Genomic DNA, 57,671 nt, shown 5'->3' on the forward strand with positions numbered 1-57,671 from the left:
TTTCGTACGGTGTGAGGGGCCCGGGGTCGTGACGATCCCGGGCCCTTCGTCGTACGTACGGACATGTCGGGCGCCCTCAAGTGGGCCTCCCCGGACGGGACTTGGCGCGTCTGGCAGACTGCCTCGGGCCGAGCGGCGGCGACTGGGACGAACACCGTGGGGGAAGCGCACATGTGGGGTCGGGGGACCGTGCTCGGCGGCCGGTACACGCTGGGCGAGCGCATCGGCGGCGGCGCGATGGGCGAGGTCTGGCGGGCCGAGGACGGCGTGCTGGAGCGCGACGTCGCCGTCAAGATCCTGCTGCCGAAGCTGCTGGAGGACCCCCAGTTCGCGGCCCGCTTCCGGCGCGAGGCGAAGGTGCTGGCCTCGCTGGCGCACCCCGGGATCGTCGACGTCCACGACTACGGCGAGCAGGACGCCGCCGACGAGGGCGGCGACCGGATCGCGTACATCGTGATGGAGCTGGTCGACGGGCGGCCGCTGGACGAGGTCCGCGAGGACGACGGGCCGATGCCCGCCGGGCGGGCGCTCGGCCTGGTCGCACAGGCCCTGGACGCGCTGCACACCGCGCACCGGGGCGGCATCGTGCACCGCGACCTCAAGCCCTCCAACCTCATGCTGGGCGGGGACGGCCGCATCACCGTCACCGACTTCGGCATCGCGCACAGCAAGGCCGCCTCCCGGCTCACCGCCTCGCACTCGGTGCTGGGCACGGCCCTGTACATCGCGCCGGAACAGGCGGAGGGCGTCGCGGTCCTCCCGGCCTCCGACCTCTACTCGCTGGGCGTGGTCACGTACGAACTGCTCACCGGTGAGCCGCCGTTCAACGGGGACACGGTGCTGGAGATCGTCCTCAAGCACATCCGGGAGCCCGCGCCCTCGCTGCCGGACTCCTTCCCGCCCGCGGTACGGAGCTTCGTCGCGCGGGCGCTCGCGAAGGCACCGGAGGAGCGGTACGCGGACGCTGCGGTGATGGCGGCGGCGGCGCGGGCTGCGGTGGGGGCGGCGGGGTCGCCGGATTCGGCGGGTTCGGCGGGGGAGGGGGGCGTGGTTCCCAGGCCGCCCGAGGTTCCTGCGGTACGACCTGCCGCGCCGCCCGTGCCTGCTCCTGCCCCGGTGCCTGCCGCCGTACCTGGTCCCGTACCTGCCCCCGCTCCCGTCCTCGTGTCCGGGCCGACCGCCGCCGTGCCCGTACCGCAGCCCTGGTGGAAGCGGCTGCCCCGGCCGGTGGTGGTCGTCGTGCCCGTCGTCGTCTCGGCGGCCACCGTGCTCACCATCGTGCTGACGCCGGACGCCCGGGACCAGGACCAGAGCGCGGCACCCCGCCCGTCCGCCTCCGTACCGGCGGGCCAGACCCCCGGCGCCCAGCCTCCCGCCACTCCCGGTGCCACCCCGTCCGCCACCGGCAAACCCGGAGCCGACAAGCCCGCGAAGGGCGGCGACCAGGCCAAGGGCGATGCCGCCGCGACCGGCGGCGACAAGGGCAAGCCGGGCGGAGCAGGCGGCACGGGAGCGAAGGACGACGGCACGGACACCGACCCCGGCAAGGGCTCCGGCAGCGGCACGGGGGCGGGCTCCGGCAGCGGCCCCAAGCCCCCGCCCGCCGACCCCGGCAAGCCCGAGAACTGCGGCGGCGACGGCTGGGGTGCGATCACCAACGTCGGCAGCGGCCGGAAGATGGGCCTCGCCGGGACCGACACCACGGGCAGCGGCGGCACCGTCGTCTCCGGCGGCAACACCCGGTTCGGGTGGGTGGCGGGCGGCAACCAGTTCACCGAGTTCCACGCCTGCACCCTGGCGGGCGGCGCCCTGGGCCTCAAGCAGGCCCCCGCGTACAACGAGAAGACGGGCGTCGTGCTCGCCCCGGCGACCGGCTACTCCGGGTACGTCACCGGCTGGAAGACCACCCCGGCGGCCGGTGGTGCCGTCCAGATCAACTACTACGTCGGCGACGGCTGCATCACCGATGTCGGCGCGGGCCGCCAGCTCGCCGTCGACCCGTGCACGCCGGGCAACAAGAACCAGCTGTGGCGGCTGCCCGGCTAGCGCTCACATGCTTGCCCGGCTAGCCGCTCACGTGCCTGCCGGGTGGCGCTCACGTGCCTGCCCTGGTGGCGCTCACTTCGCCAGATCCGCCTTCGGCCCCATCACCACCACCGGCTTCTTCGCCGGGTCCAGGGTGCGCAGCAGTTCCCGCATCACCTCGCGCTTGAGGGCGACACAGCCCTGCGTCGGGGTCGTGTGCTCGACGTGCAGCCATATCCCGCCGCCCCGCTTCGGGCCCAGCGGGCGGCCCCAGTCGAGCGGGCTGCGGCCGGCGTCGCGGTTGTAGTTGATCGCCACGACGTAGTCGAAGGAGCCCCGCAGGGACTGGCCGGTGTCGTCGGTGCGGTCGATCGTGAAGCCCTGGTCGCGGTCGTACGGGAGCTTGCTGCCCGGGTCCGCCAGCAGGCCGCCCGCGTCGGTGAGGCCGTAGACGCCGATGGGGGAGCGCAGGTCGCCCTGGACGTGGTGGTCGGTCCAGCCGCGTCGCGCGTTCTGCGCGGTCCAGGTCGCCCCCGCCTTCCAGCCCTCCGCCCCCTTCTCGTACAGGACCGCCTCGGCGTCGCTGGAGTTCCGGTCCCGGCCGGTGACGACGAGCGCCTGCCGGGTGTCGGGCCCCACCTCGGCACGCGTACGGGGGCCGAGGCCCGGCAGCTCGGCGGTGGGCGCGGCGTCGGTGCGCGCACTCTGCGGGGTCGGCGCCGACTTGCCCGCGGAACCGGCCCCGGGCGCGGTGTCGTGCAGCGGGGCGGCCTCCCGCCCGGCCTGTGGCTGCGCGTCCTGCCCGCAGGCGGTGAGTACGGGGAACAGCGCCAGGGCGGTCGCCGCGCACACTCCGTTCCGTACGCGAGTCTTCACTTCGTCGTGCCCTTCTTCGCTGTCCTGTTTCCGGTGCCGGACGGGTCCTGAGTGGTGCGGGTGGCGTCCTGGTCGTTCTCGGGGTGCCCGATTTTCCGCAAGTGATCCCCTGCGGGGCCTACGGATCTCCGTGCGGACCGGACGCGCCGCATGCCCGCACAGTGCGGTTCCGTCCGTTTTGTCTCCGGACAGGAAGAAGGGCCCGGGAACCGTTCGGTTCCCGGGCCCTTCGTGCCGCGTGCGGCGGTACTACGTCACCGCTGCGTGACTACCGCTTCGCCGCTGCTTCCCTACTGCTTCACTGCTGCTTCTCGACCGGCTTCCGCAGCTGGATGTTCAGCTCGCGCAGGCGGGTCTCCTCCAGGACGGTCGGGGCGCCCATCATGAGGTCCTGGGCGTTGCCGTTCAGCGGGAAGGCGATCGTCTCGCGGATGTTCGGCTCGTCGGCCAGCAGCATCACGATGCGGTCGACGCCCGGGGCGATGCCGCCGTGCGGCGGGGCGCCCAGGCGGAAGGCGCGCAGCATGCCCGCGAACTCGCGCTCGACGGTCTCGGCCTCGTAACCCGCGATCTCGAAGGCCTTGAGCATCAGCTCGGGCTCGTGGTTGCGGATCGCGCCGGACGACAGCTCGATGCCGTTGCAGACGATGTCGTACTGGAAGGCCAGGATGTCCAGCGGGTCCTTCTCCTCCAGGTCCTTCATGCCGCCCTGGGGCATCGAGAAGGGGTTGTGCGAGAAGTCGATCCTGCCGGTCTCCTCGTCCTTCTCGTACATCGGGAAGTCGACGATCCAGCAGAACCGGAAGACGTTCTCCTCGAAGTGGCCCGCACGCTTGGCGGCCTCGACGCGCACCGCCGACATGATCTTGGAGACCTCGTCGAACTCGCCCGCGCCGAAGAAGATCGCGTGGCCGGGGACCAGGCCCAGGCGGTCGGTGAGCGCCTTGACGTCGTCCTCGGTGAGGAACTTCGCGATCGGACCGGCCAGCTGGCCGTCCTCGCCGACGCGGACCCAGGCCAGGCCCTTCGCGCCCTGCTCGACCGCGTAGTCGCCCAGGCCGTCGAAGAACTTGCGGGACTGACCGGCGGTGTCCGGGACGGGCAGCGCGCGGACGTGCTTGCCCGCGAAGGCCTTGAAGCCGGACTCGGCGAAGACGTCGGTGACGTCCACCAGCTCCAGCTTGGCGCGCAGGTCCGGCTTGTCGTTGCCGTACTTCAGCATCGACTCGCGGAACGGGATGCGCGGGAAGGGAGAGGTGACCTCGCGGCCGTTGCCGAACTCGGTGAAGAGCTCGGTCATCAGCTTCTCGATCGGCTGGAAGACGTCTTCCTGCTCGACGAAGCTCATCTCGACGTCGAGCTGGTAGAACTCGCCCGGCGAACGGTCGGCGCGGGCGTCCTCGTCGCGGAAGCACGGCGCGATCTGGAAGTACCGGTCGAAGCCCGAGATCATCAGCAGCTGCTTGAACTGCTGCGGGGCCTGCGGCAGCGCGTAGAACTTGCCCGGGTTCAGACGGGACGGCACGACGAAGTCACGGGCGCCCTCGGGGGAGGTCGCGGTGAGGATCGGGGTCGCCATCTCGTTGAAGCCCAGCGCGACCATCTTGGAGCGGATGGAGGCGATGACGGAGGAGCGCAGCATGATGTTGCGGTGCATGCGCTCGCGGCGCAGGTCGAGGAAGCGGTACTCCAGGCGGCGCTCCTCGTTCACACCGTCCTCGGCGTTGATCGTGAAGGGCAGCGGGGCGGCGGCGCCGAGCACCTCGACCTCGCCGACCTCGATCTCGATCTCGCCGGTGGGCAGCTCCGGGTTGACGTTGTCCGCGCCACGGGCGGAGACCTTGCCGTCGATGCGGACGACGGTCTCCTTGGTCAGCTTCGCCAGGGCGTCGTTGGCGGGGGTGCCGGGACGGGCGACGAGCTGGACCAGACCGTAGTGGTCACGCAGATCGATGAAGAGGATGCCGCCCAGGTCGCGACGGTTGTGCAGCCAGCCGCTCAGCCGGACGTCGGCGCCGACGTCGGAGGCGCGGAGCTCGCCGCACGTGTGGGACCTGTACCGATGCTGCATCGTTCATCCAATTCTTCGCGAGATTCTTCGCGAGACAGGCGGGAATCAACTCGCATCAAGGTTACCGGCCCGGCGCATCCCCTTTTCCGGTCCCGCTCTGGCTCCGCCCCAGCCCATGTTTCACGTGAAACAGCAACCCATGTTTCACGTGCTGTGCCTTCCCGGGGGACAACCCCCGGACCCCCGGCCGGGTCCTCTCGGGCAGCCCATGTTTCACGTGAAACGTCCCCCTCCGTACCGGGCATCCGCCCCGGGCAGCCGGGTTCCGTACGACCTGGAAGGATGGCCCCATGCGCACCGAGGACGTGCTGGCCGCGATCGACACGGGCCTGTGGCGATGGAACAACGCGTCGGGGACCGTCACCTTCGACGCCGAAGCGGCACGTCTCATGGGCCTGCCTGCCGAAGAAGTGCAGCTCACCGAGTCCGCGGCCCGCGCCCGCTTCCACCCGGTGGACTGGAACGAGATACAGGGCATCGTGCAGCTCGCCGTCACCGAGGGCACCGTCGCGGAGGCCCGGCTGCGGGTGATGTCCGAGGACGGCCGCCAGGTGCTGCGTACCGTACGGAGCCGCTCCAAGCCCTTCGGCGCAGGCACCGGCTACCAGCTCATCGGCACCATCCAGGAGGTCGCCGAGACCGCCCCCGGCACCGCCGCCCGCACTCCCGTGACCGGCGACTGGCGGCGCTCGCGGGAGGCGTTCCTGCTGGATGCGGGCCGGGCGCTGGCCGAGGCCCGCTCCACGGCGGAGGTGCTGCGGGTCGCCGCCTCCCTGTCCATGCCGGGGTTCTCGCCGGACGGCCTCGCGGTGTTCGGCGTCGCCGGCGACCGGCTCACCACGATCGGGCACCACGGGCACAAGCCCGGCGACGAGGACCCGTTCCGGGACATGCCGCTGGAGACGGACTACCCGGCGGCCGAGGTCGTACGGACCGGACGCGCCATCTACCTGCCCACCCCGGAGGAGTACCGGACCCGCTTCCCGGCGACCTGGCCGCTCGCGGAGGGCTTCGGGCGGCGGTCCTGGGCGTTCGTGCCGCTGGTGGTGGCCGGGCGGACGATGGGCGCGTGGATGGCCGGGTTCGCGCACCCGGTGGCCTTCACGCCCGACGAACGGTCCGTCCTGACGACGGTCGCGCGGATGCTGGCGCAGGCGCTGGCCAGAGCCGGGGTGGAGGAGTCGGAGCGGGAGCTCTCGGAGGGCCTCCAGCGCTCGATGATGCCGACGCTCGGCCCGGACATCCCCGGCATGAAGGTGGCGGCACGCTACGTCCCGACCGGCGGCGGCCTCCAGGTCGGCGGCGACTGGTACGACATGATTCCGCTGCCCAGCGGCCGGTTCGCGCTGGTCATCGGCGACGTCCAGGGGCACGACGTGCGGGCGGCCGGGCTGATGGGCCAGCTGCGGATCGCCCTGCGCGCGTACGCCTCCGAGGGCCACCGCCCCGACGGCGTGCTCTCCCGCGCCTCCCGCTTCCTGCACGGCATCACCGACACCTACGCCCCCGACGACCACTCCTCGCCGCGCTTCGCGACCTGCCTCTACCTGGAGGTCGACCCGGCCGACGGCACGGTCGAGCTGGCCAGGGCCGGTCACCCGGAGCCCGCCGTGCGGATGCCGGACGGGACCGTACTCGTCCGCACGACGGCGGGCGGCCTGCCGCTGGGCATCGACGCCGACACCGACTACCCGACCACCCGGCTCGCCCTGGAGCCCGGCGAGACGCTGATGGTGTGCACCGACGGGCTGATCGAGACGGGCGGCCACGACCTCGACTCCGGCTGGTCCCGCATCCGCACGATCCTGGAGAGCCACACCGAACTGGACCTGGAGCGCCTCGCCGACGACCTCGTGCAGGCCGTCCACGGACCCCCCTCGCACCACACCACCGGGCCCCTGTCCGACCGGCGCGAGGACGACATCGCCGTCCTCCTGCTGAGCCGGGAGGCGGCCCGCACCGACAAGCCCTCGGCCGTGCGGTCCACGGCGATGACCGTCGCGCAGGCCGAGCCCGAGCGCATCGCGGGCACCCGCCGCCAGCTGCGGGAGCTGCTGCACGACTGGGCGGACGAGGACCAGGTGGACTCGGCGGTGCTGATGGTCTCCGAGATGGTCACCAACGTCCTGGTGCACACCGACGGCGACGCCCTGCTGACCGCACGCGCCACCGGCCCGGTCGGCTCGCGGACGCTGCACGTGGAGGTGACGGACGTCAGCGACGAGCTGCCGCACAAGCGGCGGCCCGGCGAGATGGCGTCCTCGGGGCGCGGGCTGCTGCTGATGGAGATGCTGGCGCACAAGTGGGGCGTGGACCCGCGCGGTCAAGGCAAGTCGATCTGGTTCGAGCTCTACGAGGACGCGCCGCCCGCTTCGTACGAGGACTTCTGACCGTTCGAGGGCCGCTGGCCCTGCCCGAAGCTCTTGCGGATCTCGGAGAAGACGCCGAACGCGGCGGCCGTCAGCGGCACCGCGAGCAGCATCCCGATGATCCCGGCGACGGACGCCCCGGCGGTGATGGCCAGCATGACCACCGCCGGGTGCATCTGCACGGTCCGGCTCTGGATCATCGGCTGGAGGATGTGCCCCTCCAGCACCTGCACGGCCAGCACCACCCCGAGCGCCCACAGCGCGATGACCACGCCCCGGTCGGCGAGTGCGACGAGGATGGCGACCGCGCCGGAGATGAAGGCGCCGAGATACGGGATGTACGCGCCGACGAAGACCAGCGCGCCCAGCCCCACCGCGCCCGGGACGCGCAGGATGAGCAGCCCGACGGTGATGCAGACGGCGTCGATCAGCGCGATGAACGTCGTCCCGCGCATGAACCCCTCGACCGCCTCGAAGGCGCGTCGTGCCATCGCCTCCGCGGTGTCGGCCGACTTCTGGGGCACGAAGCCGCGCAGTGAGGCCATGGCACGGTCGGAGTCCCGCAGGAAGAAGAAGATGAGCAGCATCGCGAGCACGGCGGTCGCGATGATCTCGCCGACGATGCCCAGCCCGGCCAGCACCCCGGAGGCGGCCGTCCCGCCGAACTTGCCCAGCAGGTCCTGTGCCTTGTCCCCGAGGTCGCCGAGGCTGGTTCCCTTGCCGCCGAACCGCTCCACCAGGTCGGTGGCGGCCCGCTCCACGGACGAGACGATCTGCTCGCCGCTGTCGATGAGCGCGTTGACGACGATCCAGGACGCCCCGCCGACGACGGCGACGACCGCCGCACAGGTCAGCCCGGCCGCAAGGGACTTGTTGACCTTCATCTTGATGAGCCGCCGGTACAGCGGGCCCAGCAGCGCCGTCCCGAGGAGCGCGAGCAGCACGGGCGTCACGGCCGTCTTGAAGGTGACGCACAGCCAGATCGCCACCGCCACGACCCCGGTGACGAGCAACGCGACGACGCACCAGGCGCCGATGCGACGGGCTGGCTCGGGCAGAAGGGCTCGGGTCGGCTGCATGGGGCCACCTGAACACGGCCCACAGCCCTGCGCCCCTCCACAAGGGCCGGACGAATGACGGAGCGTCAGCAATCCCCGCGCCCCTCAGGGGCGCGGGGAACTGCGCGCCCAGCCACCCACAAAGCCGCGCGGCGAGCGCTTTAGGGAAGGGGCGGGTCAGGGGCCCATCCGGGGGTCCGGGGGCAGCGCCCCCGGCCCGAACCGCAACCACCACCCCCACCGCACCGGAACTACTCCATCCCGTGAACCGCCGGAACCTTCCCGAGCCGCCCCGCCTGGAAGTCCTCGAACGCCTGCTTCAGCTCGGCCTGGCTGTTCATCACGAACGGCCCGTAGTGCGCCATCGGCTCCCGGATCGGCCGTCCGCCGAGCAGCACGACCTCCAGGTCCGGCGTGTGCCCGTCCTGCTTCTCGTCCGCCCGGACCGTCAGCGAGCCGCCCTCGCCGAAGACCGCCGTCTGCCCCAGGTGCACCGGACGCCGGTCCGCGCCCACACTGCCGCGCCCGGCCATGACGTACGCGAGACCGTTGAAGTCCTCCCGCCAGGGGAGGGTGATCTCGGCGCCGGGCCGGAGCGTCGCGTGGATCATGACGATCGGGGTGTGCGTGACGCCGGGCCCCTCGTGCCCGTCCATCTCACCCGCGATGACGCGCAGCAGCGCACCGCCGTCGGGCGACGTCAGAAGCTGGACCTCACCGCCGCGGATGTCCTGGTAGCGCGGGCGCATCATCTTGTCCGCGGCCGGCAGGTTCACCCACAGCTGGAGGCCGTGGAAGAGGCCGCCGGACATGACCAGGGACTCCGGCGGGGCCTCGATGTGCAGCAGGCCGGCCCCGGCGGTCATCCACTGGGTGTCGCCGTTCTTGATGGTTCCGCCGCCGCCGTTGGTGTCCTGGTGGTCCATCACGCCGTCGATCAGGTACGTGACCGTCTCGAAGCCGCGGTGCGGGTGCCAGGGGGTGCCCTTGGGCTCGCCCGGCGCGTACTCCACCTCGCCCATCTGGTCCATCATGATGAACGGGTCGAGGTAGTCGTACTTGATCCCGGCGAACGCGCGGCGCACCGGGAAGCCCTCCCCCTCGAAGCCGCTGATCGCGTCGACCACACCGAGCACGGGACGCGCCACGGCGTCCGCCGGGGCGACGACCTTCGGCAGGGTGAGCGGGTTTTCGACAGTTACTGCGGGCATCAGAGACCCTCCTCGCGGGATGTTCCGATTTCAAGTTAGTTGAATGGTGAACATCTCGCAAGGCGTGCGTGTTCCCGGGCGGGCCCCGGCGGGGGGAGCGGTGTTTCTCAGCCGCACACGGCGGTGTTTCTCAGCCGTACATCCGGCGCATCGCGAAGTCGACCATCTGCTCCACGGCCTTCGCGTCGAACACCATCCGGTGCTCGCCCTCCATGTCGAGCACGAAGCCGTACCCGGTCGGCAGCAGGTCGATGACCTCCGCGCCGGTGATCACGAAGTACTTGGACTCCTTGCCCGCGTACCTGCGCAGCTCCTTGAGCGTGGTAAACATCGGGATCACCGGGTGCTGCGTGTTGTGCAGCGCCAGGAACCCGGGCCCGTCACCGCGCGGGCAGTAGACCTTCGACGAGGCGAAGATCTGCTGGAAGTCCTCGGCGGACAGCGTGCCGGTCGTGAACGCCCGCACCCCGTCGGCCAGCGACGGCGGCGACGGCTCGGGATACAGCGGCTGCTCCCCGTATCCCCCCTGCTGCTGTTGCGGCGGAGGCTGCGGCGGGGCGTACCCCTGCTGGGCGCCCCCCGGCGGGGCGTAGCCCTGCTGCGCGCCCGGATTCTGCTCGTAGCCATACATGCGGGAAAGAGTAGTAGGCCACATCTGGCCGTACGGGGTTGCGGCTTATTACCGACGGGTAGCATCATCGTAGCTACTTGCTGGTAGTTGTTACGAGGATCCTGCCTCCCCGATTTATACGGAGCCGTCGCCATGGGGCACTACAAGTCGAATCTCCGGGACATCGAGTTCAACCTCTTCGAGGTGCTCGGCCGCGACAAGGTGTACGGCAGCGGCCCGTTCGCGGAGATGGACGTCGAGACCGCCAAGAGCATCCTCGACGAGCTGCGCAGGCTCGCCGAGAACGAGCTGGCCGCCTCCTTCGAGGACGCCGACCGCACCCCGCCGGTCTTCGACCCGGCCACCAACACCGCGCCCGTCCCGGCGTCCTTCAAGAAGAGCTACCAGGCCTTCATGGACTCCGAGTACTGGCGCCTGGGCCTGCCCGAGGAGATCGGCGGCACGACCTCCCCGCGCTCCCTGATCTGGGCGTACGCGGAGCTGCTGCTCGGCGCCAACCCGGCCGTGTGGATGTACTCCTCGGGCCCGGCCTTCGCCGGCATCCTCTTCGAGGAGGGCAACGAGGCGCAGAAGAAGGTCGCGCAGATCGCCGTCGACAAGCAGTGGGGCTCCACGATGGTCCTCACCGAGCCGGACGCCGGTTCGGACGTCGGCGCGGGCCGCACCAAGGCGGTCCAGCAGGAGGACGGCTCCTGGCACATCGAGGGCGTGAAGCGCTTCATCACGTCCGGCGAGCACGACATGTCGGAGAACATCCTCCACTACGTCCTCGCCCGCCCCGAGGGTGCCGGCCCCGGCACCAAGGGCCTCTCCCTCTTCCTGGTCCCGAAGTACAACTTCGACTGGGAGACCGGCGAGCTGGGCGAGCGCAACGGCGTCTACGCCACGAACGTCGAGCACAAGATGGGCCTCAAGGCCTCCAACACGTGCGAGATGACCTTCGGCGACCAGCACCCCGCCAAGGGCTGGCTGATCGGCGACAAGCACGACGGTATCCGCCAGATGTTCATGATCATCGAGTTCGCCCGCATGATGGTCGGCACGAAGGCCATCGCGACGCTCTCGACCGGCTACCTCAACGCCCTGGAGTACGCCAAGGAGCGTGTGCAGGGTCCGGACCTGGCCCAGTTCATGGACAAGACGGCCCCCAAGGTCACCATCACGCACCACCCCGACGTGCGCCGCTCGCTCATGACGCAGAAGGCATACGCCGAGGGCATGCGCGCCCTCGTGCTGCACACCGCGTGCGTGCAGGACACCATCGCGCTCAAGGAGGCGGCGGGCGAGGACGCCAAGGCGGAGATCGCGCTCAACGACCTCCTCCTCCCGATCGTGAAGGGCTACGGCTCGGAGAAGTCCTACGAGCAGCTCGCCCAGTCGCTCCAGACCTTCGGCGGCTCCGGGTACCTCCAGGAGTACCCGATCGAGCAGTACATCCGCGACGCCAAGATCGACACCCTGTACGAGGGCACCACCGCGATCCAGGGCCAGGACTTCTTCTTCCGGAAGATCGTCCGCAACCAGGGCGCGGCGCTGAACCAGCTCGCCGAGGAGATCAAGAAGTTCCTCGCGGTCGGCACCGGCGGCGACGAGCTGGCGGGCGCCCGCGAGCAGCTCGCCAAGGCGGCCGTGGACCTGGAGGCCATCGTCGGCGCCATGCTGACGGACCTCGCGGGCACCGAGCAGGACGTGAAGTCCATCTACAAGGTGGGCCTCAACACGACCCGTCTGCTGATGGCCTCGGGCGACGTGGTCGTCGGCTACCTGCTGCTGCGCGGCGCGGCCGTGGCCCAGGAGAAGCTGGCCACCGCCTCCGCCAAGGACAAGGCGTTCTACACCGGCAAGATCGCCGCCGCGAAGTTCTTCGCCGCGAACGTCCTGCCGGGCGTGGGCGTCGAGCGCGCCAAGGCCGAGTCGGTCGACAACGACCTGATGGAGCTGGACGAGGCGGCGTTCTAGTCTCTGCCCCCGTTTCCTGACCGCGCGGGCCGGAGATGTCTCACGTTTCACGTGAAACATCTCCGGCCCGTTGTCGGTGGTGCGTGCGAGGCTTGATGGCATGGCTGGACAGGAACAACAGGGCAAGGGGTACTCGGTACCTACGGGGCTCCCGTACGCGCTCAAGGAGCTGCACAGCAGGCTGAGCTCCGCGAGTGACCTGGTGAAGGACCTGTACGACGGCGCGCACCCGGCCGAGTACGAGCCGGTCGCGGACACCCTCTACAGCGCGTACCGCACCGCCACCGAGCTCGCGCCCGCGCGCAACGTCACCGGATGCAAGGAGCACCCCGACGGGGCGGTGGACCCGACCGTGCCGGACGGATGGGGCCGCTGCCTGATCTGCAACCACCGGCGCAGGCTCGCCGAGCGGGGGGCGCCGACGCCGGAGGACGACGTGCCCCGGCTGCCGGAGCGGGACGGGCGGCAGGCGACGCTCGGCATGCTGAACGAGCAGTTCGCCCTGGTCAACGAGCGGGCCTTCACGCTCGGGACGGGATCGAAGCCGGAGGAATTCGCGGCCTTGGCCGAGACCCTGCACCGGGCCTTCGTGCTGGCCCGGGAGCTGTCGCGCCCCCGGAACTCCTCCGGTTGCTCCCTGCACCCTGGGGCTCCGGTGGACCCCGACGCGCCGCCCGGTGAGGAGTGCATGTTCTGCGCAGGCCGCCGCCGCCAGGCCTCCCGCGCCCCGGGCACGCCACAGATGCTGCCGCGCATCCCCCGGGGAGAACGCAGGATGCCACTCCGCCGCCGCTTCGAGAGGCCCCCGGGGTTGTAGCAGGTCAGCTCCGTGCGGGTGCGTCGTGGTTGCTCGCGCAGTTCCCCGCGCCCCTAAAGGGGCGCGGGGAACTGCGCAATACGCCGGCCCACCACAAGCCGCGCGGCCAAGCGCTTTAGGTGAAGGGGCGGGGCTGGGGCAGCGCCGCAGGCAACCGAGGCGCCGGGTACGGCGCGAACGGGCCCCGCCCCGGCACCGGGCAGCCCCGGACGGTGCCACACGGCGAGGAGGGCCCCCTGGTTACGCTGAGCGTATGAGCACCGCAGCCCGCAGCACCCCCCGCTTCGACCGGGGCCACACCGACGACCTGATGTCCTTCCTGGCGGCAGGCCCGTCCCCGTACCACGCCGTGGCCGCCGCCGCCGAGCGGCTGGAGAAGGCGGGCTTCCGCCAGGTCGCCGAGACCGACGCCTGGGACGGTTCGCAGGGCGGCAAGTACGTCCTGCGCGGCGGCGCGATCATCGCCTGGTTCGTCCCGGAGGGCACCTCGCCCCACACCCCCTTCCGGATCGTCGGCGCGCACACCGACTCCCCGAACCTCCGCGTGAAGCCGCTGCCCGACGCGGGCAACGAGGGCTGGCGGCAGGTCGCCGTCGAGATCTACGGCGGCACCCTGCTCAACACCTGGCTCGACCGCGACCTGGGCCTCGCCGGCCGCCTCACCCTGCGCGACGGCTCGCACCGTCTGGTCAACATCGACCGCCCGCTGCTGCGCGTCCCGCAGCTCGCCGTGCACCTCGACCGCCAGGTCAACGAGGGCATGAAGCTGGACAAGCAGCGCCACATGCAGCCCATCTGGGGCCTGGGCGAGGTCCACGAGGGCGACCTCATCGCGTACGTCGCCGAGGAGGCCGGACTCGATCCCGAGGACGTCGTGGGCTGGGACCTGATGCCGCACCCCGTGGAGGCCCCCGCCTACCTGGGCCGCGACGAGGAACTGGTCGCCGGTCCGCGCATGGACAACCTGCTCTCGGTACACGCGTGCGTCGCGGCGCTGGCCGCCGTCGCCACGGGGGACGAGAAGCTGTCGTACATCCCCGTACTGGCGGCCTTCGACCACGAGGAGAACGGGTCGCAGTCGGACACCGGCGCGGACGGTCCGCTGCTCGGCAACGTGCTGGAGCGCTCGGTGTTCGCGCGCGGCGGTTCCCCCGAGGACAAGGCGCGCGCCCTCGCCGGGTCGATCTGTCTGTCCTCCGACACCGGTCACGCCGTGCACCCCAACTACGCGGAGCGGCACGACCCGACGCACCACCCCCGTGCCAACGGCGGCCCCATCCTCAAGGTGAACGTGAACCAGCGGTACGCCACCGACGGTGCGGGGCGTGCGGTGTTCGCGGCGGCCTGCGAGAAGGCCGGGGTGCCGTGGCAGACCTTCGTGTCGAACAACTCGATGCCGTGCGGCACGACGATCGGCCCGATCACCGCCGCCCGGCACGGCATCCAGACCGTGGACATCGGCGTCGCGATCCTCTCCATGCACAGTGCACGCGAGCTGTGCGGGGCCGAGGACCCCTATCTGCTCGCCAACGCGCTGACCGCGTTCCTGGAGGGCTGACCGCCCCGCCTGCGGGTCGACGACCGAAGCTGAAGGTCGAACTCCGCCTGCGCGCATGGCCGTTCCGGGCCCGGGTACTCGCACCGTACAACGAGACCGGTGCGAAAACCGGTCTCAACCGGACCCGGAACGGTCGTAAGCAATCGCACTCGGAGGCGAACTGACATGGGACTGGGCGGCTGCATCGTCCTCGTCGCGGTGGGGGCCATCCTGACCTTCGCCACGGACTGGGAGCTCGAAAGCGTCAACCTCGACCTGGTCGGGATCATCATGATGCTGGTCGGCATCGTCGGGATCGTGGTCTTCACCAGCGTCCTGAAGCGGCGTCGCGGCGTCGGCGGTCCGCCCGCGGGCGGCGGAGTCGTCGAGGAGCGCTACCGCCACTACGAGTAGTCGAACCGTCAGGGATCGGCTTCTCCCCCTCTGACCGGCGGTTTTGCGCCCGGCCATGCCCGAAGAACCCCTCCAGTGCGCGGTGGCGCCCCCGGTAGGCTGACCCTTTGTCCGCTGCCCGACCCGGGGACGGCTACCGCGACAGGGGAGGCTCCCAGTGGAATTCCGGTTGCTCGGAGCGGTGTCCGTCGCGACCGAGGCCGGTGAACTCCCCCTCGGCCCGGCCAAGCGGCGCAGCGTACTGGCCGCGCTCCTGCTCCGCCCCAACACGGCGGTGCCCGTCGACCAGCTCATCGACTCCATCTGGGACGAGGCCCCGCCCGCCCACGCGCGCACGGTCGTCCAGGGCCACGTCTCACGGCTCCGGGCGCTGCTGACCGACGGCGAGGCGGCGGCGTACGGCGTCGAACTCACCACGCAGGGGCGGGCGTACGTCCTCCAGATGTCGGAATCCCTGCTGGACGCCTACCGCTTCGAGGAACTCGTCCTGCTCGCCCGGCGCCAACGCCAGGCCGCCGACGCGGTGTTGATGTTCCGCGAGGCACTCGCGCTGTGGCGCGGCCCCGCGCTCACCGGAACGGTCTCCTCCGAACCGCTGCTGGCCGCGGCCCACGCCCTGGAGGAGACCCGCCTCGTCACGGTCGAAGACCTCGCGGACGCCTACAGCGAACTCGGCGAACACGGCCGCGCCGCCGCCGTCCTGCGCACCGAGGCCGTCGCCCACCCCATGCGCGAGTCCCTTTCCGCCGCCCTGATGCTCGCCCTCTACCGGGCGGGCCGCCAGTCCGACGCCCTCGACTGGTACCACCGCACCCGCCGCCTGCTCGCCGACGAACTCGGCGTCGACCCCGGCCGCGCGCTCCAAACCGCCTACAGCGCCATCCTCCAGGGCGACCCCCTCGACCCTCCCACCCCCGAAACCTGGACCCCCACCCCCTCCGCCCTCCACCGCCCCCACACCCCACCCCCCACTACCCCTTCCGGCCCACCCCCCGCCCCCACAACCCCCACCAGCCCGTCCCCTGCCACTCCCGCCAGCCCGTGGGCGCGGGTTCCGCCAGGGGCGGAACGGGCGGGCACGGGCGGACCGGCCTCGCCGCCGGTCGGCACCCCCACCCCCCGGCCCACCCCGTCACCGGCCGACGCCACGACCGCCCACCCGGCACCCCCGTCACCCGCCGACGCCACGACCGCCCACCCGGCACCCCCGTCACCGGCCGCCGACCCCGACGAGGCCCCGCCCACCCCCGTATCGCCGCAGGAGGCCCCCCAGGGCGCCCCACAGGCCCCGGCCGGCCCGGCCACCACCCCCGACCTCCTCCCCCGCCATCCCCGCGGCTTCCTCGCCCGCACCCCCACCCTCACCACCCTCACCCGCATCGCCACCACCCCCGACTCCCCGATCGCCCTCATCACCGGCCCACCCGGCGTCGGCAAGACCGCCCTCGCCCTGCACTGGGCCCACCGCCACCGCGACGACTTCCCCGGTGGCCTCCTCTTCGCGGACCTGCACGGCTTCGACGCCCTCCCCACCCCCGAACCCGCCGACGTCATCAGGGAGTTCCTCCTCGCCCTCGGCGTCGGCCGCCGCGCCCTGCCCGAGACCCCGGCCACCGCCGCCGCCCTCTACCGCCGCCTCACCGCAGGCGCGCGGCTCCTCGTCTTCCTCGACAACGCCCGCAGTTCCGAGCAGATCCGCCCCCTGCTCCCCGCGGGCGACGCCTGCGTCACCCTCGTGACCAGCAGGAACCGTCTCGGCGGCCTCATCGCGGGCGACCTCGCCCGCCCCGTCCCGCTCGACGTCCTCGACGCGGCGGACTCGGTCGCCCTCCTCGCCACCGTCCTCGGCGCGGACCGCGTCGCCGCCGAACCGGACGCCGCCCGCACCCTCGCCGCCCGCTGCGACGGCCTCCCGCTCGCCCTGCGCATCACGGCCGCCCGGCTGGCCACCCTCCCCGACCGCACCCTGGCCCAGCACGCCGACGAACTCGCCGACGAGCGGAGCCGTCTGGGTCTCCTCGCGGTCGAGGACCGGGGTGTCGAGGCGGAACTGCGGCTCAGCGTCCAGCAGTTGGACGCCCTGACCCAACGCGTATTCCGGGGCCTGGGCGCCCACACCGGCCCCACCGTCGACCGCTACGCCGCCGCCGCGCTCGCCGACGTCTCCGTCACCGAGGCCGCCGCCGCCCTCGACCAGCTGGCCGCCGCCCACCTCGTCCAGGAGCACGGCCGCCCCGGCGGCGGCCGATACGCCCTGCACGACCTGGTGCGCCTCTTCGCCCGCGGCACCGCCGAGGACCCGACCGCCCTGACCCGGCTCCTCGACTACTACGTGTGCGCCGAGCTCGCCGCGAACGCCGTCGCCGAACCGGGCAGCCGCCCGTGCTGCGCACTGCCCGAGAACGTGCACAAGCCCACGGAAACACCGCACTTCACTCGGCGCTCCGAGGTCATCGAGTGGTACGGGGCCGAGCGCGAGGCCCTCGCCGGGGCGCTGGCGGCGGCCCGTGCGACCGGGCTCGACGACCGGGTGTGGCGGCTCGCCATCCTCCAGTGGCCGTACATCCTGTGGCGCGCCCGGGACGGCTGGACGCCCCTGCTCCAGACCGCGCTGGAGGCCGCCGTCGCCGTCGACGACCCGGACGGCGAATCCCGGGTGCGGGCGCTGCTGGGGTGGGTGCTGGTGGAGGAGGAACGCACCGAAGAGGCCCATCCGCACCTGGAGTTGGCGCCGGTGCTGGCCGCCCGGGCGGGCGACCCGGTGGACGAGGCGACCGGCTGGGTCAACCTCTCGCTGGCGCAGCGCCAGCGCGGCGAGTACGACGCCGCGCTGGCCGGTTGCGTACGCGCCGTGGACCTGGCCCGACGGGCCGAGGACGCGCAGACGGAACTGCTGGCCCTGCTGTCGCTGGCCGAACTCTGCCTCCGCACCGACGATCCGGCCGCCGCCCTGCGGTACGCCGACGAGGGCCTGCCCCTGGGACCGCCCGGCGGCGTCGGACAGGCCCGGAAGCTGCTGCTGCGCACCACCCGGGGCGAGGCGCTGATCCGGCTCGGCCGGACGGCGGAGGGGCTCGCCGTGCTGCGCGAAGCGGCGGACGCGGCCGAGCGGGAGGGGTTCCACGAGGGCGTGTGCCGAGCGCTGGCCCTGCTGCGGAACTCAGCGGAAGGCACCTCGGAAGGCTCCTTCGACGGTTCGCCCGAGGGCGCGGCCGACGAGGTCAGGTATGCGCGTGCGGCAGCCGCACTGGCGGCGGAGACGGGCCGGAGCCACCCGTAGAACGCAGGTACGGTAGCCCCGACCGGGCGCGTTTGCGCAGGTCAGCGGAGCCTTCTCCGTCACCTGCGAGGTACGACAGCGGAACGTTAGCGGCGCGATAACGACTGCCGTCAGGCTCGTGCCGAGGGGACGCGGCACTTCGACGCGGCGGACGGCCCGGCCGCACGCGCGGGCCGCCGGGACTCCACCCCCGCTCGCCAGCCCCGGGGGGACCTGCACGATGCGCCGACGCGACGACCGCCGTACCCGGGTCCGAGCGTGTCTGGGGGCGGTCGCGGCGATGGTCCTGGGGCTCGCCGGGTGCACCGATGTTTCACGTGAAACACCGCCGCACCGGGTGGCCAAGGCGGCTCCGGGGTCCGCCGGTCCGGCATCCGTGGAGGGGCTCGACGACTGCACCACGGACGGAGTGGCGTTCCGGGTGGAGGTGCCGCCGTCGCGCCGGGGCGACCGGGCGGGCTTCCGGGTCGCGAAGGTGGTCGTCACCGCCACCGGTGCCCGGCCCTGCCTGCTGGACCGGGCACCGTACGTACACGTCAGGATCGCCCCGAGCGGCGCGACGATCGTCGTGAACCGCCCGGAGCCGCGCTCCTCGCGCGTGGTGCTGAAGCCCGGCGGGGAGGCGGCCGCGCCGCTGTACTACACCGTCGTCCGGCCCAAGGGCCGCCGCCACCGCAACGAGTGCGGGCCCGCCGCCGACGGCACCGCGACGGTCGCCCTGACCGAAGGCCCCGTGTCGCGCTCCGCGTCGATCGGCGGACCCGGCGGCAAGGGCCGGGCACGGCTGGTGCTGTGCCCGGACCAGGCGGAGGTGGGGGGATTCACGACGGTACCGAGGCGCTGACGGCCACCGGGTCCCCCGGGGGCACTGACGGCTCCCGGATCCCCCTCACCCGGGAGTGCCTACGCGTCCATCCCCGCCAGCACCAGCGCGAGACGGGACTCCCCGCCCTCCGCGATCCGCACCGGCACACCCCAGTCCTGCTGGTGGACGTGGCAGGCCGGGTACTCGTTCGCCGGGTCGTCGTCGCAGGAGGCGGCCATCGCGGAGACGTGCAGCACGCCCTCCGTGACGTCCGGGTTCAGCCGGATCTCGCGTGTCAGGTCGGTGCCCGTGCCCTCGCCCGCGGCGATCAGCTCCGGCGGGGTCGCCGAGACCAGCAGCCGGGTCGAGGGACCGTAGCGGGTGTCCAGCTTCTGGCCGCCGGGCGCCTGGAAGACCACGTCCAACCGCAGCGCGCCCGGGGCGACTTCGGTCGCGGCCCGCTGCGTGCGGTGCGCCACGGCCTCCACCCGTACCGCCTCGTCGGGCAGCCGCAGCCGGGTCAGCCGGTGGCGTGCGGACTCCACGACCACGATGTCGTCCCCGACCAGCACGGCGTCGCTCGGCTCGCGCAGGTCCGTGGCGAGCGTGGTGACCTGGCCGGTCGCGGGCTCGTAGCGGCGCAGCGCGTGGTTGTACGTGTCGCTGAGCGCGACCGAGCCGTCGGGCAGCGCGGTGACGCCCAACGGGTGCTGGAGCAGCGCCTGTCCGGCGTCGCCGTCGCGGTGGCCGAAGTCGAAGAGGCCGGTGCCGACGGCGGTGTGCACGACGTCGTCCGTGTCCACCCAGCGCAGGGCGGAGGTCTCGGAGTCGGCGACCCACAGCCGGTCCTCGGTGGCGGCGAGACCGGAGGGCTGGGCGAACCAGGCCTCGGTGACCGGGCCGTCCACCAGGCCCTCGTTCGTGGTCCCGGCCGCGACGCGGACGGTGCCCGCCTCGGGGTCGTACGCCCACAGCTGGTGCACGCCCGCCATGGCGATCCACACCTCGCCGCGCCACCAGGCGACGTCCCAGGGGGAGGAGAGGGAGACGTCGAGGGCGGGGCCGCTGGTGGGCTCGCCCTGCCACCACTGCTTGCCGGTGCCCGCGACGACGGTGACCTCGCCGGTCTTCGCGTCGTACGCCGTGAGCCGGTGGTTGACCGTGTCGGCGACGATCACGCGTCCGTCGGGGAGGAGGGCCAGGCCCTGCGGCTCGTTGAAGCCGCCGTCGATGCGCCGCAGTACCGTCTCGCCGTCGGGGGCGAGCTCCACGAGCTGGTTACGGGTGGTGTCCGAGACGAGCAGATGGCCGCTGTCGGGGAGCAGGAGGGCCTTGCCGGGGAAGCGGAGGTCGGTGGCGACGGGCTCGGGCTCGACGTACGGGCCGTCGCCGCGGCGCAGCGTGCCCTTGGCCTCGTGCTCGGCCTCCAGCTCGGTGACCAGGCGCTCGATGGCGTGGGCGTGGCCCTCACCCGCGTGCTGGGCGACGACGTAGCCCTCGGGGTCGATGACGACGAGCGTCGGCCAGGCGCGGACGGCGTACTGCTTCCAGGTGGCCAGCTCGGGGTCGTCGAGGACGGGGTGGTGGACCTGGTAGCGCTCGGTGGCGTCGACGACGGCCTGGTGCTCGGCCTCGTGGACGAACTTCGGCGAGTGCACACCGAGGATGACCGTGGTGTCGCCGTGCCGCTGCTCCAGCTCGCGCAGTTCGTCCAGGACGTGCAGGCAGTTGATGCAGCAGAAGGTCCAGAAGTCGAGGATGACGATGCGTCCCCGCAGGTCGGCGAGGGTGAGTTCCTTGCCGCCCGTGTTCAGCCAGCCGCCCTTGCCGACGAGCTCGGGGGCGCGTACGCGGGCACGGGCACGGTGGGGGGCGGGGGTCGCGGCGGCATCAGCGGCAGTCATGGGACAAGGGTGCCACCGCCGTACGAACGCGCGGTCACGGTGTCGTGAAGGCGCCCGCTGCCGCCGACCCCGGCGAGCGTCCGCTGAGCCAGGTCCAGCCTTGCTGTGGCACCAACGTGAAGCCATCATGGCGTCATGGATCTCTCCCCGTACGTCGACACCCTCCGCCGTGAGCTCGCGGTGGCCGCCGAGGCCGGGGGCGAGGACGCCCGTGTCCTCGCCGAACGGCTCACCGCACCGCTGGAGTCGGCCGCGCGCCTCGCCCTGCTGAACGTGCTGTCGGACGCCATGGGCGAGGTGACCCGCGAGCTGGCCCCCGGCTCGGTGGACGTACGGCTGCGGGGGCTCGACCCGTCGTTCGTGGTGACCCCGGCGCCGGGCGGGCCGGACTTCGGCTGGCAGCCCGAGCAGACCGCTCCCGCCACGTCCGTGGCCCCTCCGCTGCCCCCGGACACCGACGACGGCGGCACCGCCCGGATCAACCTCCGGCTGCCCACGCACCTCAAGACCAGGGCCGAGGAGGCGGCGACCCGGGAGGGCCTGTCGCTCAACGCCTGGCTGGTACGGGCCGTGGGCGCGGCCGTCGATCCCGGCCCGGCCGCCGCCCGGAGCCCCCAGGACCCGGGCACGGGCCGCGGGAGGCAGAGCTTCACGGGGTGGGTCCGCTAGGGGCCCTTCGGCGCTGCCCGGGAACGCGTCAGCGCACTCGCCCGACGTACCGCCACCGCCACCGCCACCGCCACCGCCACCGCCACCAGGGACGGAACTGCCATGCCGAAGGCCGGCGCCACCGACCAGCCGCACCCGTACGCCCATCGCTTCGACACCGCCGCACCGGTGGCCGCCACCGTGCACATCGAGGTGGGCACGGTCCGGATCACCGCGTCCGACCGGACCGACACCGTGGTGACCGTGCGGCCGAGCGACAGCGCCAACTCCGGCGACGTGAAGGCCGCCACGCAGACCCGGGTGGAGTGCGCGGACGGCTGTCTGCGGGTCCGCGCCCCCAAGACCCGCAGCCTGTTCGGCAAGTCGCCCTCGATCGCCGTGGACGTCGAACTGCCGACGGGCTCCCGCCTCGACGGCAGGTCCGCGGTCGGCGACTTCGACTGCCGGGGCACTCTCGCCGAGGTGCGGATCAAGACCTCGGTCGGCGATCTGCGCCTCGCCCACGCGGTCTCCGCCGCCCTCACCACCTCGCACGGCTCCGTCACCGTCGAGCACGTCGAGGGGGACGCCGACCTGACCACTGGTTCCGGCGAGATCCGCGCCCAGCGGATCGGCGGCGCCTGCGACGTCAAGAACTCCAACGGCAGCACCCGCATCGACGACGTCACGGGCAACCTCACCCTGCGCATCGCCAACGGCCAGGTCGTGGTCGGCCGCGCCCACTCCTCCGTCACCTCGCGCACCGCCAACGGAAGCGTCCGCATCGACGAGGTCGTCCGCGCCAAGACCACCGTCGAAACCTCGGCGGGCAACATCGAGATCGGCATCCGCAAGGGCTCGGCGGCCTGGCTGGACGTCACGTCGACGACGGGCAGGGTCTACACGGACCTGGAGGACTCGACGGGCCCCGGCGACGCCGAAGAGACCGTCGAGGTCCGGGCGTACACGACGATGGGCAGCATCACGATCCGCCGCGCACCCGCGTAGGCCGCGCCCGGGGCGGGGAGTCCACGGCAGGGCCGCACGCGTCCCCGGAAACCTCTTGTCCGGCACGCTCGGGCCTGCGAGGGTTCGGTCGGCCCCGCATCGGGCCGCTCTCCGTACCGGACCAGCCCAGGAGTCACCTTGTCCGTCATCCCCGACCTGACCACCGAGCGACTCGTCCTCCATGCCTGGACCCCCGAGGAGATCGACGCGGTGATCACCGGGAAGCGCCTCCCGCACTGGGCGGAGGACTTCCCCGCCGAAGGAGACAAGGCCCTCGCGGGGCTCTTCGAGAAGCACCCCGGCTGGTACGGCGCGTACGGACACCGGCAGATCATCGAGCACGCGAGCGGCCAGGTCGTCGGCGCGATAGGCCTGTTCACTCCGCAGCCCGACGGCGCAGTCGAGTTCGGCTACGGCGTCGCACCGTCCCACCAGGGCAAGGGGTACGCCTCCGAGGCGGCCCGCGCGATGATCGTGCACGCGCTCACCATGCCGGGCACCGAGGTGGTCTTCGCGAAGGTGTCGCTGGACAACCCCGCCTCCCTGCGCGTCCTGGAGAAGGCGGGGCTCATCCCCTGGACCGGCCTGGAGCTGGAACCCGGCCTGACCGCCTTCCGCACCCCCTGACGTTTCACGTGAAACACGGTCCGTCATGTTTCACGTGAAACATGACGGACCACCTCGAACCCGTCCCGGAAAAGGGCGAGTTGAAGTCCGCTCCACCGCCTACGCTGCCCCCATGCCCGCACTCCAGCCCCTGCGCGCCGACCACGCCCCGGCCCTCCTCTCCTTCGAGCGTGAGAACCGCGCGTTCTTCGCCGCCGCCGTCCCCGACCGCGGCGATGACTACTTCGCCGAGTTCGAGGCCCGCCACCAGGCCCTCCTCGACGAACAGGCCACCGGCACGCTCGCCTTCCACCTCCTCGTGGACGAGACGACCGGTGAGATCCTCGGCCGCTTCAACCTCGTCGACCTCTGCGACGGCACCGCCGACGTCGGCTACCGCCTCGCCGAGAAGGCCACCGGCCGCGGCCTGGCCACCGCCGCCGTCCGCGACCTCTGTGCCCTCGCCGCCACCCGCTACGGCCTGCACACCCTCACGGCGGCGACCACCCTGGACAACACCGCTTCCCACCACGTCCTGACCCGCACCGGCTTCACCCTCACCGGCACCACCACCCTCTCCGGCCGGCCCGCCCGCGCCTACACCCGCCACCTCGCTCCCGACGCGTGAGAGCGACACCGGGCCGGGTATCCGTCATGGCATGAAATTCCTCGTACGCGACAAGCTGTTCGCCATCGGTGACGACTACTGGATCGAGGACGAGCACGGGCGGCACGCCTTCCTCGTCGACGGCAAGGCGCTCCGGCTGCGCGACACCCTGGAGATCAAGGACCCGAGCGGCCGGGTGCTGATCACGCTCAAGGAGAAGATGCTCAGCTGGCGGGACGCCATGACCCTGGAGCGGGACGGGGAGACCCTCGCGACCGTGCGCAAGAAGCGGCTGTCGCTGATCCGCAACCACTACCGGGTCACGCTGAACGAGGGCACCGAGCTGGACGTCAGCGGGCGCGTGCTCGACCGCGAGTTCGCCGTGGAGTACGACGGAGAGCTGCTGGCCCACATCTCACGGAAGTGGTTCCGGATGCGCGAGACGTACGCGGTCAACGTCGTGCGCGAGGACGCGGACGCGCCGCTGCTCATCGCCGTCGCCGTGTGCGTGATCCGGATGGCGGAGAAGGAGCGGGAAGGGGACTGAGCCGAGAAGCACCCGGGGACGCCCTGATCCGAACGGTCATCCACCGAATGCGCGCCACTCGCCGTGGTGATGCCCTTGCGGACAGCGGCCGAAATGTCGACCTGCCGTCCGTTCGGAAGGAATTGGGCACCTGTGTCCCCATGGCGCACCTCGGGCCCCGGCACCGGTCGCGGGCGGGCACGAGCCCGCGAGCGGTGACTGGGGCGAGGCGGTGGAGACCGGGGACGGGACGCAGGCCCACGCCTGGTCGCCCGGGTTCAGGGCCTCGGCGGGGTGTCCGACGCCCTGGTCCTCGGCTCCCACCACCCCGCCCTGCCCGGCCAGGGCGCCGTGTTCGCCGAGGCGGGCGCGATCTCCATCGACATCGGCGTCCCGTACCTCGGCAGCCCCGCCGGCGGCACCCAGTTGCCCCCGGTCGGCGTCCACGCGGAAGGCGTCTCGGCAACGGCGACGGCCCTGCCGGGCAAGCCCGTGGACTTCTCCGGCAGCGCCTCGCGCGCGTACTTCTCCGTCGCGGGCGAGAAGGCGGTCACCGTCCCCAAGCTGTGGGAGGTGAACTACGGGGGGCGCCTCCCGACCGACTACAGCAAGCCGGTCTTCGCCCTGGCCACCACCAACGAGCAGGTCACCACCGACGTCAAGGGCAACCCGACGCTCGACGCGGACAAGCAGTACACCTACGACGCGGACGCCACCAGCGGTTACGCCAACGCGGTGCACATCAGCATCCTGGGCCCCGAGACCGCGGACATCACGATCGGGCACGCGGCAGTCATCCGCAAGGCGCCCGAGAAGGAGAAGGCCGCGCTGCGGGCCGCCGCCGCCCCGGACTCGGCCGTGCTGCGCGGCGGCACCTTCCCGCCGTTCGGCCCTCCGGCGGGTGTACCGGTCGACGGCCAGGGCGTGGGCGTGCCCAAGGGCAAGGAGATCGACAACCGCTGGGGCCGTCGGGCGCCTCAGCGGCGGGGTGTGGCAAGCCCCAGGAGCCGGTCCTTCAGTGCCGGGAACTGCTGCCTGGTGGCCTCGGGACGCCCGGGCTCCAGCTCCACGACGAGGACCTCTTCACCGGGTCCCGCCTCGGCCAGCACCTCGCCCCACGGGTCGACCACGATGCTGTGCCCGGCCTGCTCGACGCCGCCGTGCGTCCCTGCGGTGCCACAGGCCAGGACGTACGCCTGGTTCTCCACGGCACGGGCCCTGGCCAGCAGCGTCCAGTGCCCGCGCCGCTTGGCGGGCCATCCGGCGGGGATCACGAAGGCCGTGGCCCCGGCGTCGACGAGCCCCCGGAACAGCTCGGGGAAGCGCAGGTCGTAACAGGTTGCCAGCCCCAGGCGCAGATCGCGCGCGGTGACGGACACGAGCTCGCCGCCCGCGGCCATCAGCGCCGCCTCGCCCTCGTCGAAGCCGAAGCGGTGGATCTTCCGATAGACGGCGGCGAGTTCACCCTCGGGGGAGAAGACGAGGGAGGTGTTGAAGAGGGGTCCGTCCGGGTCGCGCTCCACGAAGGACCCCGCGTGCAGCCAGACCCCGGTGTCCCGCGCGGCCTTCGCCATCACCTCGTACGTCGGCCCCTCCAGCGGCTCCGCCTCCTCGGCGAAGCCCTCGTAGGCCCACGCACCCGTCGGCCAGAGTTCGGGAAGCACCACGAGGTCGCTATCCTGCTGCGCCCTCACCAGTGAAGCGACCCTCTCCCGGCGGGAATTGACCGATTCCTCATCGTTTACGTCGATCTGGAGCAGAGAGGCGCGCACACTACCACCGTCCTGGCATTCGAGCCGTCAACACGGGCCTACGATCGTCACACGAAAGCACTGCCGGGGTGCCTCCGGGCAGCGTAACTTAGCGTCCAAGTCCGCCACCCAGACCGCACCTGCCCGCACGCACGCACGGCAACCCAGCCGCACCGTCCGCGCCGCCGCCACTGAACCGCCCGAGGGGTCCCGTGACCGTCCACCATCCCGCCCTGCAGACCTACGCCGACGCCTGGACGCACTCCATAGAGGCGATATCCGAGCTGGTGAAGCCGCTCGTCGAGGGCGAGTGGAACCGCCGCACGCCCTGCCCCGGCTGGTCGGTGCGCGACCTCGTCTCCCACGTCATCGGCGCGGAGTGCGAAATGCTCGGCGACCCCCGCCCGATCCACACGCTGCCCAGCGACCTCTTCCACATCACCTCCGACCTGGCCCGCTATCTGGAGGTGCAGGTCGACGTCCGCCGCCACCACACGGCGCCGGAGATGACCTCGGAGCTGGAGTACACGATCATCCGCCGCAACCGGCAGCTGCGGAACGAGACCCGGACCCCCGACACCCTGGTCCGCTCGCCGCTCTCCGGCCGCGAGATCCCGCTCGAAACGGCCCTGCGCATGCGGGCGTTCGACGTGTGGGTGCACGAGCAGGACCTCCGCACCACCTTCCGGCAGCCCGGCAACCTGGACTCGCCCGGTGCGTACGTCACCCGGGACTTCCTGCTGAACGCCCTGCCCAAGGTCGTCGCCAAGGACGCGGGCGCACCGCCCAACGCGGCGGTCGTCTTCGACGTGCACGGCCCGGTCGAGTTCCTGCGCACGGTCCGCGTCGATGCCCAGGGCCTCGGCACCATCGACGGCACCCCCTCGCTGGGCCCGCTCGTGACGATCGCCCTGGACTGGGAGACGTACTACCGGCTGGCCTGCGGCCGCGTGCGGTACGCGGCCGTGGCCGACCTCGTGAAGATCGAGGGCGACGAGGACCTGGCGTACGAGATCCTGCGGAACTTCGCGGTCACGCCGTAGCGGTCACGCTCTGGCGGTCAGACCGTGGCGCGGTCGGGCCGTAGCGACGTTTCACGTGAAACATCGCTGTGGGAAGGGCCGTCACGCGGGTACGTGCACGGCCTCGACCCTGCTCGCCACCAGGTGCTCCCGCTCGCGCCGAGCCGTCCGCGTGCGCAGCCGCAGAATCTGGGTCAGCCCCACCGCCTCCAGCACGAACACCGAGGCGAACGCGATCCGGTAGTTGTCGCCGGTCGCGTCCAGCAGCACGCCCACCGCGAGCAGGGTGGTCATGGAGGCGATGAAGCCCCCCATGTTCACGATCCCTGAGGCCGTGCCCTGCCGTTCCGGCGGATTCGCGGGCCGCGCGAAGTCGAAGCCGATCATCGAGGCCGGTCCGCACGCCCCGAGCACCACACAGAGCGTCACCAGCAGCCACACCGGCACATGCTCCCCGGGGTAGGCGATCGTGGCGCCCCACAGCAGGGCGGTGGCCCCCACCGTGCCGAGCGCCAGCGGCACCCTCGCCGCGTGGTGCCGGCCGATGACCTGCCCGTACACGAGCCCGATGGCCATGTTGGAGAGCACCACCAGCGTCAGCAGCTCACCGGCCGCCGCCCGCGACATGCCCTGGGCCTCCACCAGGAAAGGCATCCCCCACAGCAGCAGGAAGACCATCGCCGGGAACTGCGTCGTGAAGTGCACCCACATCCCGAGCCGGGTGCCGGGCTCCCGCCACGAGGCCGCGATCTGCTGCCGTACGAAGGAGGGCCCCGCCTTCGGGGAGGGCGCCGGCTCGTGCCCCTCGGGGTGGTCCTTGAGGAGCAGCAGGGTCAGGACGAGGACGGCCACCCCGGCGGCCGCGCTGCCCAGGAAGGTCGCCGTCCAGCCGTATCCGTGCAGGGCCCGCGCGATCACCAGCGTCGAGACGAGGTTGCCCGCCATCCCGAACAGGGCGGCGACCTGCGCGATCATCGGCCCGCGCCGGGCCGGGAACCAGCGGGTGCCCAGCCGCAGCACACTGATGAAGGTCATCGCGTCGCCGCAGCCGAGCAGCGCGCGGGAGAGCAGTGCCATGCCGTACGTCGGCGAGAGCGCGAAGCCCACCTGGCCGAGCGTGAACAGCAGCGCGCCGATCAGGAGCACCTTCTTGGTGCCGAGCCGGTCCACCAGCAGGCCGACGGGTATCTGCATGCCCGCGTACACGAGCAGCTGGAGTATGGAGAAGGTGGACAGCGCGGAGGCGTTGACCTGGAAGCGGTCGGCGGCGTCCAGACCCGCGACGCCCAGGCTGGTGCGGAAGATGACGGCGACGAAGTAGACGGCGACGCCGACCGACCACACGGCCAGGGCCTTGCGGCCGCCGGGCGGGTCGCCGTGCACCGCTGGAACGGACGGCTTCATCGGTCGTCCCCCCGAACCAGCGACTTCACCCGGCTGACGTGGCGGCGCACACAGGCCGCGGCGGCGTCGGCGTCACCGGTCCGGATGGCTTCCAGCATCTCGGCGTGCTCGGTGATGTTGAGCGCGATGCGGTCCGGGTGGGCCTCCATCACGGCGACGCCCATCCGCAGCTGGCGGTCGCGCATCTGGTCGTAGAGGCGGGAGAGGATCTGGTTCCCGGCGTTGCGGACGATCTCCGCGTGGAAGCAGCGATCGGTGACGGCGACCTCCGCCAGGTCGCCCGCGAACGCCCGGGTCTTCTGCTCGTCGAGCAGTTCCTCCAGGCGCCCGATGAGCCGGGGCGAGGCGGGGATCGCCTTGCGCACCGCGAACTCCTCGACCAGCAGCCGGGTTTCGACCACATCCGCGATCTCCTGCGCGGAGACCGCGAGGACCAGGGCGCCCTTCTTCGGGTAGAGCTTGATGAGCCCCTCGACCTCAAGACGCAGCAGCGCCTCGCGCACCGGGGTGCGGGACACCCCCACGGCCTCGGCGAGGTGGCCCTCGGTGAGGAGCGTCCCGCCCTCGTAGCTGCGGTCGAGCACCCCCCTCTTGATGTGGTCGTAGACGCGCTCGGCGGCGGGGGGTGCGGCAGGCATGCGCACAGCTTAGATACAACAGGTGCACAAGAGAAAGGCCCGTCCGCGATACGGACGGGCCTTTCCCCGGCGTGCTGCTACGCCCAGGTGATCAGGCGCTTCGGGTGCTCCAGGATCGCGGCCGTGTCGGCCAGGACCTTGGACCCGAGTTCGCCGTCGACCAGGCGGTGGTCGAAGGACAGCGCCAGCGTGGTGACCTGGCGGGCCTTGACCTTGCCCTTGTGGACCCAGGGCTGGAGCTTGATCGCACCGACCGCGAGGATCGCGGACTCGCCCGGGTTCAGGATCGGGGTACCGGTGTCGACACCGAAGACGCCGACGTTGGTGATGGTCACCGTGCCGCCCTGCATGGCCGCCGGGGAGGTCTTGCCCTCACGGGCCACGGACACCAAGTCACCCAAAGCGGACGCCAGTTCGGGCAGGGTTTTGGCCTGGGCGTCCTTGATGTTCGGGACGATCAAACCGCGCGGGGTGGCCGCCGCGATGCCCAGGTTCACGTACTCCTTCTGCACGATCACCTGGTTCTCCTCGTCCCAGGCGGCGTTGACGCCCGGGTTGCGCTTGATGGCGACGAGGAGGGCCTTGGCGATGAGCAGGAGCGGGTTGACCCGCAGCCCGGCCATGTCCGGGTCCTGCTTGAGGTCGGCGACCAGCTTCATCGTGCGCGTCACGTCGAGGGTGATGAACTCGGTGACGTGCGGGGCGGTGAAGGCGCTCTTCACCATGGCGGCGGCGGTGGCCTTGCGGACGCCCTTGATCGGGACGACGGTCTCGCGGGATGCGGGCGCCGCCGTGTCGATCCCGGCGAAGCCCACTGCGGTGCCCGGGGCCTCGACGACCGTTTCACGTGAAACAACCGGCTCGGCGACCGGAGCCACGGCCGCGTGCACGTCCTCCCGCGTGATGACGCCGTGCGCACCCGTCGGCGTCACCGTCGCCAGGTCGATCCCGAGGTCCTTGGCCAGCTTGCGGACCGGCGGCTTGGCGAGGGGACGCGTGCGTTCCTCGACGGCCTGGACCGAGGTGGAGGTGCCGTTCAACTCGGCCTGCACGGAGGCGGCGTAGGCCGCCTTCTCCGGAGCCGGGGTGTCCGTCTTGCGGGCCCGGCGCTTGGTCGAGGACTCGGCGACGCCGTACCCGACCAGGACCGGCTGACGGCCCTTGGGCGCCTCGTCCTCCTCCTCCGGAGCCACGACCGGAGCCGCAGCCACGACCGGAGCCGGGGCCGCAACCGGCGCCTCCGGAGCGGCAGTTCCCGGCGCCACGTCGACCACGATGATCGACGTGCCGACGTCGACCGTCACGCCCTCCTCGAAGCGGAGCTCGTGCACCACGCCGTCGTACGGGATGGGCAGTTCGACGGCCGCCTTCGCCGTCTCGACCTCGCACACGACCTGGCCGTCGGTGACGGTGTCGCCGGGCTGGACGTACCACTTGAGGATCTCGGCCTCGGTGAGGCCCTCGCCCACGTCGGGCAGCTTGAACTCGCGGTAGCGGGAAGCGTTCTGCGTCTGTGTCATGTCAGTCGGCCCCTTAGTACGCGAGCGAGCGGTCGACGGCGTCGAGCACCCGGTCCAGACCCGGCAGGTACTCCTCCTCCAGGCGTGCCGGCGGGTACGGCGCGTGGTACCCGCCGACCCTCAGCACCGGTGCCTCCAGGTGGTAGAAGCAGCGCTCGGTGATGCGGGCGGCGATCTCCGCGCCCGCACCGTAGAAGACCGGCGCCTCGTGCACGACGACCAGGCGGCGGGTCTTCTCCACCGAGGTCTGGATGGCGTCGAAGTCGATCGGGGACATCGAGCGCAGGTCCACGACCTCCACCGACTTGCCCTCCTCGGCAGCGGCGGCGGCCGCCTCGACGCAGACCTTCACCATCGGGCCGTACGCGGCGAGCGTGAGGTCCGTGCCCTCCCGAGCGACACGGGCCCCGTGCAGCGGTCCGGGGATGGCGTCGGTGTCCACCTCGCCCTTGTCCCAGTAACGGCGCTTGGGCTCGAAGAAGATCACCGGGTCGTCGCCCTGGATGGCCTGCTGCATCATCCAGTACGCGTCGGAGGCGTTGGAGGGCGAGACCACCTTCAGGCCCGCGACGTGTGCGAACAGCGCCTCGGGCGACTCGCTGTGGTGCTCGACCGCGCCGATGCCGCCGCCGTACGGAATGCGGATGACGACCGGCAGCTTGATCTTGCCGAGCGAGCGGGCGTGCATCTTCGCGAGCTGCGTGACGATCTGGTCGTACGCCGGGAAGACAAAACCGTCGAACTGGATCTCCACGACCGGGCGGTAGCCGCGCAGCGCGAGACCGATCGCGGTGCCGACGATGCCGGACTCGGCGAGCGGGGTGTCGATGATCCGCCCCTCGCCGAAGTCCTTGAACAGGCCGTCGGTGACCCGGAAGACACCGCCCAGCTTGCCGACGTCCTCGCCCATGACGAGGACCTTGGGGTCGTTCTCCAGCGCCGTGCGGAGCGACTCGTTGATCGCCTTGGCGATCGGGAGCTTCTTGACTGCCATGGCTTACTTGCCCTCCTCGGCGAACGACGCCTGGTAGGCGGCGAACTGCGCGCGCTCCTCGTCGACGAGCGCGTGCCCGTCCGCGTAGACGTTCTCGAAGATCGCCATGGTGTCGGGGTCGGGCATCGAACGCACTGCCTCGCGGACCCGCTTGCCGAGCGTCTCGCTCTCGGCCTCCAGCTCCTCGAAGAAGGCGGCGTCGGCGAGGCCCTCCTTCTCCAGGTACGTACGGACGCGCAGGATCGGGTCCTTCGCCTCCCACGCCTCGCGCTCCTCGTCGGCCCGGTACTTCGTCGGGTCGTCGGAGGTGGTGTGCGCGCCCATCCGGTAGGTGAACGCCTCGATCAGCATGGGGCCCTGGCCGCTGCGGGCCCGCTCCAGCGCGGCCTTGGTGACGGCCAGACAGGCCAGCACGTCGTTGCCGTCGACACGGACGCCCGGGAAGCCGAAGCCCTGGGCGCGCTGGTAGAGCGGCACCCGCATCTGCTTCTCGGTGGGCTCGGAGATCGCCCACTGGTTGTTCTGGCAGAAGAAGACCACCGGGGCGTTGTACACGGCACCGAAGTTGAAGGATTCCAGGACGTCGCCCTGGGAGGAAGCGCCGTCGCCGAAGTACGCGATCACGGCCGAGTCCGCGCCGTCCTTGGCGACGCCCATGGCGTAGCCGGTGGCGTGCAGGGTCTGCGAGCCGATGACGATCGTGTACAGGTGGAAGTTGTTGCTGTTGGGGTCCCAGCCGCCGTGGTTCACGCCGCGGAACATGCCCAGCAGGTTCGTCGGGTCGACGCCGCGGCACCAGGCCACGCCGTGCTCGCGGTAGGTCGGGAAGACGTAGTCGTCGTCCCGCAGGGCGCGACCGGAGCCGATCTGCGCGGCCTCCTGGCCGAGCAGCGAGGCCCACAGGCCCAGCTCGCCCTGACGCTGGAGCGAGGTCGCCTCGGCGTCGAAGCGGCGGGTGAGGACCATGTCCCGGTAGAGCCCGCGCAGCTCGTCGGCCGACAGGTCGATCTCGTAGTCCGGGTGCGTGACCCGCTCGCCCTCGGGCGTCAGCAGCTGTACGAGCTGCGGCTCGTCGGCGGCCGTCGCGGGGGTCTTCTTGGCGCTGGCGCGCTTGGTGCCTGCTCCGCTGCTGCGTCGCGGTTTACGCGCGGCAGTGCTCTCCACGGTCACGTGCGTGCTCCTCCGTCGGTCCGGCCCCCGGGGTCTGCCGGGAAACCAGTGCGGCTCGCCCTGAATCCGTACCCGCGCACGGGGTGGGTGCGGCTCGGCCGGGACAGGGCGTGACAGGTGCCCCGGCGAGCGCCCTGTCAAAAGAACGTTACCCAGTGCTTCGCATAACTGCGAAACCCCATTTGACCTGCGATTTTGCTTGGATTTCCAAGTAAATCGAGGAATGCGGGAACAACCACTGGTCAGAGCCTTGCGGGCCGCCGGAACAGGGGAACGTTATCCCGGTCACCTCGGGCACGGGAAGAGTTCGTATGTGAGGATGGCGGCGTGCGCGAATCAGGCAAAATCACCGTTTTCCTCGTCGATGACCACGAAGTAGTCCGCCGAGGTGTTCATGAATTGCTCTCCGTCGAGGACGACATCGAGGTTGTCGGAGAAGCGGGTACGGCGGCAGATGCCCTGGTCAGAATCCCTGCGACCCGTCCCGATGTAGCCGTGCTGGACGTCCGGCTGCCGGACGGCAGCGGTGTGGAGGTCTGCCGCGAAGTCCGTTCGCAGAATGAGGACATCAGTTGCCTGATGCTCACCTCTTTCGCCGACGACGAGGCCCTTTTCGACGCGATCATGGCCGGTGCGTCCGGTTATGTCCTCAAGGCGATCCGGGGCAGCGAACTCCTCTCCGCGGTACGGGACGTGGCCGCCGGAAAGTCCCTCCTCGACCCGGTCGCGACCGCCCGCGTCCTGGAGCGGCTGCGAGCCGGCAACAGCGCCAAGGGCGACCAGCGACTGGCCAACCTCACCGAGCAGGAGCGGAAGATCCTCGACCTGATCGGCGAGGGGCTCACCAACCGCGTGATCGGCGAACGCCTCCACCTCGCCGAGAAGACGATCAAGAACTACGTCTCCAGCCTGCTCTCCAAGCTGGGCATGGAACGCCGTTCGCAGGCCGCCGCGTACGTCGCCCGGATGCAGGCCGAAGAACGCCGCTGACCTGCTGAAAGACACCCCTCCTAGGCCCCCTGATCAGGCACTTTGTGACTTTTCTCGGGACCTAGGTCTCTTTTGGCCGTCGCCCGCCATCGCGCACAGTGAAGGCATGCCCACTTCCGAGCGCTTCCGCGCGATGCAGCTGCTGACCTCCGTTCCGTACGGCCGGGTCGCCACCAGCATGCGTGCGCTGCCGTTCCTCGCCGTCGCCCGCCACGTGGTGACCGACGGCGCGGTCCTGCTGCGGATGCACGCCGGCTACGGCTACCACCAGGCCTGCAATGGCAGCGTCGTGGCGTACGAGACCGACAACTTCAATTCCGGCGACGCCCAGCTGTGGTCCGTGCAGGCCACGGGCGAGGCCCGGGTGATCGAGCCGACCGAGGCCGAGCGGGAGCTCTTCGGCCCCGGACCCACCGAGGTCGAGGGCGAGCCGTTCGACCCCGTCTACATGCGGATCGACCCGCAGTTCTTCCTGGTCCACACCCTGCGCGACGTCCGCGAGCGCGCCCTCCAACACGCTGGGTGAAGCCATGTAACCCGTCGTGATCTAACATCTGCCGGGTGCCGCGCTCATCTGTATCCGCAGAACCTGCCGAACCCGCAGAACCTGTCGTCGTTTCACGTGAAACATCCGCTCCGACCCCACCCCTCGGCAGCCTGCTGCGCCGGTACGCGTTCCTGGGCGAGCCGGTGTCCTGCGAGCCCGTCGCCCAAGGCCTGCTGAACCACGGGTTTCGGCTCGCCACCACTCGCGGCGACTACTTCCTCAAGCACCACCTCGACGGCGACCGCACCGCCATCGCCCGCCAGCACGGCGCCACCCAGCGCCTGGCCGCCCTCGGCGTCCCCGTCGCCCCGCCGCTGCCCGGAGCCGACGGCGACACCGTCGCGGTGGTCGACGGACGCTGTTACGCCCTGCACCCCTGGATCGACGGCAGCCACCGCGACGGCGCCCAGCTCACCGAGGCCGAGTCGCTGCGCCTGGGGGCCCTCCTGGGCGTCGTGCACACCTGCCTGGACCAGGTGATGGAGTCCGCGGCGGGGCGTGACGGCGGGGAACTCAGCGCCGACCCCCGCGACAGCTTCGAAACCATCGACGAACTGCTCCTGCTGGCCCGCAGGAGGCACCCCAGGGACGCCTTCGACGTCCTGGCCGAGCACCGCCTCCTGGAGCGCCGCACGCTCCTGGAGCGGCACGCACACCGCCGCCCGCCCGCCGGGGCCGAGCCGACCGCCGGATGGGTGCACGGCGACTTCCACCCGCTGAACCTGCTCTACCGGGGCGCGGAGCCCGCCGCGATCGTCGACTGGGACCGCCTCGCGGTGCAGCCCCGCGCCGAGGAGGCGGTCCGTGCGGCCGCCATCTTCTTCGTACGGCCGGACGGCGAGCTGGAGCTGGCCAAGGCCCGCGCGTACGCACGGGCCTACCGGCGCACCACGGGGGCGGGGAAGGCGGAACTGGCCGCAGCCGTGCACCGGGTGTGGTGGGAGCGGCTGAACGACTTCTGGATACTGCGCTGGCGCTACCAGCTGCACGACCGAAGGGCCGACCCGCAGTTTCCTGCGGCGTCGGCCCTGGCGGTCTGGTGGACCAAGGAGTACGAAGCGGTGCTGGACGCCTTCGCGTCCTAGCCGATCCGGTCGGGTCTACGCGGTGGTGGCCGCCGGCCCGCCGCCCGGCGTGGTACCCGCCGCGCCGGCGTTGCCCGCACCGGCATTGCCCGCACCGCCGTTGCCCGCGCCGCCGTTGTCAGCCGCGCCACCGTTGCCCGCGCCGCCGTTGTCAGCCGCGCCACCGTTGCCCGCGCCGCCGTTGTCAGCCGCACCGCCGTTGTCCGCAGCGCCGCCGTTGTCGGCCGCGCCACCGTTGCCCGCGCCGCCGTTGTCAGCCGCGCCACCGTTGCCCGCGCCGCCGTCGGCAGTGCCGGGAGGCGGAGTCGTCGGGTCCGGCTTCGGCGGCTTCGTCTGCGTCTTGGAGGGCTTGTTCACCGGGGGCGGGGGCTGCTGGTTGCCGCCGGTGGACGAGGACGAGGAGCTGCCGTTCTCGCTGTTGCCGCCGGACGCGTCCTCTTCTTCGGGAGGCGTCTCGTCGTCGGCGGTCTTGCCCGGGGTGCTCTGGACGACGCTGGGCGGCTGCTGATCCTTCTTCTCGTCGTTGTTGAAGGCGTTGTTCGCGTACGCCACACCGCCCGCGATCGCCAGGATCGCCAGGACCGCGAAGATCCAGATCTTGGCGCGGCTGGGCCGGTCGTCGTACCCGTCGTCGTACGCCCCGTCGTGCGGGTTCTGCGGCGGCAGCATCGCGCCGTTCGGGCGGAACTGCGAGGTGTCGCCGTGCGTCGGGTGCCCCATGGCGGCCGTCGTCGCGACGCCGTGCGCCGGGGTGTAGCCCGACTCGTGCATCTCGACGGGGCCGGTGTTCCAGGTGCCCGTGTGGCTGCCCTGCTGCTGGAGCATCTGGAGCCCGTACTGCACCAGACCGCGCATCTCCTCCGCGCTCTGGAACCGGTCGTCCGGGTCCTTCGCGAGGGCGCGCATGGCCAGGCCGTCGAGCTCCGGCGGAGCCACGTCCGACATCTCGGACGGCGGCACCGGCAGGTCCTGGACGTGCTGGTAGACCACCGACAGCGGCGTCTCGCCCATGAAGGGAGGCCGCAGCGCGAGGAGTTCGTACAGCAGGCAGCCGGTGGCGTACAGGTCGGAGCGGTGGTCGACGGCCTTGCCGAGCGCCTGCTCCGGGGAGAGGTACTGCGGGGTGCCCATGACCATGCCGGTCTGCGTCATCGTCGACTGCACGCCGTGCAGGGCGCGCGCGATGCCGAAGTCCATCACCTTGACCGCGCCGCCGTGCGTGATGATCACGTTCGCGGGCTTGATGTCACGGTGCACGATGCCGTGCTGGTGGCTGTACGCGAGGGCCTCCAGCACGCCGGAGACGATGATCAGCGCCTGCTCCGGGCCCGGGGCCTCGGCGTTGAGCAGCAGGTCACGGATGGTGTTGCCCTCGACGAGCTCCATCACGATGTACGGGACGAGGTTGCCGCCGATGCGGTCCTCGCCCGAGTCGTACACGGCCACCACGGCATGGTGGTTGAGGCCCGCGACCGACTGGGCCTCACGCGTGAAGCGCGCCTTGGCGACGGGGTCCTCGGCAAGGTCGGAGCGCAGCAGCTTCACCGCGACCGTGCGGCCGAGCCGTACGTCCTCCGCGGCGAAGACCTCGGCCATGCCGCCGCGGCCGAGACGATGGGTCAGCCGGTAGCGACCATCGCCGACAAGTCCGCCCATACCGAACGATTCCGGCAGGTCAGACACTCCACCGCCGGTGTCCTCGGGTTCGGGTGCCATCAGTCCTCGCCGTCATCATCTGTCCGCGCCCGCGGGTCCGTTCGGTCCGAAAACCGACGGTTCATGAGCCCGCGTCGCGGTGGTTCACAGGGTTCTCCGCCACGTCACGCTACAGCCTCGCGCATGGCCCCTCTGCTATCAGATGGACCTGCCATCAAAACCGTTGCGCCTGTACCCGTGCAAATTACCCACCCTTCGGGGCTGCGCGGATAACGCTTCCGAGACTCTTCCTCGCCCGTACGGTCACGGAACGGGCACCCCGCTTGACGTGTCGGTGCCCTGGGGCAGACTTGGCCCGTAATGAGGGATGATCGCGGATTCTCTCCGCATTGTCTCCACACGAGCGAGCGCCGGTCCGACGCGGGTCCACCGCGGCCGAGGGGGAAGCACAGTCATGAGCCAGGACGGCACGCAGGGCCGGTACGCGGGCGGCTCCGTGGCAGGTGGTCGGTACCAGCTTCGGGACCTGCTCGGCGAGGGAGGCATGGCCTCCGTCTATCTGGCCTACGACGCCGCCCTGGACCGCCAGGTCGCGATCAAGACATTGCATACGGAACTGGGTCGCGAAGCCGCCTTCCGCGAGCGGTTCCGGCGCGAGGCGCAGGCTGTGGCCAAGCTCTCGCACACCAACATCGTCTCGGTCTTCGACACCGGCGAGGACGATCTGGGCGGCGCGCAGATGCCGTACATCGTCATGGAGTACGTGGAGGGACAGCCGCTCGGCTCGGTCCTGAACCACGACGTCCAGCAGTACGGGGCGATGCCCGCCGACAAGGCCCTGAAGATCACCGCCGACGTGCTCGCGGCGCTGGACGCCAGCCATGACATGGGGCTGGTCCACCGCGACATCAAGCCCGGCAACGTCATGATGACCAAGCGCGGCGTCGTGAAGGTGATGGACTTCGGCATCGCCCGCGCCATGCAGTCCGGCGTCACGTCCATGACCCAGACCGGAATGGTCGTCGGCACCCCGCAGTACCTCTCGCCCGAGCAGGCACTGGGGCGCGGCGTGGACGCCCGCTCCGACCTGTACTCGGTCGGCATCATGCTGTTCCAGCTGCTCACCGGGCGCATCCCGTTCGACGCCGACTCGGCGCTGGCCATCGCGTACGCGCACGTCCAGGAGGAGCCGGTCCCGCCGTCCTCCATCAACCGGACGCTCCCGCCGGCCGTCGACGCACTCGTCGCCCGGGCCCTGAAGAAGAACCCGAACGAGCGCTTCCCGAGTGCCGCCGCCATGGCCGACGAGTGCCACCGGGTGCTCGCGTCCCTGCAGCCGGGCGCCGCCCCCTCGATCGTGCCGGGCAGCGGTCCGGTGCAGGGTGCGGGCTCCGGCGTCGGCTCCGCGGTGTTCCCGCCGATCGACCAGACGGGGCAGGGGATGCCGCCCGGCGGGGTGCAGACGCCGTACCAGCCGCCGACGCCGAGCCCGTACGGGCCTGCGACGCCCGCGCCGATGCAGACTCCGGCTCCGCAGGCCGGGTACGGGTATCCGCAGCAGCAGGGCGGGTACGCCACACCCGCGCCGTACACGCAGAACCCGACGCCGCCGTCGACGCCGCTGTCCACCCCGGGGGCGGGCGGACCGGGCAAGAAGAAGAACACCCCGATGCTCATCGGCGCGGTGGTGGTCGTACTGGCCGTGATCGGCGGCGTGGTCTTCGCGCTCCTGCCGAAGGACAAGCCCGAGGACAAGCCGAACGACACGTCGTCGCAGGCGGGCTTCAAGGGGCCGGACCGGTCGAAGACGATCAAGGACACGGAGTGCAGCGGGGCGAAGGAGGACAACCTCGACCCGGCCAAGGTCGTCATGCCCAACTTCGTCTACAAGAACGTGCGCTCGGTCAAGGAGTGCGCGCAGGCCGCCGGCTGGTCGATCCGGGAGAAGCCGACCGACGAGAACCAGTGGGGCGAGGAGACGGTCATCGACCAGTTCCCGCTCGCGGGCTCCGCGATCGACCCCAAGGCCACCAACATCGAACTCACCGTCTCCACCGGCAAACCGGCCCAGTAACCCCCTCGACCTCCGGCCTCCCCGTCACCACCCCGGGCGACGGGGCCGCCCTGCCCGCTCCCCCCTCCCCAGCCACCTCGGGCGAGCCGCCCTGCCAGCTCCCCCTCCCTAGCCGCCTTGGGCGACGGGGCCGCCCCAAGGGGGCGGGACGGGCGGGCAAGGGGGCGGCCCGCCCGACACGGGCCCACCCCGCTCCCGGCCCTCTCGCCTCCGGACCACCCCACACCCTTCGGCGCTCCCGCCACCGGCGAGCCCAACGCCTCTCCCCACCCCTCACTGCCGCCTCAGCCGCATCGCCAAAAACCCCAGCCCCATCCCCACCAGCACAATCCCCACCCCCAACGGCACAGGCCTGACCCGCAGCCCCTCGCCCCCCACCACCGCCTGCGGCACCGCCCCCACCACCGGAGCCCTCGTTTCCGGCACCCTCGACGGCGGCGGCCTCCGCCCCACCGGCCCCACCGGCAGTTTCACCGCCACCGGCCGCACCACCTCCGGCTCGATCACCCTCCCCGGCCTGACCCGCCCCACCCCTGCCTTCCTCCCGGCCAGCCGCTCCCCACCGGCCACCGCAGCAGGCGATGCAGCCGGACCAGCAGGATCAGCCGGATCAGCCGAGGCAGCAGCCACCACAGAAGCACCCGGCCCCGGCCTCTCCTCCGCCCCAGCCGTCCCCCCACCGCACAGCACCACCAAACCCCCCACCACCCACACCACCACGCGCCCACGGACCCCTGAAGCCATCGGTGTGACCGCCTCCCGTCCGGTACCGCCGAACCGTCGGACTCAGCGTCACATACCGCAATCAAACGGGCACGCGGACCGACCCATCCGAAGACGCCCCACCAAGAAGGCGGCTTGCCACCACGGGCATACTCGGTATACATACTCAGTATGTCGATCCGCCACGGGCTCCTCGCCCTCCTGGAACAGGGCCCTCGATACGGCTCCCAACTGCGTACCGAATTCGAGTCCCGCACTGGTGCCACCTGGCCCCTGAACGTCGGCCAGGTCTACACGACGCTCAGCCGCCTGGAGCGCGACGGCATGGTCGTCCCGGACGGCGACGACGACGCGGGACACCCGCTGTACGCGATCACCGACGCCGGACGCGAGGAACTGCGCCAGTGGTTCGAGCGCCCCGTCGACCGCACCAGCCCGCCCCGCGACGAACTGGCGATCAAGCTGGCGATGGCCGTCGGCGCACCCGGCGTCGACATCCGCGCCGTCATCCAGGCCCAGCGGCACGCCACCCTGAAGGCGATGCAGGACTACACCCGGCTCAAGGCACAGGCCCTGATCGCCGTCGAGTCCGGCGGCGACCTCCAGGACAACGCCCGGGGCCGCGACGACATGGCGTGGCTGCTCGTCCTGGAACAGCTGATCTTCCAGACCGAGGCCGAGGCCCGCTGGCTCGACCACTCCGAGTCCCGGCTCGTACGGCTCTCCGCCACGGCCGTGCGGGGAGCCACTCCGCCACCGGCCGAACCCGCGCCGCGCACGTCCCAGGACGTGCCCGCCCGCAGCGGCCGACGCTGACCACGGCACCGCTGCACCTCCGTACGACCGCACCGCCCGGTCGTACACCCACCTCTTCCGTACGACCGCCGAACGGCGCCCCGTGCCGCCCGGCCTTCCCAGGGGGGACCCCACACCCATGCCCGACCAGTCCCAGCAGCCCGTGCTGCAACTGGAGCAGCTGACCCGTGTGCACGGCAGCGGCGCCACCGAGGTGCACGCCCTGCGCGGCGTCAACCTCTCCGTCTTCCCCGGCGAGCTCGTCGCCGTGATGGGCCCCTCCGGGTCCGGCAAGTCGACGCTGCTCACCATCGCGGGCGGCCTCGACGCCCCCACCTCGGGGAAGGTCGTCGTCGAAGGCACCGACATCACGCAGGTCAGCCGCAAGGAACTGGCCGCACTGCGCCGCCGCAGCATCGGTTACGTCTTCCAGGACTACAACCTCATCCCGGCGCTGACCGCCGCCGAGAACGTCTCGCTGCCCCGCGAACTGGACGGCGTGTCCGCCCGCAAGGCACGCGTCTCCGCGCTGGCAGCGCTGGAGGAGATGGGCCTGTCCCACCTCGCCGACCGCTTCCCCGACGAGATGTCCGGCGGCCAGCAGCAGCGCGTGGCCATCGCCCGCGCCCTCGTCGGCGACCGCCGGCTGGTCCTCGCGGACGAGCCGACCGGCGCCCTCGACTCCGAGACCGGCGAATCCGTCCTCGCCCTGCTGCGCTCGCGCTGCGACGCGGGCGCGGCCGGCATCCTCGTCACCCACGAACCGCGCTTCGCCGCCTGGGCGGACCGGGTGGTCTTCCTGCGCGACGGCTCCGTCGTCGACGAGACGATACGGACGGACGCCGAGTCCCTCCTCGCCGCCACCGGCACGGGCACGGGCACGGGCGGGCAGGCGGGCGCCAAGTGAACGGCTGGTACCACTCCTGGCTCGCGGCGATCCGCATCGCCCGCCGCGACGCCTGGCGCTCCAAGGGCCGCAGCATCCTCGTCCTCGCGATGATCGCGGTGCCGATCCTCGGCGTCAGCGCCATCGACGTGACCCTGCGCAGCGCCGAACTGACCCCCGAGCAGCAGCTGACGCGTGAGTTCGGCGCAGCCGACGCCGTCCTGACCGAATCGGGCTGGGGCGGCCTCCCGATCCACCAGCCGCCGGACGCCCGCTTCACCGGCACCGAGCCGGTCGGCGGCTTCGAGCAGTTCGAGAACAAGCCGATGCCCGAGGGGAAGGCCGACGTCACCAAGGCCATCCCGGCGGGCGCGAAGGTCCTCACCGACACCACGGCGATGGCCCGGCTGCGCACCGCGCACGGCCTGCTCAATACCGATGTCCGGGAGATCGACGCGGCGGACCCGATGGTCGCCGGCGCGATCGTGCCGACCGGTGGACGCTTCCCGGAGAAGGCGGGCGAGGTCGCCGCCACCGACGCCTTCCTCAAGGCCAGCGGGCTCTCCGTGGGCTCCACGCTCACCGCGCGCTCCCTCGACACGACGTTCACCGTCGTCGGCTCCTACGAACTGCCCCAGGGCTTGAAGACCACGCAGGTCATCGCCCCTCCGGGCACGCTCATCGCCCCGCTCAACAAGGCGCTGCAGGCGCAGGGCCTGCCGAGTTCGGGAGGCAACTCCTCGTACCTCGTCTCCGTCGGCGGCGAAGGTTTCACGTGGAACATGGTCAAGGAGGCCAACGCCAAGGGCATCCGGGTGGACTCCCGCTCGGTGATCCTGTCGCCGCCGCCGGATTCCGAGGTCCCGTACTTCAAGACCAACAAGAGCCAGTTCCAGGAGCACGGCAGCAACCGTGAGCTGCTGACCATCGCGGCGACGATCGTCGGCATGGCCCTGCTGGAGGTCTGTCTGCTGGCCGGTCCCGCCTTCGCCGTCGGCGCCCGTCGCTCGCGCCGTCAGCTCGGCCTGGTCGGCGCCAACGGCGGCGACCGCCGCCACATCCGGGCCATCGTCCTGTCCGGCGGCCTGGTGATCGGTCTGGCCGCGGCCGTCGTCGGCACAGCCCTGGGCCTGCTGCTCACCGTCGTGCTGCAACCGGTCCTCGAAGGGGCCATGGGCAAGAGGTTCGGCACGTTCACCGTGCCGCCCCTGGAACTGCTCGGCATCGCCGCCACCGCGGTGCTCACCGGACTGCTGGCCGCGATCGTGCCCGCCGTCAACGCCTCCCGGCAGACGCCGCTGGCCTCCCTCACCGGGCGGCGCGGAGTACGCCGAGCCAACCGGGTGCTGCCGATCCTGGGCCTGATCGCCGTCGCCATCGGTGTCGCGATCGCCCTGTACGGAGCGACCAGCAGCGAGAACGTCCTCCTGGTGGCGGGCGGCAGCGGCATCGCCGAGCTGGGCGTCGTCGCCCTCACCCCGGTGCTGGTCGGCCTCTTCGGACGGCTCGGCGGCTGGCTTCCGCTCTCTCCCCGGCTCGCCCTGCGCGACGCGATCCGCAACCGGGGACGCACGGCTCCGGCCGTCGCGGCGGTGCTGGCGGCGGTCGCGGGCACGGTCGCCGTGGCCACGTACGCGGCGAGCCAGGACGCCAAGCAGCGTGCCGAGTACCAGGCGATGCTGCCCTACGGCAGCGGCATGGCGGTCACCGACGAGGCAGGCGGGCGCGACGTGCCCGCCGTCCGCCAGGCGATCCAGGCCAACATCTCGCTCGACGCGCTCGCCGACGTCCGGCGCATCGTCCTCGGCAGCAAGAACTGCACCTCGTACAGCGACGACAAGAAGTGCGGCACGTACGACGTCTTCGTCCCGAAGGCCAACCGCTGTCCCCTGCACGACCGCGCCAACGGGGAGGACGCCTTCACCGTCGCCGAGCGCCGCAAGCTGGCCAAGGACTGGCGGTGCACGGTCATCGAGGGCAGCGGCGTCCGCCAGGAGGGCGGCGTCCTCATCGGTGACGAGAACGTCCTCAAGGCGCTCGACATCGCCGACCCGGCCCTCGTGAACGCCCTCAAGCAGGGGAAGGCCGTCTCCTTCGACAGGGGGAGCTTCGTGAACGGCAAGACCGGCATCAAGCTGGTCACCGACCGCAAGAAGGCCGAAGCGGCGATGGCCGCCAACGAGGAGCCCCCGGGCGAGATCCGCAACCTGCCCACAGTCCTGGCCCCACAGTCCGCGAACGGTTACGGGCTCACCCTCCTGGTCCCGCCGTCGCTCGCCCAGTCCGCGGGGTTCACCACCGTTCCCTACGGTGTGCTCTTCTCGACGTCCGCGCTGCCCAGCACCGAGCAGAAGCAGGCCCTCGACGGAGCGATCGACAAGATCGGCCTCAACGAGGGCGTGACCATCGAGGCCGGCTACGTCAGCGAGAACGGCATCGTGCTGCTGGCCCTGACGGTGTTCGCCGGGCTGATCACCATCGGCGCGGCCGGTATCGCCACCGGGCTCGCCCAGGCCGACGCCGAGGCCGACCTGAAGACCCTCGCCGCGGTCGGCGCACCTCCCCGGGTGCGGCGCGCGCTCAGCGGCTTCCAGTGCGGGACGGTCTCCTTCATGGGGGTGGTCCTGGGATCGGCCGCCGGTGTGCTGCCCGCCATCGCGCTGGTGCTCTCGGACCGCCGCAGGGACGCGGCCAACGTCCAGCAGAACCTGGACATGGGCTGGGGCGGCAGCGGTTCGCACGTGGACATGCCGATCGTCATCCCGTGGGAGACCCTCGGCGCGCTCATCGTCGTCGTTCCGCTCGGCGCGGCTCTGCTCGCCGCGCTGGTCACCCGCTCCCGGGGCGCGCTGGCCCGGCGCGAGGCGGCCTGACCGGAAATCGGGTCAAAGCTGTGCCCCCGTACGAAGGTGGATCACCTTTGTGCGGGGGCACACCCACTCTTGACGCACGTGTACGAGAGAATGACGGCATGGAGATGCCGAGGAGTGAACGGTCGCAGGAGAGCCCTCAAGTCCTGGTCGTCGGGCAGGACGGGATGGCGCTCGGCGGCGGTGACGACGAGTCGCGCGAGGTGCCTGTGACGGACATGGTCGAACAGCCCGCGAAGGTCATGCGGATCGGCAGCATGATCAAGCAACTCCTGGAGGAAGTCCGCGCGGCTCCCCTGGACGAGGCGAGCCGGGTACGGCTCAAGGACATTCACGCCAGCTCGGTGAAGGAGCTGGAGGACGGGCTCGCCCCCGAGCTGGTCGAGGAGCTGGAGCGCCTGTCGCTGCCGTTCACCGAGGAGGCCATCCCCTCCGAGGCGGAACTGCGCATCGCGCAGGCCCAGTTGGTGGGCTGGCTCGAAGGGCTCTTCCACGGCATCCAGACCGCGCTGTTCGCCCAGCAGATGGCCGCACGCGCCCAGTTGGAGCAGATGCGCCGGGCACTTCCGCCGGGCGCCTCGCACGAGGACGACGAGGACGACGGCCACGGGCAAGGAGCCCGCACGGGCGGTCCGTACCTCTGATCCGTACCTCTCAGGCGACGCACGAAGGGGCCATGTTTCACGTGAAACATGGCCCCTTCGGCTTGTCCGCTCAGCCCACCGTCAGCAGGATCTTGCCGACGTGGCTGCCTTCGTCGAGCGCCCTGTGTGCCTCGGGGGCCCGGTCCATCGGGAAGACCCGGTCGACCACCGGCCGCACCCGACCCCCTGCGATCAGCGGCCACACGTGCTCGCGCACCGCCGCCACGATCGCCGCCTTCTCACCCAGCGGACGGCCGCGCAGCGACGTCGCGGTGATCGCGGCCCGCTTGCGCAGCAGGGCGTTGAGGTTGATCTCGCCCTTCACTCCGCCCTGGAGACCGATGATCGCGAGGCGGCCGCTGGTGGCGAGGGCCTTCACGTTCTGGTCCAGGTACTTGGCGCCGATGATGTCGAGGATGACGTCCGCACCCTTGCCGTCGGTGGCCTTGCGCAGTTCCTGTACGAAGTCCTGCTCGCGGTAGTCGATCAGGATGTCCGCACCCAGTTCGGCGCAGCGGGCCAGCTTCTCCGGGCCGCCCGCCGTGACGGCGACCTGGGCGCCGATCGCCTTGGCCAGCTGGATCGCCATGGTGCCGATGCCGCTGGCACCGCCGTGCACGAGGAGCGTCTCACCGGGGCGCAGGTGGGCGATCATGAAGACGTTCGACCAGACCGTCGCGGCGACCTCGGGCAGTGCGGCGGCCGTCACCAGGTCCACGCCCTCGGGCACGGGCAGCAGCTGTCCCGCCGGCACGGCGACCTTCTGGGCGTAGCCGCCGCCCGAGAGCAGCGCGCACACCTCGTCGCCGACGGCCCAGCCGTGCACTCCCGCGCCGAGTGCCACGATCCGGCCGGAGCACTCCAGGCCGGGGTAGCGGGAGGCGCCGGGCGGCGGGTCGTAGAAGCCCTGCCGCTGGAGCAGGTCGGCCCGGTTCACGGCGCTCGCGGCGACCTCGACGAGGACCTCGCCCTCGTTCGGGACGGGGTCGGGGACCTCCGCCCAGACGAGTGCGTCGGGGCCACCGGGTTCAGGGATCGTGATCGCATGCATGGCCACGAAACTACCCCCGGTGCCTGTGATCAGTCCGAAGAGCCCCGAGTGGGCCCTCCGGACGACGTCCGCCCCGTACGCTGTGGAGCCTTTCGCTCCCCGTGTCGGGCTCAGTCCGCGGAGCTGAACCGCATGTCCGCGTCCTCTGCGCCCGGCACCGCCCGCACGATCGCGATGACGCGGTCGGTGAGCTGGAGCGGACTGGCCTTCGGATCGTCGTAGCCGAGCAGCCGGTGTCCGCGCAGGACGCTCACCACGAGGTCCTCGGTCTCCCGGACGTTCTTGCCGACCTCGCTCTTTATGACCGGCCGCTCGATCAGGTCCAGCCCCGAGCCCTGCTGGATCAGGTCCTCCATCACCGTGCCCGCGCTCGGGCTCAGCACCGACAGGCCCAGCAGACGACCCGCCGCGCTCGCACTGGTGATGACCGCGTCCGCACCGGACTGCCGCAGCAGCGGTGCGTTCTCCTCCTCACGGACCGCGGCGACGATCTTCGCGCCCCGGTTGAGCTGGCGGGCGGTGAGGGTGACCAGCACCGCCGTGTCGTCGCGCTGGGTGGCGATGACGATCTGCCGGGCCCGCTGGAGCTCCGCCCGCAGCAGCACGTCGCTGCGGGTGGCGTCGCCGACCACACCGGTCAGGCCCTCCGCGTTGCAGGTCTCGATGACCTTGGCGCTCGGGTCGACGACGACGATCTGGTCCTTCTTCAGACCCGTGGCGATGAGGGTCTGCATCGCGGACCGGCCCTTCGTCCCGTACCCGATGACGACAGTGTGGTCTCGCAACTGGGACCTCCAGCGATTCAGCCGGAACTCCTCCCGCGTCCGCTCGGTGAGGACTTCGAGAGTGGTACCGACCAGGATGATCAGGAACAGAACCCGCAGCGGCGTCACGAGCAGCACATTGGTGAGCCGCGCGCCGTCGCTGTACGGAACGATGTCGCCGTACCCCGTGGTGGAGAGGGTGACGGTCGAGTAGTAGACGGCGTCGAGGAGGTCCACGCCGCCGTCGGAGTTGTCGTGGTAGCCCTCGCGGTCGATCCACACGATGAAGACGGTCACGGCCAGCACCACCAGCGCCATCAGCAGCCGCTTGGCGACCTGCCGCAGCGGGCGCTCCACGACCCGCTTGGGCAGCTTCACCGGCGCGGTGATCAGGTGCTCGTCCGCCTCCCGAGCCATCGCGTCATGGCCTGGCAGTTTCACGTGAAACATCCTTCCGGTCGGCCTGGCTTCCGTGCACCCGGATGTTTCACGTGAAACACCCCTCGATGTTTCACGTGAAACACCCTTCGGCCCAGGGCAGGTCGAGGATTTCCAGTTCGTCACCCGCACATGCACCGCCGGGCGGAACCACGGCCAGCCCGTCGGCCGCCGCGATCCCGCGCAGCATCGCCGGCCCGTTGTAGTGCAGGGGTACGGCGTGGTCCGCGCCGGAAGCGTCCGTGCGGTGGGTGACGGGCACCAGCCGGGTGGAGACCGGGTGACCGGGCACGTCGTCGCGCAGCGGAGCACGGTACGGCTCGGGGGCGGGCCGGTGGGCGAGCGCCCGCAGCAGGGGCTCGGCCAGCGTCAGCAGCCCGGAGACCGCGGCGAGCGGGTTGCCGGGCAGCCCCACGAGGTGGGTGTCGGGAGCGAGCCGCGCCAGCAGCATGGGGTGGCCGGGGCGTACGTCCACGCCGTCCACGAGGAGTTCGGCGCCGACGGAGGCGAGGAAGGGGTGCACATGGTCGACGGGACCGGCGGCGGTGCCCCCGGTGGTGACGACGACGTCGGCCTCGGACCCGAGGACCGCTTTGCGGAGCGCCTGGGGGTCGTCGCCCAGGCAGCGGGTGTCGAGCACCTCCGCGCCGAGGGCGCGCAGCCAGGGGGCGAGCATCGGGCCGAGCGCGTCGCGGACCATGCCGTCGCGGGGCAGCCCGGAGGTCAGCAACTCGTCGCCCAGGACAAGCACTTCGACGGTGGGCCGGGGCACGGTCAGCAGGGTGTCGTACCCGGCGGCGGCCGCCAGACCGAGCACGGCCGGGGTCACCACGGAGCCCGCGGGCAGCAGGTGGTCGCCGGTGCGGCACTCCTGGCCGCGCGGGCGGATGTCCTGACCGGGGATCACCTCGCGCTGGGCGTGCAGGCGTTGCTTGGTCTCGTCGGCGTGGGCGTGCTCGCGGCGGATGACGGCGGTCGCCTCGGCGGGGATGCGGGCCCCGGTGGCGATCCGTACGGCCTCACCGTCGCCGAGCGGGTCGGGGGTCGTGCGTCCGGCGAGAATGCCCGGCCCGTCGTGGAAGGACCAGGGGCCGGGACCCGCCACCGCCCAGCCGTCCATGGCGGAGGTGTCGAAGGACGGCAGGTCGGTGAGGGCTTCGAGGGGCTCGGCCAGGATCTGCGCGAGCGCCTGCTCCAGGGGTACGCGGCGGGGGCGGGCCGGTGCGGTGCGCCCGGCGAGCGCGGCGGCGGCACGGGCGTCGGGCCAGGGGGTGGAGGTGGGGTGGGCTTCGGCAGCGGGTTCGGCCGGGGCGTCCTCGGCGGACTCCGGGCCCGGATCGGGCTGCGTCGCACCGGGGGCTTCGGCTGCGGGGGCGGGCACGGCGGGCTGCGGCTGCGGCTGCGGCTGCGGCTGCGGCTGCGGCTGCGGCTGCGGCTGCGTACGGCTGACGAGGGCGAGGGCCTGGTCGATGCCGTCGATCTCGTGGTCGGTGTCGCTCATGCCTGGCCCGCCCGACCGCTGCCGGGGGCCGCCGGGCCACCGTCGGGAGCCGACGAGCTGCTGCCGGGGGCCGCCGGACCGCTGCCGCTGTCCGGGGCGTCGGCCTCGGCGGCCCAGCGGGCGGCGAGGGCGGTGGCCTTGGCGACGGCCGCTGCCACGGCCTCGGGTCCTTCGGCTGTGGCCCGGCCTGCGGCGTAGCCGACCAGGAACGTCGTCAGGGGGGCGGCGGGTCGGGCGACGCCGTGCGCGGCGTCGCGCGCGAGGTCGAGGAGGAGGGGGGTGTCGACGTCGAGATCGATGCCGAGTTCGTCCTTGACTGCGGTGATCCATTCATCCAGCACGTGCCCATGCTCCCTGATGCGGGCACGGGCCGCCGCGATGTTTTCCCAGGTGTCGCAGTCGAAGGAGGCGAACGGATCGTCGGCGGAGACACGCGTGAGGGCCAGCTCGGCGGTGAGCAGCCGCAGCGGAAGCCCGGACAGGGAACCGTACTCGGTGGCCAGCAGGGCGAGTTCGCGGTGCAGTGGCTCGGCCCGGTAGAGGGCGACGAGGGGCTGGTCCCGCCCGGTGGCGTCCACGAGCAGCGCGGCGTCGGCGTGCGGGTCGGCCGCCAGGGACCGTACGAGCGTGTCGACCGTCACCCGGTCCACGAACGGCAGATCCACGGAGAGCACGAGGATCAGCGCGGCCCCGGTCTCGCGGACCCCGGCGGCGAGCGCGGCCAGCGGGCCGCCGCCGGGCGGGTCCTCGCGCGCCCAGGTCACCGGCCGGGCGGTGGTGTGCCGACCGCCGACCACCACGGTGGTCCGGGCTCCTTCACAGGCCGTCAGGACCCGGGCGAGCAGGGTCCGTCCGCCGACCCGCACGGCAGCCTTGTCGACTCCGCCGAGCCGCCGCCCGGCACCACCGGACAGCACGACGGCGTCATACGCGTGGGCACTCATGCCCCGAAGTATGGCCGGGTCCCCCTCGATCGCCGACGGCGAGGGGGACCCGGGGCGCGTTGCGCGGCAGGGGCGTCCGGGGTGTGCGGAGCGTCCGGGACGTCCGGCGCGTCAGAGGGTGCGCAGCAGCAGCGCCGGGTGCTCGACGCAGTCGGCGACGTACCGCAGAAAGCCGCCCGCGGTGCCGCCGTCGCAGACCCGGTGGTCGAAGGTCAGCGAGAGCTGGACGACCTGGCGCACCGCCAGCTGTCCCTCGTGCACCCACGGCTTGGGCACGATGCGGCCGACGCCGAGCATGGCCGCCTCGGGGTGGTTGATGATCGGCGTGGAGCCGTCGACGCCGAACACCCCGTAGTTGTTGAGGGTGAAGGTGCCGCCGGTGAGCTGGGCGGGGGTGAGCCTGCCCTCCCTGGCCGCGTCGGTGAGGCGTACGAGTTCCTCGCCCAGGGAGTCCACGCTGCGGCTGTGCGCGTCGCGGACCACCGGGACGACGAGACCGCGCTCGGTCTGGGCGGCGAAGCCCAGGTGCACCTCGGCCAGCCGGACGATCTCGCGGGCTTCGGTGTCGACGGTGGAGTTCAGCTCGGGGAAGCGGGCCAGGGCGGCCGTGCAGATGCGGGCGAGCAGGGCCAGCACGGACACCTTGGGTCCGGTGCCGACGCTGTTCATCGCGGTGCGGGCAGCCATCAGCTCGGTCGCGTCGGCGTCCACCCAGCAGGTGGCGTCGGGGATCTCGCGGCGGCTGCGGGACAGCTTGTCGGCGACGGCTCCGCGCACACCCTTGAGGGGGACGCGCACGGCGGCGCCCTCGGTGGCCGGGGAGGACACCGGAGTCGGCGCAGAAGCGGGCTCGGGGATGCGGAGCGCCTGCTCCACGTCGCTGCGCAGGATGAGCCCGTCGGGCCCCGACCCGCTCAACTGCCGCAGATCGAGCCCGTTTTCGCGCGCCAGGCGACGTACGAGAGGAGAGATCACCGGCACGGGCCCCCTGTCGGGAGCGGCGGCAGGAGTGGGAGCCACCGGCGCGGGGGCCGCAGGCACAGCAGCCGCGGGCACGGCCTCGACCGAGGGAGCCACCGCACCGCCGGTCCCCCCGGGACGCACCCTGCGCCGCCGCGCCGCCGGAGCCGTCGTGCCATAGCCGACCAGCACGTTCCCCGAACCAGAGTCCCCGTTCACCGAGGAGGAGTCGGCCGACGCGTCCGCGCCCACCGCCACCGTCAGCAGCGGGGAGCCGACGGGCAGTTCCGTGCCCTCCTCGCCGAAGCGGGCGGTGACCACGCCCCCGTACGGGCACGGCACCTCGACCATCGCCTTGGCCGTCTCGACCTCGACCACCGGCTGGTCGACGGCGACGACGTCGCCGACCTTCACCAGCCAGCGCACGATCTCCGCCTCGGTCAGCCCCTCACCGAGGTCCGGCAGCTTGAACTCCAACACCTGCGCCATGAATCAGTCCTCCCACTGGAGCCGGGCGACCGCGTCCAGCACCCGGTCCACGCCGGGCAGGTGGTGGCGTTCCAACATCGGCGGCGGGTACGGCACGTCCAGCCCGGCAACGCGCAGCACCGGCGCCTCCAGGTGGTGGAAGCAGCGCTCGGTGATCCGGGCGGCTATCTCGCCGCCGGGCCCGCCGAACCCGGCGGACTCGTGCACCACGACGGCACGCCCGGTGCGCCGCACGGACGCGGCCACCGTCTCGTCGTCGAACGGCACCAGCGAGCGCAGGTCGACGACCTCCAGGTCCCAGCCCTCCGCCGTCGCCGCCTCGGCGGCCTCCAGGCAGACCGGCAGGGACGGCCCGTACGTGATGAGGGTGGCGCTGCGGCCGGGGCGGCGCACGACCGCCGTGCCTGTCGGGGCGACGGCGGCGGGGGCGTCCGGCGACCAGTCGGCCTTGGACCAGTACAGCCGCTTGGGCTCCAGGAAGACGACCGGGTCGTCGGAGGCGATGGCCTCGCGCAGCATGCCGTAGGCGTCCTCGACGGTGGCCGGGGTGACGACATGCAGGCCGGGGGTGGCCATGTAGTACGCCTCGGAGGAGTCGCTGTGGTGCTCGACGCCGCCGATGCCTCCGCCGTACGGGATGCGGATGGTCAGCGGCATGGGGAGCGCGCCGCGAGTGCGGTTGCGCATCTTGGCGACGTGGCTGGCGAGCTGCTCGAACGCCGGGTAGGCGAACGCGTCGAACTGCATCTCCACGACCGGCCGCAGCCCGTACATCGCCATGCCGACGGCCGCGCCGAGTATCCCGGCCTCGGCGAGCGGGGTGTCCGTGCAGCGGTCCTCGCCGAACTCCTTGACCAGCCCGTCGGTGATGCGGAAGACGCCGCCGAGCGCGCCGACGTCCTCGCCCATGACGTGCACGGTCGGGTCCTCGGCCATGGCGTCGCGCAGTGCGCGCTGGAGGGCCTGTGCCATGCTCGCGGGCTTTGCGGCGGCCTTCTTGGCTCCGGGGGCCACGGTGGTGCTGCTCATCGCCCTTCCTCCACGTCCACGGACGCTTCCGCATCCAGTTCGGCCCGCAACTGGGCCTCCTGCTCCCGCAGGTGCGCGGTGCGCTCCGCGTACACGTGGGTGAACAGGTCCATCGGGTCGAGCACCGGGTCGGCGTTCATGCGGGCGCGCAGGTCGGCGGCCATGGTCTCGGCGGCCTCCCTGGCCTCCCGTATGCCGTCCTCGTCGAGGAGGCCGCGGGCGGTCAGCTCGCGCTCCAGCAGGGCGATCGGGTCGTGGTCGCGCCAGGCGTCCACCTCGGCGTCGCCGCGGTAGCGGGTGGCGTCGTCGGCGTTGGTGTGGGCTTCCATGCGGTACGTGATGGCCTCGACCAGCGTCGGACCGCCGCCGCGCCGGGCGCGCTCGACGGCCTCGGCGAGCACCTCGTGCATGGCGGCCGCGTCGTTGCCGTCGACCAGGCGGCCCGGCATTCCGTATCCGACGGCCTTGTGGGCCAGGGACGGGGCGGCGGTCTGCTTGGCGAGCGGTACGGAGATCGCGAAGCCGTTGTTCTGCACGAGGAAGACGACCGGGGCCTGCCAGACGGCGGCGAAGTTCAGCGCCTCGTGGAAGTCGCCCTCGCTGGTGCCGCCGTCGCCGACCATGGCGAGCGCGACCACGTCGTCGCCCTGCAGCCGGGCGGCGTGCGCCAGGCCCACGGCGTGCGGCAGCTGGGTGGCGAGCGGGGTGCACAGGGGGGCGATGCGGGACTCGCGCGGGTCGTACCCGGTGTGCCAGTCGCCGCGCAGCAGAGTCAGCGCCTGTACGGGGTCCAGGCCGCGGGCCACGACGGCGAGGGTGTCGCGGTACGAGGGGAAGAGCCAGTCCTGCTCCTGAAGCACCATCGCGGCGGCGACCTCGCAGGCCTCCTGCCCGGTGCTGGACGGGTACACCGCGAGGCGGCCCTGCCGGGTGAGCGCCGTGGCCTGCGCGTTGTACCTGCGGCCCCGCACCAGCTCGGCGTACAGCCGGCGCAGCAGGGCGGGGTCGGCCCCTGCGGCGGCCTCGGTGCCGAGCACGCGGTACGGCGAGGCATCGGGAAGCAGCGGGGCGGGGTCGGTACGCGGCTGCCAGGCCGGGGGAGGGCTGGGCCGGTAGGCCGTGCTGCCCGGCATCTCTTGAATCGTCACGACGAACACCTCCTCGTGGGAGTGGTGCGGACAACCCGTCCCTGCGGGTACAGGACCCACATGGACCGGAGAGGACTGGAAGGTCACGAGGGCGCCCCCGGTCGAAATGTGGCGCGTCTCACCTACCGATTGTTCGGTCGTGGATGCAGTTTGGCTACAGGCGGCATCAGCCTGTGGACAAACGGTTCTGCGCAGCCTGGGATGGGGGCAGGACGTCCATGGCGGGGAAGCAGGGGGACATGGCAGCTGAACAAATGGCCGGATCGGGTGACGGTCTTTCCCACAACGGCGGGGATGTCCACAGGGGTGGCCCCCGGGAGCTGCCGCCCGCCCGTCCGCTGGACGCCATCGACCGCGACATCCTGCACATGCTCCAGACCGACGGCAGGACCTCGATACGGTCGGTCGCCGAGCGCGTCCACGTCTCGCGCGCGAACGCCTACGCCCGGATCAACCGGCTCATCGACGACGGGGTGATCCGGGGCTTCAGCGCCCGCGTCGACCACGAGAGGGCGGGGCAGGGCGCCTCCGCGTACATCACCCTGAAGATCGTCCAGAACTCCTGGCGCACGGTCCGCGAGGAGCTCCAGGCGCTGCCGGGGGCCGCGCACATAGCGCTGGTCAGCGGCGATTTCGACGTACTGCTGCTGGTGCACACCCCGGACAACCGCACCCTGCGCGAGCTGGTCCTGACGAAGATCCAGTCGATCCCGGAGGTGCTCAGCACGCGCACGCTGCTGGTCTTCGAGGAGACCGACCTGGACCCGCAGCGCCCGGCGCAGGACTGACGCCTCGGCCCCCGGCCCAGGCCTGCGACCGCAGCGCCCGGCGCAGGACTGAAGCGTCCCGCGCCGGGAACGCGCCGGAAACGGACCTGAACCGACCGGGCCCTCAGCCCGTACGCAGCCCGTCGAAGGCCATCCGTACGACCGTGTCCACCAGCTGCTCCTGCTCCGCGCCCCCGTCCGGGTGCGGCCGGTACCACTCCACCAGCGAATTGATCATCCCGAAGAGCAGCCGGGTCGCCAGCCGGATGTCCACGTCCGCCCGCAGATCACCGTCGGCCGCCGCCGCCTTCAGCAGATCGGCGACCCGCTGGTCGAACTCGCGCCTGCGCTCCAGCGCCCACCGCTCCGTCTGGGTGTTTCCGCGCACCCTCAAGAGGAGGGTCACGTACGGCAGTTCCGCCATCAGCACCTCGACGGTGCGCCGCGTGACGTGCTCGACGCGCTCGATGGCCCGCCCGCGCTGCGCCCGGGGCTCCTCCAGGGCGGCGAACAGACCGTCCAGCGCCCGGCTGACCGCCCGCCGCAGCAGTTCCTCCTTGCCCGCGACGTGGTGGTAGATGGACGACTTGGAGATCCCGGCGGCCTTGGAGAGGTGCTCCATGGACGTGCCGTCGTAGCCGCGCTCGTTGAAGACGTTCACCGCCACGGCGAGCAGCGTCTCCGGGGTGTACGTGTCCCTCTTGGCCGCACCCGGCCGGTCCGTCGTGGTCATCCGGTGCTCTCCTCCTCGGGCGCAGACGCCTGGTCGGCGTACCCCTGCCGGTAGTGCGCGAGCGACGGGGCGTAGCGCCCGGTGGGACAGCGCTGGTGCATCGCGGTGAGCAGGTCGAAGGACCAGTCGCCGGTGAGGTCACGACCCCATTCCAGCGGCCCGCGCGGGTAGTTGACGCCCAGGCGCATCGCGGTGTCGATGTCACCGGCACTGGCGACACCCTTGGCCACGGCATCCAGTGCGAGGTCGACGAGCATCGCGACGGTGCGCGCGACGATCATCCCGGGGACGTCGCCGATGACGCTGACGTCCTTGCCGAGCGCCTGGAAGAGCCCGATCGCCTCCGCGAGGGTGTCCTCGGAGACGTCGTCGGAGGCGGCCAGCGCGATGCGGGTGGCGGCCCGGTAGTCCAGGGCGAGGTCGAAGTAGACGACGTCGTCGTACTCCACCGAGGTGTGCCCGTCCACGGGGGCGAGCTGACCGCCGCCGGGGAGGCCGATGTAGGGGCCGCCGGAGGCCAGTTGCTTCACCTCGATGCCGTCCGCCTCCTGGAGCATCGCAAGCACCTCGGCGGCGGGCCCGAAGTCACCGGCGACGGTGACCTGCGCGGGCGCCGGCTCCGGTGGTGCGGTCTGCGGCTCCGGCTTCGCGCTGCCTTCTGCGTACGGGAACCAGCCGTGCCCTGACTTGCGGCCAAGCCGCCCCGACTCCACCAGGCGGCGCTGCGGCAGCGACGGCACGAACTTGGGGCTCTGGTGGAACGCCTCCCACACGGAGCGGGAGACGGCCTCGTTGACGTCCTGGCCGATCAGGTCGGTCAGCTCGAAGGGGCCCATCCGGAAACCGCCGGACTCGCGCAGCACGGCGTCGATGGTGGCCGGGTCGGCGGCCTGCTCCTCGTACACCGCGAAGGCCTCGGCGTAGAAGGGGCGGGCGATCCGGTTGACCAGGAAGCCGGGGGTGTCGGCGCAGCGCACCGGGGTCTTCCCCCAGGCGAGCGCGGTGTCGTACGCGCGCGTGGCGGCCTCGGCGTCCGTCGCGAAACCGCTGACGATCTCCACCAGGGGGAGCAGGGGCGCGGGGTTGAAGAAGTGCATGCCGACGAAGCGCCCCGGGTGCTTCAACGCGCCCGCGACGGCGGTCACCGACAGCGAGGAGGTGTTCGTGGCGAGCAGGCAGTCGGCGGCGACCAGCTCCTCCAGGGAACGGAACACCTGCTGCTTCACCTCCAGGCGCTCCACGATCGCCTCGACGACGAGGGCGGCGTCGGAGAGGTCCCGCAGGTCGTCAGCAGGGTGCAGCCGGGCCAGCGCCGCGTCGGCGTCCGCGCGGACCAGCTTCCCCTTCTCCACGAGCCGTTCCACCCGGGAACGCACCGAGGCGTCCGCGGCGGCGGTGCGCTCGGCGTCGACGTCGAAGAGTCGGACGGGGTGCCCGGCGAGGAGGGCGACCTGGGCGATGCCCTGCCCCATGGTCCCGGCCCCGACGACGGCGACGGTGCGGGAGCGCTCGATTTCTGTCATGCGCCAATCCTCCAGGACGGGTTATCCACAGGTTTACGTCGGCCCCCTTGTCCCGACCGATCGTTCGGTTACTCTAGCCGTGTCCGCCCGTCACAGCCCAGCCCGAGCCGCATCCCGCACCGGGACCGCACCCGGCCCGAGCGGGGCCCCCAGCCCGGACCACACCCGGCCCGAGCCCACCTTGAAGCCCATCTCGACGAGGAGTTGGTCCGCGCAATGCAGTCGCAGCAGAAGCTGACGCAGCTGACCGAGACCCACCGGCCCACACTCGACCAGGCCCTCGACGCGATCCGCACGCGCGCCTACTGGTCCCCGCACCCCGAGCACCCCAAGGCGTACGGCGAGAGCGCGGCGGCCGACGGCCTCGCGGCGTTCGAGGCGCTGAAGAACACCCGCTTCGACCTGGGCGACCAGCCGGGCACGGACGGCTGGGTGGGCGGCTCCGCCGCCGAGGGCGGCGAAGTCTCTCCGTACGGGCCGGAGTTGGGAATCTCCTACCCGCACGCCGACCTCGACGTCCTGCTGCCCGCCCTGCGCGCGGGCATGGGTGCCTGGCGCGACGCGGGTCCCGAGGCGCGCGCCGTGGTGTGTGTGGAGATCCTGGCCCGGATCAACGCCCGCACGCACGAGTTCGCGCACGCGGTGATGCACACCAGCGGCCAGGCCTTCATGATGGCGCTCCAGGCGGGCGGCCCGCACGCCCAGGACCGCGGCCTGGAGGCGGTGGCGTACGCCTACGTCGAGCAGACCCGGGTGCCCGCCTCGGCCGACTGGTCGAAGCCGCAGGGCAAGCGCGACCCGCTGAACCTGGCGAAGTCCTTCACTGCCGTCCCGCGCGGCATCGCCCTGCTCATCGGCTGCAACACCTTCCCCACGTGGAACGGCTACCCGGGCCTCTTCGCCTCCCTGGCCACCGGCAACCCGGTCCTGGTGAAGCCGCACCCGCGCGCGGTGCTCCCGCTCGCCATGACGGTGAAGGTGGCCCGCGAGGTCCTCGCCGAGACGGGCTTCGACCCCAACCTGGTGGCACTGGCCGCCGAGCGCCCCGGCGAGGGCATCGCCAAGACGCTCGCCACCCGCCCCGAGATCAAGATCATCGACTACACGGGTTCCTCCGCCTTCGGCGACTGGCTGGAGGCCAACGCCCGCCAGGCGCAGGTCTACACGGAGAAGGCCGGCGTCAACACGGTCGTCGTCGACTCC

General features: G+C 71.8%; 47 protein-coding genes (1 of these 47 cut by a window edge). 24 read left to right on the plus strand and 23 right to left on the minus strand.

Going from position 1 to position 57,671, the window contains the following annotated elements:
• The first annotated feature begins 171 nt into the window (after positions 1–171).
• Complete coding sequence (locus ACIO3O_RS07900) at positions 172–2,046, plus strand: serine/threonine-protein kinase (RefSeq protein ID WP_401743230.1); 1,875 nt, start codon at positions 172–174, stop codon at positions 2,044–2,046.
• A gap of 72 nt (positions 2,047–2,118) precedes the next feature.
• On the opposite strand, the gene ACIO3O_RS07905 is transcribed toward ACIO3O_RS07900, so the two are convergent.
• Together ACIO3O_RS07905 and aspS are read right to left on the minus strand one after the other, a co-directional pair.
• Entirely contained in the window at positions 2,119–2,901 is a 783-nt protein-coding gene (locus ACIO3O_RS07905) for a L,D-transpeptidase family protein (RefSeq protein WP_401743233.1), read from the minus strand.
• Positions 2,902–3,199: 298 nt separating this feature from the next.
• A complete protein-coding gene (gene aspS, locus ACIO3O_RS07910; protein WP_401743235.1) occupies positions 3,200–4,972 on the minus strand; it encodes an aspartate--tRNA ligase in 1,773 nt (590 codons plus the stop codon).
• A 290-nt stretch (positions 4,973–5,262) separates the two neighbouring features.
• On the opposite strand from aspS, the gene ACIO3O_RS07915 reads away from it, so the two are divergent.
• The gene (locus ACIO3O_RS07915; protein ID WP_401743238.1) at positions 5,263–7,362 is read left to right on the plus strand and encodes a SpoIIE family protein phosphatase; all 2,100 of its coding nucleotides are present in this window, start codon (positions 5,263–5,265) and stop codon (positions 7,360–7,362) included.
• Here ACIO3O_RS07915 and ACIO3O_RS07920 read toward each other — a convergent pair.
• The 3 genes from ACIO3O_RS07920 to ACIO3O_RS07930 form a co-directional block, all read right to left on the minus strand.
• The gene (locus tag ACIO3O_RS07920; RefSeq protein ID WP_401743240.1) at positions 7,323–8,420 is read right to left on the minus strand and encodes an AI-2E family transporter; all 1,098 of its coding nucleotides are present in this window, start codon (positions 8,418–8,420) and stop codon (positions 7,323–7,325) included. The genes ACIO3O_RS07915 and ACIO3O_RS07920 overlap by 40 nt on opposite strands.
• A 230-nt stretch (positions 8,421–8,650) precedes the next feature.
• Positions 8,651–9,610 carry a pirin family protein gene (locus ACIO3O_RS07925; protein WP_401743242.1) on the minus strand — a complete coding sequence of 320 codons (960 nt, stop codon included), beginning with the start codon at positions 9,608–9,610 and terminating at the stop codon, positions 8,651–8,653.
• A 130-nt stretch (positions 9,611–9,740) separates the two neighbouring features.
• A complete protein-coding gene (locus ACIO3O_RS07930; RefSeq protein ID WP_189822434.1) occupies positions 9,741–10,241 on the minus strand; it encodes an SseB family protein in 501 nt (166 codons plus the stop codon).
• Between the two features lie 132 nt (positions 10,242–10,373).
• Here ACIO3O_RS07930 and ACIO3O_RS07935 point away from each other — a divergent pair, with 132 nt between their 5' ends.
• The 6 genes from ACIO3O_RS07935 to ACIO3O_RS07960 all read left to right on the plus strand — a co-directional run bounded on the left by ACIO3O_RS07935 (position 10,374) and on the right by ACIO3O_RS07960 (position 19,092).
• On the plus strand, positions 10,374–12,200 hold the full coding sequence (locus ACIO3O_RS07935) for an acyl-CoA dehydrogenase (protein WP_401743244.1): 1,827 nt from the start codon (positions 10,374–10,376) through the stop codon (positions 12,198–12,200).
• A gap of 100 nt (positions 12,201–12,300) precedes the next feature.
• Positions 12,301–13,017: a hypothetical protein gene (locus ACIO3O_RS07940; protein WP_401743247.1), complete on the plus strand. Its 717-nt coding sequence runs from the start codon at positions 12,301–12,303 to the stop codon at positions 13,015–13,017.
• 253 nt (positions 13,018–13,270) lie between these two features.
• Positions 13,271–14,575 (plus strand): M18 family aminopeptidase, encoded by a 1,305-nt coding sequence (locus tag ACIO3O_RS07945; RefSeq protein WP_401743250.1) that lies wholly within the window; start codon positions 13,271–13,273, stop codon positions 14,573–14,575.
• Between the two features lie 165 nt (positions 14,576–14,740).
• Complete coding sequence (locus ACIO3O_RS07950; protein ID WP_401743252.1) at positions 14,741–14,968, plus strand: DUF6458 family protein; 228 nt, start codon at positions 14,741–14,743, stop codon at positions 14,966–14,968.
• A 157-nt stretch (positions 14,969–15,125) separates the two neighbouring features.
• Positions 15,126–18,248, plus strand: a complete 3,123-nt coding sequence (locus ACIO3O_RS07955) for an AfsR/SARP family transcriptional regulator (protein ID WP_401743255.1) — start codon at positions 15,126–15,128, stop codon at positions 18,246–18,248.
• Between the two features lie 220 nt (positions 18,249–18,468).
• Positions 18,469–19,092: a DUF4232 domain-containing protein gene (locus ACIO3O_RS07960; protein ID WP_401743258.1), complete on the plus strand. Its 624-nt coding sequence runs from the start codon at positions 18,469–18,471 to the stop codon at positions 19,090–19,092.
• A 59-nt stretch (positions 19,093–19,151) separates the two neighbouring features.
• On the opposite strand, the gene ACIO3O_RS07965 is transcribed toward ACIO3O_RS07960, so the two are convergent.
• The gene (locus ACIO3O_RS07965; protein WP_401743260.1) at positions 19,152–20,957 is read right to left on the minus strand and encodes an NHL domain-containing thioredoxin family protein; all 1,806 of its coding nucleotides are present in this window, start codon (positions 20,955–20,957) and stop codon (positions 19,152–19,154) included.
• Between the two features lie 135 nt (positions 20,958–21,092).
• On the opposite strand from ACIO3O_RS07965, the gene ACIO3O_RS07970 reads away from it, so the two are divergent.
• The 5 genes from ACIO3O_RS07970 to ACIO3O_RS07990 all read left to right on the plus strand — a co-directional run bounded on the left by ACIO3O_RS07970 (position 21,093) and on the right by ACIO3O_RS07990 (position 24,373).
• Complete coding sequence (locus ACIO3O_RS07970) at positions 21,093–21,626, plus strand: toxin-antitoxin system HicB family antitoxin (RefSeq protein ID WP_401743262.1); 534 nt, start codon at positions 21,093–21,095, stop codon at positions 21,624–21,626.
• Between the two features lie 102 nt (positions 21,627–21,728).
• Positions 21,729–22,613 carry a DUF4097 family beta strand repeat-containing protein gene (locus ACIO3O_RS07975; protein ID WP_401743265.1) on the plus strand — a complete coding sequence of 295 codons (885 nt, stop codon included), beginning with the start codon at positions 21,729–21,731 and terminating at the stop codon, positions 22,611–22,613.
• A gap of 138 nt (positions 22,614–22,751) precedes the next feature.
• A complete protein-coding gene (locus ACIO3O_RS07980; protein ID WP_401743267.1) occupies positions 22,752–23,240 on the plus strand; it encodes a GNAT family N-acetyltransferase in 489 nt (162 codons plus the stop codon).
• Positions 23,241–23,352: 112 nt separating this feature from the next.
• Entirely contained in the window at positions 23,353–23,847 is a 495-nt protein-coding gene (locus tag ACIO3O_RS07985; RefSeq protein WP_401743270.1) for a GNAT family N-acetyltransferase, read from the plus strand.
• 31 nt (positions 23,848–23,878) lie between these two features.
• On the plus strand, positions 23,879–24,373 hold the full coding sequence (locus ACIO3O_RS07990; RefSeq protein ID WP_401743273.1) for an LURP-one-related/scramblase family protein: 495 nt from the start codon (positions 23,879–23,881) through the stop codon (positions 24,371–24,373).
• A 257-nt stretch (positions 24,374–24,630) separates the two neighbouring features.
• On the opposite strand, the gene ACIO3O_RS07995 is transcribed toward ACIO3O_RS07990, so the two are convergent.
• Together ACIO3O_RS07995 and ACIO3O_RS08000 are read right to left on the minus strand one after the other, a co-directional pair.
• On the minus strand, positions 24,631–24,906 hold the full coding sequence (locus tag ACIO3O_RS07995) for a hypothetical protein (RefSeq protein WP_401743274.1): 276 nt from the start codon (positions 24,904–24,906) through the stop codon (positions 24,631–24,633).
• Between the two features lie 423 nt (positions 24,907–25,329).
• Entirely contained in the window at positions 25,330–26,124 is a 795-nt protein-coding gene (locus tag ACIO3O_RS08000; RefSeq protein WP_401743277.1) for a carbon-nitrogen family hydrolase, read from the minus strand.
• 191 nt (positions 26,125–26,315) lie between these two features.
• On the opposite strand from ACIO3O_RS08000, the gene ACIO3O_RS08005 reads away from it, so the two are divergent.
• Positions 26,316–27,146, plus strand: a complete 831-nt coding sequence (locus tag ACIO3O_RS08005) for a maleylpyruvate isomerase family mycothiol-dependent enzyme (RefSeq protein ID WP_401743279.1) — start codon at positions 26,316–26,318, stop codon at positions 27,144–27,146.
• Positions 27,147–27,227: 81 nt separating this feature from the next.
• Here the strand turns inward: ACIO3O_RS08005 and ACIO3O_RS08010 are convergent, their stop codons facing one another.
• The 5 genes from ACIO3O_RS08010 to pdhA (ACIO3O_RS08030) all read right to left on the minus strand — a co-directional run bounded on the left by ACIO3O_RS08010 (position 27,228) and on the right by pdhA (ACIO3O_RS08030) (position 32,851).
• A complete protein-coding gene (locus ACIO3O_RS08010; RefSeq protein ID WP_401743280.1) occupies positions 27,228–28,529 on the minus strand; it encodes a nitrate/nitrite transporter in 1,302 nt (433 codons plus the stop codon).
• Positions 28,526–29,167: a GntR family transcriptional regulator gene (locus ACIO3O_RS08015; protein WP_401743282.1), complete on the minus strand. Its 642-nt coding sequence runs from the start codon at positions 29,165–29,167 to the stop codon at positions 28,526–28,528. The genes ACIO3O_RS08010 and ACIO3O_RS08015 overlap by 4 nt, the downstream gene beginning before the upstream one ends.
• Positions 29,168–29,244: 77 nt before the next feature.
• On the minus strand, positions 29,245–30,687 hold the full coding sequence (locus ACIO3O_RS08020) for a dihydrolipoamide acetyltransferase family protein (protein WP_401743283.1): 1,443 nt from the start codon (positions 30,685–30,687) through the stop codon (positions 29,245–29,247).
• 13 nt (positions 30,688–30,700) lie between these two features.
• The gene (locus ACIO3O_RS08025) at positions 30,701–31,681 is read right to left on the minus strand and encodes an alpha-ketoacid dehydrogenase subunit beta (protein WP_401743285.1); all 981 of its coding nucleotides are present in this window, start codon (positions 31,679–31,681) and stop codon (positions 30,701–30,703) included.
• Between the two features lie 3 nt (positions 31,682–31,684).
• Entirely contained in the window at positions 31,685–32,851 is a 1,167-nt protein-coding gene (gene pdhA / locus ACIO3O_RS08030; protein WP_401743288.1) for a pyruvate dehydrogenase (acetyl-transferring) E1 component subunit alpha, read from the minus strand.
• 327 nt (positions 32,852–33,178) lie between these two features.
• Between pdhA (ACIO3O_RS08030) and ACIO3O_RS08035 the strand changes: the two genes are divergently transcribed.
• From ACIO3O_RS08035 to ACIO3O_RS08045, 3 genes are all read left to right on the plus strand, one after another.
• Positions 33,179–33,841, plus strand: a complete 663-nt coding sequence (locus tag ACIO3O_RS08035; protein ID WP_401743291.1) for a response regulator — start codon at positions 33,179–33,181, stop codon at positions 33,839–33,841.
• Between the two features lie 106 nt (positions 33,842–33,947).
• Complete coding sequence (locus ACIO3O_RS08040) at positions 33,948–34,367, plus strand: pyridoxamine 5'-phosphate oxidase family protein (RefSeq protein ID WP_401743293.1); 420 nt, start codon at positions 33,948–33,950, stop codon at positions 34,365–34,367.
• Between the two features lie 35 nt (positions 34,368–34,402).
• Positions 34,403–35,473 carry a phosphotransferase gene (locus ACIO3O_RS08045; protein WP_401743294.1) on the plus strand — a complete coding sequence of 357 codons (1,071 nt, stop codon included), beginning with the start codon at positions 34,403–34,405 and terminating at the stop codon, positions 35,471–35,473.
• Positions 35,474–35,488: 15 nt separating this feature from the next.
• Here ACIO3O_RS08045 and ACIO3O_RS08050 read toward each other — a convergent pair whose 3' ends face one another.
• On the minus strand, positions 35,489–37,189 hold the full coding sequence (locus ACIO3O_RS08050; protein WP_401743295.1) for a protein kinase: 1,701 nt from the start codon (positions 37,187–37,189) through the stop codon (positions 35,489–35,491).
• A 394-nt stretch (positions 37,190–37,583) separates the two neighbouring features.
• Here ACIO3O_RS08050 and ACIO3O_RS08055 point away from each other — a divergent pair, with 394 nt between their 5' ends.
• From ACIO3O_RS08055 to ACIO3O_RS08075, 5 genes are all read left to right on the plus strand, one after another.
• A complete protein-coding gene (locus ACIO3O_RS08055) occupies positions 37,584–39,203 on the plus strand; it encodes a protein kinase (protein WP_401743296.1) in 1,620 nt (539 codons plus the stop codon).
• A gap of 894 nt (positions 39,204–40,097) precedes the next feature.
• Positions 40,098–40,742 carry a PadR family transcriptional regulator gene (locus ACIO3O_RS08060; RefSeq protein WP_401743299.1) on the plus strand — a complete coding sequence of 215 codons (645 nt, stop codon included), beginning with the start codon at positions 40,098–40,100 and terminating at the stop codon, positions 40,740–40,742.
• Between the two features lie 118 nt (positions 40,743–40,860).
• Positions 40,861–41,628, plus strand: a complete 768-nt coding sequence (locus tag ACIO3O_RS08065; protein ID WP_401743300.1) for an ABC transporter ATP-binding protein — start codon at positions 40,861–40,863, stop codon at positions 41,626–41,628.
• Positions 41,625–44,480 carry an FtsX-like permease family protein gene (locus ACIO3O_RS08070; protein WP_401743303.1) on the plus strand — a complete coding sequence of 952 codons (2,856 nt, stop codon included), beginning with the start codon at positions 41,625–41,627 and terminating at the stop codon, positions 44,478–44,480. Before ACIO3O_RS08065 ends, ACIO3O_RS08070 begins: the two co-directional genes overlap by 4 nt.
• Positions 44,481–44,578: 98 nt before the next feature.
• Entirely contained in the window at positions 44,579–45,121 is a 543-nt protein-coding gene (locus ACIO3O_RS08075) for a bacterial proteasome activator family protein (RefSeq protein WP_401743305.1), read from the plus strand.
• 70 nt (positions 45,122–45,191) lie between these two features.
• Here the strand turns inward: ACIO3O_RS08075 and ACIO3O_RS08080 are convergent, their stop codons facing one another.
• The 7 genes from ACIO3O_RS08080 to pdhA (ACIO3O_RS08110) all read right to left on the minus strand — a co-directional run bounded on the left by ACIO3O_RS08080 (position 45,192) and on the right by pdhA (ACIO3O_RS08110) (position 53,445).
• On the minus strand, positions 45,192–46,172 hold the full coding sequence (locus tag ACIO3O_RS08080) for an NAD(P)H-quinone oxidoreductase (RefSeq protein WP_401743307.1): 981 nt from the start codon (positions 46,170–46,172) through the stop codon (positions 45,192–45,194).
• 110 nt (positions 46,173–46,282) lie between these two features.
• Positions 46,283–47,386, minus strand: a complete 1,104-nt coding sequence (locus ACIO3O_RS08085; RefSeq protein ID WP_401743309.1) for a potassium channel family protein — start codon at positions 47,384–47,386, stop codon at positions 46,283–46,285.
• A 61-nt stretch (positions 47,387–47,447) separates the two neighbouring features.
• A complete protein-coding gene (locus tag ACIO3O_RS08090; protein ID WP_401743311.1) occupies positions 47,448–48,875 on the minus strand; it encodes a molybdopterin molybdotransferase MoeA in 1,428 nt (475 codons plus the stop codon).
• Complete coding sequence (locus ACIO3O_RS08095; protein ID WP_401743314.1) at positions 48,872–49,819, minus strand: DUF6457 domain-containing protein; 948 nt, start codon at positions 49,817–49,819, stop codon at positions 48,872–48,874. The genes ACIO3O_RS08090 and ACIO3O_RS08095 overlap by 4 nt, the downstream gene beginning before the upstream one ends.
• 111 nt (positions 49,820–49,930) lie before the next feature.
• Complete coding sequence (locus ACIO3O_RS08100; protein WP_401743317.1) at positions 49,931–51,268, minus strand: dihydrolipoamide acetyltransferase family protein; 1,338 nt, start codon at positions 51,266–51,268, stop codon at positions 49,931–49,933.
• A 3-nt stretch (positions 51,269–51,271) separates the two neighbouring features.
• Positions 51,272–52,297 carry an alpha-ketoacid dehydrogenase subunit beta gene (locus ACIO3O_RS08105; protein ID WP_401743319.1) on the minus strand — a complete coding sequence of 342 codons (1,026 nt, stop codon included), beginning with the start codon at positions 52,295–52,297 and terminating at the stop codon, positions 51,272–51,274.
• Entirely contained in the window at positions 52,294–53,445 is a 1,152-nt protein-coding gene (pdhA, locus tag ACIO3O_RS08110; protein ID WP_401743321.1) for a pyruvate dehydrogenase (acetyl-transferring) E1 component subunit alpha, read from the minus strand. The genes ACIO3O_RS08105 and pdhA (ACIO3O_RS08110) overlap by 4 nt, the downstream gene beginning before the upstream one ends.
• Positions 53,446–53,684: 239 nt before the next feature.
• On the opposite strand from pdhA (ACIO3O_RS08110), the gene ACIO3O_RS08115 reads away from it, so the two are divergent.
• Entirely contained in the window at positions 53,685–54,233 is a 549-nt protein-coding gene (locus tag ACIO3O_RS08115) for an Lrp/AsnC family transcriptional regulator (RefSeq protein ID WP_401743324.1), read from the plus strand.
• A 103-nt stretch (positions 54,234–54,336) separates the two neighbouring features.
• On the opposite strand, the gene ACIO3O_RS08120 is transcribed toward ACIO3O_RS08115, so the two are convergent.
• Both ACIO3O_RS08120 and ACIO3O_RS08125 read right to left on the minus strand, forming a co-directional pair.
• A complete protein-coding gene (locus tag ACIO3O_RS08120) occupies positions 54,337–54,945 on the minus strand; it encodes a TetR/AcrR family transcriptional regulator (RefSeq protein ID WP_401743326.1) in 609 nt (202 codons plus the stop codon).
• Entirely contained in the window at positions 54,942–56,468 is a 1,527-nt protein-coding gene (locus ACIO3O_RS08125) for a 3-hydroxyacyl-CoA dehydrogenase (RefSeq protein WP_401743328.1), read from the minus strand. The genes ACIO3O_RS08120 and ACIO3O_RS08125 overlap by 4 nt, the downstream gene beginning before the upstream one ends.
• Before the next feature lie 216 nt (positions 56,469–56,684).
• Between ACIO3O_RS08125 and paaN the strand changes: the two genes are divergently transcribed.
• Positions 56,685–57,671: the 5' portion of a phenylacetic acid degradation protein PaaN gene (gene paaN / locus ACIO3O_RS08130; protein WP_401743330.1), read on the plus strand. It continues 717 nt past the right edge of the window; 987 of the gene's 1,704 nt are visible here — the first part of the coding sequence; its start codon is at positions 56,685–56,687; the stop codon falls past the right edge of the window.

This window comes from Streptomyces sp. NPDC087440 (genome assembly GCF_044744005.1).
Taxonomy (GTDB): domain Bacteria; phylum Actinomycetota; class Actinomycetes; order Streptomycetales; family Streptomycetaceae; genus Streptomyces.

Coding starts and splice junctions, on each gene's coding strand:
- ACIO3O_RS07935 (WP_401743244.1), top strand. CDS start 10,374: ATGGGGCACTACAAGTCGAATCTCCGGGACATCGAGTTCAACCTCTTC.
- ACIO3O_RS07915 (WP_401743238.1), top strand. CDS start 5,263: ATGCGCACCGAGGACGTGCTGGCCGCGATCGACACGGGCCTGTGGCGA.
- ACIO3O_RS08120 (WP_401743326.1), bottom strand. CDS start 54,945: ATGACCACGACGGACCGGCCGGGTGCGGCCAAGAGGGACACGTACACC.
- ACIO3O_RS08020 (WP_401743283.1), bottom strand. CDS start 30,687: ATGACACAGACGCAGAACGCTTCCCGCTACCGCGAGTTCAAGCTGCCC.
- ACIO3O_RS08055 (WP_401743296.1), top strand. CDS start 37,584: ATGAGCCAGGACGGCACGCAGGGCCGGTACGCGGGCGGCTCCGTGGCA.
- ACIO3O_RS08010 (WP_401743280.1), bottom strand. CDS start 28,529: ATGAAGCCGTCCGTTCCAGCGGTGCACGGCGACCCGCCCGGCGGCCGC.
- ACIO3O_RS08060 (WP_401743299.1), top strand. CDS start 40,098: ATGTCGATCCGCCACGGGCTCCTCGCCCTCCTGGAACAGGGCCCTCGA.
- ACIO3O_RS07925 (WP_401743242.1), bottom strand. CDS start 9,610: ATGCCCGCAGTAACTGTCGAAAACCCGCTCACCCTGCCGAAGGTCGTC.
- ACIO3O_RS07940 (WP_401743247.1), top strand. CDS start 12,301: ATGGCTGGACAGGAACAACAGGGCAAGGGGTACTCGGTACCTACGGGG.
- ACIO3O_RS08100 (WP_401743317.1), bottom strand. CDS start 51,268: ATGGCGCAGGTGTTGGAGTTCAAGCTGCCGGACCTCGGTGAGGGGCTG.
- ACIO3O_RS07985 (WP_401743270.1), top strand. CDS start 23,353: ATGCCCGCACTCCAGCCCCTGCGCGCCGACCACGCCCCGGCCCTCCTC.
- ACIO3O_RS07990 (WP_401743273.1), top strand. CDS start 23,879: ATGAAATTCCTCGTACGCGACAAGCTGTTCGCCATCGGTGACGACTAC.
- ACIO3O_RS07920 (WP_401743240.1), bottom strand. CDS start 8,420: ATGCAGCCGACCCGAGCCCTTCTGCCCGAGCCAGCCCGTCGCATCGGC.
- ACIO3O_RS07965 (WP_401743260.1), bottom strand. CDS start 20,957: ATGACTGCCGCTGATGCCGCCGCGACCCCCGCCCCCCACCGTGCCCGT.
- ACIO3O_RS08115 (WP_401743324.1), top strand. CDS start 53,685: ATGGCAGCTGAACAAATGGCCGGATCGGGTGACGGTCTTTCCCACAAC.
- ACIO3O_RS07970 (WP_401743262.1), top strand. CDS start 21,093: ATGGATCTCTCCCCGTACGTCGACACCCTCCGCCGTGAGCTCGCGGTG.
- ACIO3O_RS08095 (WP_401743314.1), bottom strand. CDS start 49,819: ATGAGTGCCCACGCGTATGACGCCGTCGTGCTGTCCGGTGGTGCCGGG.
- ACIO3O_RS08075 (WP_401743305.1), top strand. CDS start 44,579: ATGGAGATGCCGAGGAGTGAACGGTCGCAGGAGAGCCCTCAAGTCCTG.
- ACIO3O_RS08040 (WP_401743293.1), top strand. CDS start 33,948: ATGCCCACTTCCGAGCGCTTCCGCGCGATGCAGCTGCTGACCTCCGTT.
- ACIO3O_RS08080 (WP_401743307.1), bottom strand. CDS start 46,172: ATGCATGCGATCACGATCCCTGAACCCGGTGGCCCCGACGCACTCGTC.
- ACIO3O_RS08105 (WP_401743319.1), bottom strand. CDS start 52,297: ATGAGCAGCACCACCGTGGCCCCCGGAGCCAAGAAGGCCGCCGCAAAG.
- ACIO3O_RS08090 (WP_401743311.1), bottom strand. CDS start 48,875: ATGAGCGACACCGACCACGAGATCGACGGCATCGACCAGGCCCTCGCC.
- ACIO3O_RS08065 (WP_401743300.1), top strand. CDS start 40,861: ATGCCCGACCAGTCCCAGCAGCCCGTGCTGCAACTGGAGCAGCTGACC.
- ACIO3O_RS07945 (WP_401743250.1), top strand. CDS start 13,271: ATGAGCACCGCAGCCCGCAGCACCCCCCGCTTCGACCGGGGCCACACC.
- ACIO3O_RS07975 (WP_401743265.1), top strand. CDS start 21,729: ATGCCGAAGGCCGGCGCCACCGACCAGCCGCACCCGTACGCCCATCGC.
- ACIO3O_RS08050 (WP_401743295.1), bottom strand. CDS start 37,189: ATGGCACCCGAACCCGAGGACACCGGCGGTGGAGTGTCTGACCTGCCG.
- ACIO3O_RS07960 (WP_401743258.1), top strand. CDS start 18,469: ATGCGCCGACGCGACGACCGCCGTACCCGGGTCCGAGCGTGTCTGGGG.
- aspS (WP_401743235.1), bottom strand. CDS start 4,972: ATGCAGCATCGGTACAGGTCCCACACGTGCGGCGAGCTCCGCGCCTCC.
- ACIO3O_RS07930 (WP_189822434.1), bottom strand. CDS start 10,241: ATGTATGGCTACGAGCAGAATCCGGGCGCGCAGCAGGGCTACGCCCCG.
- ACIO3O_RS08025 (WP_401743285.1), bottom strand. CDS start 31,681: ATGGCAGTCAAGAAGCTCCCGATCGCCAAGGCGATCAACGAGTCGCTC.
- ACIO3O_RS08085 (WP_401743309.1), bottom strand. CDS start 47,386: ATGTTTCACGTGAAACTGCCAGGCCATGACGCGATGGCTCGGGAGGCG.
- ACIO3O_RS08125 (WP_401743328.1), bottom strand. CDS start 56,468: ATGACAGAAATCGAGCGCTCCCGCACCGTCGCCGTCGTCGGGGCCGGG.
- ACIO3O_RS07950 (WP_401743252.1), top strand. CDS start 14,741: ATGGGACTGGGCGGCTGCATCGTCCTCGTCGCGGTGGGGGCCATCCTG.
- ACIO3O_RS07900 (WP_401743230.1), top strand. CDS start 172: ATGTGGGGTCGGGGGACCGTGCTCGGCGGCCGGTACACGCTGGGCGAG.
- ACIO3O_RS08015 (WP_401743282.1), bottom strand. CDS start 29,167: ATGCCTGCCGCACCCCCCGCCGCCGAGCGCGTCTACGACCACATCAAG.